Raw genomic sequence first — 56,762 nt, 5'->3', positions numbered from 1 at the left:
GTCGATACGCCGCTGGCGCGGAACGCGGTGCGGTCGATCCGCAGCGTCTGGGTCGCGCGTTCGACGATCAAGCCGATCACGCGATCGCGGTCGAGCTGCCCGACGCGATAGCGAGCCATCACCAGCCGCGTCGAGCGCAGCGCATGCGCGCGCCGTCCGAGCGCCAGCATCGGCACGTCGATCACGGGCACGGGCTGACCGCCGCGCATCAGCAACCCGGCAATCCATTCGGGCGCGCCGGGTACGGCCTTGGTGGTCGCAAGCGGCAGCACCTCGTCGATGTCGGCCGCATCCAGCGCATAGCGCTCGCCGTCGAGCTCGAACATCAGGAACAGCGCGTGCGCGCCGCCGTGCGCCTCGGCGCGCATCACGCGTCGACCTTGAAGCGCGACACGCTGGTGCGCAACTGGTTCGCGACGAGCGTCAGGTCGTCGATCGCCTGCGACGACTGGCGCAGCGATTCGGCCGTCTGCTGCGCGGCTTCCGACAGTTGCGACAGCGCCTGCGTGATCTGCTCGGCACCGTTCGCCTGGGTCTGCATCCCTTCGTTGACCATCTGGAAGCGCGGTGCGAGCGTCTGCACCTCGGCGATGATCTGCGACAGCTGCCCGCCGACCTGCTGCACGTCGAGCATCCCGCGGCGCACTTCCTCCGAGAACTTGTCCATCCCCATCACGCCCGCCGACACGGCCGACTGGATCTCCTTCACCGTCTGCTCGATGTCGTACGTCGCCACCGCCGTCTGGTCGGCGAGGCGGCGGATCTCGGTCGCGACGACCGCGAAGCCGCGGCCGTACTCGCCGGCCTTCTCGGCCTCGATCGCCGCGTTCAGCGACAGCAGGTTGGTCTGGTCGGCCACCTTGGTGATCGTCGCGACGACCTGGTTGATGTTCAGCGCCTTCTCGTTGAGGATCGCGAGCTTCGCGTTCACCGAACCGGCCGCGTCCATCACGCTGCGCATCGTCTCGCCCATCCGCGTGAGGCCGCTCTGGCTCACGCCCGCGAGCGTCGCCGACTGCTCGGCCACGCCGGCCACCTCGTTCATCGTGCGCAGCAGGTCGCGCGACGTCGCGAAGATCTCGCGCGAGGTCGCACCGATCTCGGTCGTCGTCGCCGCGGTTTCGTTCGCGGTCGCCTGCTGCTCGCGCGACGTCGCCGCGATTTCGGCGACCGACGTCGTCACCTGAAGCGACGACTGCTGCGCGCGCGCAACCAGCTCGGTCAGCTCGTCGGCCATCCGGTTGAAGCCCGACTCGAGCGTGCCGAACTCATCGCGGCGGCGCAGGTCGAGGCGGCGCGTCAGGTTGCCGGTACGCATCACGTCGTGCACCTCGACGAGCCGCGCCATCGGCACGGTGACGGAACGGTACAGCCCGTAGCCCAGCCCCAGCGCGGACAGCAGCACGATCGCCAGCGCGGTCGCGAGGACGATCTCGGTGTCCTGCCCGGATTGGCGGATCAATTTCGCGGACTGGTCGGCGAACTTGCGGTTTTCCTGCACCAGGATATTCGCGTTGCGCACGACCTCGGCCCACGCAGGCTGCACCTTCGCATAAGCGGCGACGGCCTCCTCGCGCGACACGCGGCTCTTCTGCACCGCGTCGTTCAGCAGCGGCAGATAGCGGTCGAAGGAGCCGCGAAACGCCGCGAAGCGCTGGCGGTCGTCATCGCGGAACGTCGTGTTCTGGTAATCGACCGACAGCGACTCGACCTCCTTGAGCGTCTCGCCGATCCTCGCGAAATCACGCTGCACGAGTTCGGGATCAGTATCGACGAACGTCGCCTGCTGCAGCATCGCGAACGATTCATTGACCGTCCCGCGCAGCGACGCCGCCAGATACACGCCCGGCAGCGAGTCGCGTTCGATGCTGACGGCCTCGGCGTTGATCGCGCGCAGGCGCTCGTAGGACACGCCGGCCGTCACCAGCATCAGCACGAACAGCACGCCGAAGCTGAACAGGATACGGTTGCCGAGCGTCAGCCGGGCGGCGCCGATCGTCGGGTGCAGGCTTTCATTGGTCGCGCGGGGCGTCACGGTGGCCATGTTCGTTATGGGCTTTCTAGAATCAGCGTTGAAAAAAACCGCGCCCGCCCGCGCGCCGGACGGCGCGCCACGAGCGCATCGGGGTCTGTCGGGCAGCGCGGCACCGGGCCGCGCCGCGAAATCATCGGTCCGCTTGCGCCGGCAGCCGAAGCGCGACCATGAAGCCGCGCACCGTATTGCGCATCAGGATCTGGCCGCGATGCCGCGCGGCCGTCGCGCGGACGAACGCAAGCCCGAGGCCGAAGCCGCTGCGCGCCGCGCCATGCACGGATTCGAGCCGCACGAACGACTCGGTCGCGGCCGTGCGTTGCTCGGGCGCGATGCCGGAGCCGGCGTCCTCGACGCCGATCAGCCACGCACCGTCGTCGTCGCTCAGCGTGCAGTGCACGTCCGTGCCGGCCGGGCCGTACTTCAGCGCGTTGTCGATCAGGTTTGCGACCGCGCGCGTGAGCATCATGCGGTCGCCCATCGTCACGCACTCGGTGTCGGGCACGTGGGCAACGACCCGGCTGCCGAATCCGGCCGCCTTCTCCCACAGCTGGTCGACGGCGTCGAGCACGATCTCGTTCAGACTCAGAACCTCGTGCGCGCGGCGTTCCGACTGCGCGCGGGTCAGGTGGATGAAGCCGTCCGCGAGCGCGAGCGCGCGCCGTGCGTGGCCGGCAATGCGCTCCATGATCGGCGGCATGTCGCCGTGCTCGGTCCGGTAGACCTCGAGCAGCGCGAGGATCGACGTCTGCGGCGAACGCATGTCGTGCGACAGGAAATCCAGCGCTTCGTCGCGCTGGCGCGACATCAGGTACGAATTCGAGTGATAGCGGATGCGCGCGGTCAGCTCCATCGCGTCCGGGAGCTTCACGAGGTAGTCGTTCGCGCCGGCGATGAACGCCTCGCGCTTGACGATCGGCTCCTCCTTCGCCGACAGCACGATGATCGGCACGCGTGCGGTCTCGGTGTTCGCGCGCCACGCGCGAACGAGATCGAGGCCGTCGATTTCCGGCATCACGAGATCCTGCAGGATGACCGTCGGCTTCACGTCGCGCGCGACCGCCATCGCCCGATGTGCGTCGGTGCACACATGCAGGTCGATATCGTGCTCGCTGCGCAGCGCGCGGCGGATCACCTCGCCGACGAACGGCTGATCGTCGACGAGCAGAACCGATAGCCCGGACTCGAGACAATCCAGCGCATTTTCACCGCCGGATTCTTTCATAAATACCGTTTCAAACGCCAAATCTCCAATTGATTCTTTCATAGGAGTTGTTTATCCGACTTGGACGCCATCTTAAATATGGCGGCGAAGAAATCCGCCTATTGCTGCCGATCTGGCCTGTCGGCATTGCCTCGCGGGGATCCGAACGCCGATTTCACCCCGACGACGGTCGCATTACCTCCGCGCGCTTTCTCTCAATAAAGATAACCGGCTGATTCTAAATGAAATTAGAACACAGCATCTATCTCCTTCCGGTTTAGTTTTGCCAAATATGGTGAAAGAGCGGGATTCAGTTTAATCAGATCATTTCCGGACGCGAAAGACGATAACGTTTGCGCAGCCGGCGCCGCGAGGTTTGCATGCGCTGCAAGCCGTCGTATCGAACGTTTTGGGGCCGGATTCCGATGCGATGGAATCGGCAGAGATGGAGGGGGAAAATCGCGCGCCGCGACCGGATCGGCGCGACGCGAAGACTCGCGGCACCGCGCGCCGAACCCGATTTGCGCGGCCGGTTAGCCGCGCGCGTGCTGCGCGGACACTTCCTGCAGGTCGAGATCGCGCTCGAGCATGTGCAGCATCTCGTCGTGAATGCGGCCAGAACGATGCAGGCGCAACAATTCCACACGCCCGGCCTTGATCGCGGCCAGCACGACGTCGTAGTGCGCGATGCGTACCTCCGCCGGATAAGCAGGCTCGTTCTTCGCCCGCTCGGTCAGTTCCGCGCGATACGTGTATTGCTCCAGCAGGCGCGGGTGAATCACCTTGCCGCTCTCGTCGCGCACCAGCGGCTGAATCGCCGCGAGCTGCGCAGCCTCGATATGCGCCCACGCCTGCGGCTCGGTCAGGTGATGCGCGGCGCGCTCTTCGCGCTGAGGCAGGCGCAGCAGCCGGATCAGCGGCCCGATGGTCGTGCCCTGCATGAGCACGGTGACGAGGATCACCGCGAACGACGCGACCAGGATCACGTCGCGGCCCGGCATGGCCTCCGGCAATGACAGCGCGATCGCCAGCGTCACGACCCCACGCATCCCGGCCCAGCTCATGATCGTCGCGGCCTTCCAGTCGGGTGCGACACCACGCCGAATGATCCCGCGCACCGGCATCTTCAGCGCCTCGACCGCATAGATCCACACGAAGCGCGACACGACCACCGCCACCAGCACCGCGAGCACCGGCGGGACCATCGTCGCGAGCACCTGCTCGAAGCCGCCGAGCCGGTGGATCGCACCGCGCAGCGACAACCCGATCAGCACGAACACCAGCGCTTCGAGCAGGAACACGATGACCTGCCAGAACGCGGTGCCGCGCGTGCGCACGGCCGCCGAGAACACCTCGTGCTGATGCCAGCCGACGATCATGCCGGCCGTGACCGTCGCGATCACGCCCGACACCTCGACCATCTCGCCCGCGATGTACGCGATCCAGCCGGCGATCACCGCGACGGTGATCACCAGATAGTCGTCATCGAGCAGCTTCAGGAACCACACGACGAGCTTTCCGACCAGGAAGCCGACCACGACGCCGCCGAGCCCGAGTTCCGCGAAACGCACGACCGCGTGCTCGAGGCTGAACGCACCCGTCAGCGCGGCGGCGACCGCGAAGCGGAACAGCACCAGACCCGCCGCGTCGTTCAACAGGCTTTCCCCTTCGAGCAGCACCATCAGCCGGCGCGGCAGCGCGACGCGTTCGAGCACCGCCTTCGCGGCCACCGCGTCCGGCGGCGACACGATCGCGCCGAGCGCGAAGCACGCGGCCCACGGCAGCGATGGCACGACCCAGTGCACGGCGAAACCGACCGCGAACGTCGTGAACACCACCGCGCCGATCGCGAGCATCAGGATGCCGCCGACGTTGTGCTTGAACTCCTCCCACACCGAGAAATACGCGCCGTCCATCAGCAGCGGCGGCAGGAACACGAGCAGCACGAGCTCCGGATCGAGGTTGATCGGCGGCAGGCCGGGAATGAACGCGATGCCGATGCCGCCGATCAGCAGCGCGGCCGCGGGCGGCAATCGCAACCGCTTGGCGATGCATTCGAGCGCGACGATCGCGAGGAATGACAACAGAACCAGTTTGAATGCCGAGACGGGGGACATGAATCGACCTCGTGAAGAATGAATGCGCACGCCAGCCGATGTCGTACCCCGGTTGGCCAATTCGCGCGATTACATCACGATGCGATGCGTGCAGTCGAGCGCGTTCGGCGAGCACGGCACGCGGTGCCGCCACGATGGCGCACCGCGCGGGCGGCGCCGCGCCCGTCGGTGCGCGCCGAAACGAAAACGGCACGCGGGCCTGCGTGATCGCCTGCCCGCGTGCCGTCATGCCGCATCCCTCCGCGCTAGCGGCGCCTCACGACCATCAGGCGCGGCTCGGTCATGTCCTCGATCGCGTAACGGATCCCTTCCCGGCCGAGCCCCGAATCCTTCACGCCGCCATACGGCATGTTGTCGACGCGGAACGACGGGACGTCGTTGATCACGACGCCGCCCACCTCCAGCTCGTCCCACGCGCGCTGTGCATGCGCGAGCGAATCGGTGAACACGCCGGCCTGCAGCCCGAAGTCGCTGTCGTTGACGCGCGCGAGCGCATCGTCGAAGCGCTCGAACTTCTCGAGGATCGCGACGGGACCAAATGCCTCCTTGCGGTACAGGTCCTGTTCGCGACCGACGTTTTCGAGCAGCGTCGCCTCGAACATCGCGCCGTCGACCTTGCCGCCCGCGACGATCTTCGCGCCCGCCGCGACGGCCGCCTCCATCCAGCCGGACAGCCGGCGCGATTCGGATTCGGAGATCATCGGGCCGACGAACGTCGACGGATCCTTCGGATCGCCCATCTTCAGCGAACGCGTCTTCGCGATCAGCTTGTCGCGCAGCGCGTCGTACAGGTCCGCATGCACGAGGATCCGCTGCACGCCGATACAGCTCTGGCCCGACTGGTAATACGCGCCGAACGCGAGACGCTCGACCACGTAGTCGAGCTGCTCGCGCTGATCCGCGTCGACGATCGCCGCCGCGTTGCCGCCGAGCTCCAGCACGACCTTCTTCTTCCCGGCCTTCTCCTTCAGCGCCCAGCCCACGGCCGGCGAACCCGTGAACGACAGCAGCTTGAAGCGCTCGTCGGTCGTGAACAGGTCCGCGCCGTCGCGATGTGCGGGCAGCACCGAGAATGCCCCCTTCGGCAGGTCGGTTTCGGCGAGCACCTCGCCGATGATCAGCGCGCCGATCGGCGTGCGGCTCGCGGGTTTCAGCACGAACGGACAGCCTGCGGCCAGCGCGGGTGCGACCTTGTGCGCGGCGAGGTTCAGCGGGAAGTTGAACGGCGAGATGAACGAGCACGGGCCGATCGGCACGCGCCGCGTATAGCCGGTGTAGCCTTGCGCGCGTGCCGAAATCTCGAGGTTGATCACCTCGCCGTCGATGCGCACCGACTCCTCGGACGCGACGCGGAACGTATCGATCAGCCGCGTCACCTCGCCCTTCGAATCGTTGATCGGCTTGCCGGCCTCGATGCACAGCGCCTCCGCCAGCTCGTCGAAGCGCTCGCGAAAGCGCGCGACGCAATGGTCGAGCACCGCCTGTCGCTTGTAGGCCGGCAACTCGCGCATCGGCTTCGCGGCGCCGACCGCCGCGCCGATGGCCGCATCGATCGCTTTCGCGTCGGCCAGCGCGACGCGCGTCGCAACCTTGCCGCTGAACTTGTCGGTCACTTCCAGATCGGTGTTCGCGTAGACGGCTTCGTTGGCCAGATAGTACGGATAGGTATCCTTCAGCATGGAACGACTCCTTCCTGTGAACGGGGAATTCAGAGTTGCGCGGACAACCGCTTGATCTCGCGGTTCAGCACGCGCTCGTTGTCCGAATAGTCGATCGGCACGTCGATCACGTGCACGCCAGGCGACGAGAAGCACTCGCGCAGCAGCGGCTCGAGATCGTCGGCCGCTTCGACGCGATGCCCGTGCGCGCCGTAGCTTTGCGCATACGACACGAAATCGGGGTTCTGCAGCGTCATCGCGAAATCGGGGAAGTTCATGTTCTCCTGCTTCCAGCGGATCATCCCGAAGGCATCGTCGCGCAGAATCATCACGACGATGTCGAGCTTCAGCCGCACGGCGGTTTCGAGTTCCTGCGAATTCATCATGAAGCCGCCGTCGCCGCACACGGCGATCACCTTGCGCTGCGGATGCACGATCTTCGTCGCGATCGCCGACGGCAGGCCCGCGCCCATCGACGCGAGCGCGTTGTCGAGCAGCAGCGAGTTCGGCTCGTGCGCACGCCAGTAGCGCGCGAACCAGATCTTGTACATCCCGTTGTCGAGGCAGACGATCCCGTCGGTCGGCAGCGCGTTGTACAGGTCGTTCACGATCCGCACCGGGTACATCGGGAAGCGCGGATCGTGCTGGCCCTTCGCCAGATGCGCGTCGAAATGCTCCTTGATCATCGCGAAGCGGGCGAAATCCCAATGCGGCTGCGGCGCGATCGCCTCCTTCATCTGCCACACCGCGTTCGCGATGTCGCCGACCACCTCGATCTGCGGGAAGTAGACGGGATCGACCTGCGCACCGAGGAAGTTCACGTGGATCACGGTCTTGTCGTCCGTGCGCATGAAGAACGGCGGCTTCTCGATCACGTCGTGGCCGACATTGATGATGCAGTCCGCATGCTCGATCGCGCGGTGCACGAAGTCGCCGTCGGACAGCGTCGCGTTGCCGAGCCACAGCGGATGCGTTTCGTCGATCACGCCCTTGCCCATCTGGGTCGTGAAGAACGGGATGCCCGTCTTGTCGACGAATTCGAGCAGCATCTTGCAGGTCGTCTTGCGATTGCCGCCCGCGCCGATCATCAACAGCGGGTGGCGCGCGGCCTGGATCGCGTCGACCGCGTGCGCGACCGCCTTCTCCTCGGCCACCGGCCGCCGGCTGTAGCTGCGCGGAATCGGCTTGCCGTCGCCCTCCTCGTGCGCGATGTCCTCCGGGAGTTCGAGGTGCGCGGCGCCCGGGCGCTCCTCCTCCGCGCGACGGAACGCCTCGCGCACCGCCGACGGAATGTTGCCGATCGACACGATCTGCCGCGTGAACTTCGTGAGCGGCTGCATCATGCCGACGACGTCGACGATCTGGAAGTGACCCTGCTTGCTGGACTTGATCGGCTTCTGCCCGGTGATCATCAGCATCGGCATGCCGCCGAGCTGCGCATAGGCGGCAGCCGTCACGAAGTTGGTCGCGCCTGGCCCGAGCGTCGCGAGACACACGCCGGTGCGGCCCGTCAGGCGGCCGTAGGTGGCGGCCATGAACCCGGCCGCCTGCTCGTGCCGGGTCAGCACGAGCTTGATCTTCGATCGCCGCAGCGATTCGAGCAGATCGAGGTTTTCCTCGCCGGGGATGCCGAACACGTACTCGACACCTTCGGCTTCCAGCGCCTTCACGAACAGATCCGATGCTTTCATGGGGGACTCTCGGTTGATGCCGCCTGCCCGGCTTACGGGCGCGCGACGTTCAGAACGCGCGCCGGCCTACGGCACGCGGACGCTTTACCTACTGGACACTGACCACGGCACTGCCCGCCGCGCAACGCACGGCGGCGCCTCCCTGTGCAGGAGGACAAACGGATTCGCCCGCGCGCGGCAAGCACGCACGGGCGGCAAGGACGTTTTTGATTGTAGACGGATTCGCGGAATGCCGACTTCGGCCGAATGGCCGGGTCCGGCCGCGCGAGAGGATCGGCCTGACGGTCAATTCGACGTCAAACGGCGCGGGCGGCCGTACCGTATTGCCGGAGGCACCCCGATTTCATTCACCCAACATGTAAACCATGGCTTACATACTGCGATCCATGCCCTGCCGTGCGCCACGTTCAGTATCCGGACAACCGACTGGCCGCGCCCGCATCAATGCAGCCACTGCGCCGCCCAGCGCGGCACCAGCGAGACCAGATACAGCCCGAGCCCGATCAGCCCGCCGACGAGCGTGCCGTTGATGCGGATGTACTGCAGGTCCTTGCCGATGTTCAACTCGATCTGCCGCGACATCTCGCGCGCATCCCAGTTGCGCACCGTATCGCGGATGTGACGCATCAGGAAATCCGCGAAATCCGGCGCCATCTCGTGCACGGCCTTCTCGATGTGCTCGTTCAGCGACGCACGCAGCGCCGGGCTCTGCGCGAGCCGCGCGCCGAGCCAGCCGCCGAGCGTCGCGGCCTGCCGGTGCAGCGTCGAATCGGGCCGCGCGAGATCGGCCTTCAGCCATGCGCGCAACTGGTCCCACAGATCACGCACATAGTCATTGAACGCGTCGCCGTCGCGAATGTAGCGCTTGATCTCGTCACCCTTCGCGATGAACGCAGGGTCATGCTTCAGCCGCTCGGTGAGCCGCACGACCGTGCGGTCGAAGCGCTGCCGCAACTCGTGCTCCGGATCGGCCGCCACGCCCTCGAGCACGCGGCTCACCGCGCTCGCCAGCATGCGTGCGCCGTTCTCGCCGAACCACTGCGTCGGCATGATCTTCTCGACCTTCGGGTATTGCGTCTTCAGCCATTCGACGATGAAGCCCGCGATCACCTCACGGTTCTCCTCCTTGTCGAGCACGTCGACCACCTGCTCGATCGCATCGTCGAGCAACGCCTGGTGGCGGCCGTCCTTCGTCAGCGTGTCGAGGATCGCGCCCAGCGATTGCGACAGGTCGATGCGGTCGATCACCGCGCGGAACGCGTCGTGGACGAACGACTGGATCCGCGCATCGTCGGTCATGTCGAGCGCGAAGCTCATCAGCTTCGTCACGTAGCCGCCGAGCGCGTCGGTGTTCGCGGGCTCGCCGAGCCATGCGCCGAGTCTCCGTGCGGGATCGTGCTGGCGGATCTGCGCGACGAGTGCGTCGGGACCGAGGAATTTCTCGCGCACGAACACCGCGAGGTTGTCGGCGATCTTGTCCTTGTTCTTCGGGATGATTTCGGTGTGGCGCGATACGAACGGAATCGGCACGCGGCGAAACAGCGCGACGACCGCGAACCAGTCGGCGAGCGCGCCAACCATCGCGGCCTCGGCCACCGCCTTGAAACCGTCGACCCACGGGCCGCGCGGCAGCAGGATCGTCGTGACGAATACCGCGACCGCGGCCAGCAGCAGCCATAGCGCGCGGCGCTTGCTGCGTTTCAGTTCGAGGGCTTTGTCTGGCGTCATGGGCGACCGGTGAAACGGCAATGCCGCTAATATGCACCGATCGCCGGCCCGCGACAAACCCGCGCGCGTTGCCCGAGCCGGAAAGGTTGTCCGGAACAGGTTGCGCTCGACGTTTCAGCTACCCCGGCGCGAACACGGCCGCGCTGGCCGCGTTCGCGCACTGCCTCAGAGAAAGGTCTTCAGGTTCACCGCCGGATCGGCGAGCTTCACCGGATCGGGCACGGCGCCTGCCGCGATCAGGCGCCGCGATGCACCGATGTCGCGCCCCAGGTTCGCCGCAGCCACCGCAGCGATCTTCCCGGTGTCGTCCAGCCCGAACACCGTGAACGGCCCGCTCGCGGGATCGCCACGCACGACGATCGTTCGCTCGCCGCCGAACAGCCCGAGCATCTGCAGGTTGCAATCGTACTGATCGGACCACAGCCAGGGCAGCTCGGCATACGTTTCGTCCGCACCCAGCAGGTTCGCGGCCGCGACCGCCGGCTGATTCTCCGCGACCTGCCACGACTCGATCCGCACGTGACGCCCGAGCAGCGGATTGAAGTGCATCGTCACCTCGCCCGCCGCGAAGATCGCGCGATCGGCCGTCCGGCATCCCGCATCGACACGGATACCGTTGTCGACCTCGAGGCCGGCCGCCTGCGCGAGTTCGACGTTGGGCACGACGCCGATGCCGACCACGACGATATCGGCCTGCACGTCGCCGCGATCGGTCTCGACGATCGCGCCGCCGCCCGGTGCGCGGCGAATCGCGCGCGGCAGCGTCGCCATCTGGAAGACCACGCCGCGCGCGTCATGCAGTTGCCGCGCATACGCGCCGACGACTTCCGGCAACGCACGCTGCAGCAAGCGCGCAGCCGGGTCGATCACCGTCACGTCGCAACCGAGCTGGCGTGCCGCGGCCGCCACCTCGAGGCCGATGAAGCCGCCGCCGAGCACCGCCACGCGGCGCCCCGGCGCGAGCTGCGCGCGCAACGCACGCGCGTCGGCAACGGTGCGCACGTAATGCGGGACGATGCCTTCGTCGACCGGCCCGCCGAACGCACGCACGCGCGAACCCGTCGCGAGCACGAGGCGGGCGAACGGCAACGTCGCGCCGTCGTCGAGCCGCACACGCTGCGCGTCGCGCTCGATCGCATCGACGCGCGTGCCGAGCCGCAGCTCGATGCGCTGCGCGTCGTACCATGCCGCATCGCGGATGAACGCGCGCTGCTCGCCGCCGTCGCCCAGCAGCGCGTCCTTCGACAGCGCGGGCCGGTCGTACGGCAGTTCGCGCTCCGCGCCGATCATCACGATGCGTGCGTCGGCGTCGCGCGCGCGCAGCGCCTCGGCGGTGCGCCGCGCCGCATGGCCGGCACCGACGATCACGAACGGGTCAGCCGACATTGACTTCCACCTGACCGTCGACGATCCGGATCGGATAAGTCCGCACCGGCTCGGTGATCGGCGCGCACTTCGGCGCACCCGTGCGAATGTCGATCAGCCCCTGGTGCAGCGGGCATTCGACGCAACCGTCTTCCACATAGCCTTCGGACAGCCGCGCGTGACCATGCGAACAGAGGTCGTGCATCGCGAACAGTTCGTCGCCGATCCGGAACACCGCGATCGGCTTCTGGCCGGCGACGCGCGCCGCCGGTTCGTCTTCGGAGAATTCGTCGAATGCGCCCAGCGGATGCCATTCGGCGAGCGTTGCTTCGGTCATGTCGTTTCCTTGGCTGTCAGATCGGGGTGGCGAGCAGCGTCTGCACGCGCGACGTGTCGTAGATCACGCGCTTGGTCTTGTAGCGCAGCCCGTCGGGCGTGCGCACGACCGTGTCGTAGTACTTGCCGGCCTGGTACACGTTCGATTCGCCGTTGCTGCGCGTCTGCACGACCACGTAGTTGCTCTCCGTGTCGATCTCGCCGTCGCGCTCCGCAACGATCGTGAGCCCCGACGTCATGTGCCGGTACGTGTGCTCTTCAAAGATGTTCGCGTGCCGCAGCGACACCACGCGGTCGCGCAGCATGCGCTGGTTCGTGCAGTGGACGATCCCGACCGGCAGCCCGAGATCCGCGTTCTCCTTCGGCACGATCTCGTACGTGCAGTCCTCGGTGAACATTTCCGGCCAGTGTTCGAGCCGGTCGTTGTCGAGGTGGCCGATGTAGCGGTTCTGGAGCATGTAAATCTCGAACCACGTCTTCATGTCTTCCGTCAGGTTTTCCATCATTGCGCGCTCCCGCTTCGATAGCCCATCAGCTTCTGGTACCCGACCCAGAACTTGCGGATCAGGCTTTCGGTGATCACCGTGTCCTGCTGATCCGGGTTGCCGCGCGACATCTCGATCACCGACGTCGCGTCGGCGTCGCGCACCGTGCCGCGCTGCACGAGCTCGGTCGCTTCCGTGTCTTCCATCGAGATGTAGCCGGCCGGCCCGACCAGGTTCGCCTGCTTGATGCGCAGCGCGCGCAGCTCGGGCGTGTCGTCCGCGTAGCCGAAGAAGTGGAAGATCAGCTCGAAGTTGTCCGGCCCCTTCGGCAGGATCTGGCGCGCGACCAGCGTGTTGTGGATCTGCTGGATCACGAGTTGCGGAAAGATCGGCTGGATATGGTTCGTGCAGTCCTCGTCGTATTCCGACACGAGATCGAGGATCGATTCGTCTTCCAGATGGAAGCCCTCGTCGAACGAGCGGATGTTCTGCTGCTTGTACGCGGCCGACGTGTCGTCGTTCGTCTTCGTCACCGTGATGATGCTGTGCAGCCCGTGGTTCGCATCCGGAATCGAGCGCGCCTTCATCCCGACGCGGAAGATGTTGAAGGTCGTATGGAACAGGTGCAGCATGCTCGCGTGATACGGATCCTTCACGTTCTCCATGTACAGCTTCCAGTTCGACTTCGAATACTGGCGCGTGCAGCCGAGATACTCGATCGGCTTGTGGAAGATCCGGTCGATCCACGGACGCATCTGCTCGCCGAGATAGTCGGGCAGCGGCGCCACTTCATCGCTGAAAGTCGCGAACACGAGCCCGCGATAGCTGTCGACGCGCAGCTTGCGCAGCCCGTGCTGCTTCGGGTCGAAGTCGGCCGGCATCCCGGTCATCCCCTTCTGGCCGCGCCGGAACGGCACGCCGAGCAGGTTGCCCTGGTTGTCGAAGCTCCACTGGTGATAGACGCACGTGTGCGAGCTCGCGTTGCCGCGCGACTTGCGGCACACCTGCGCGCCGCGGTGCGCGCAGCGGTTCACCCATGCGGACAGCGTGCCGTCCTCGGTGCGCGTGACGACGACCGGCGTGTCGCCGACGAACGTGCTCTTGAAGTCGCCGGCGTTCGGGATTTCCGCTTCCAGCGCGACGAAGTTCCATGTCGGCCCGCGGAAGATGCGTTCCTGCTCGCGTTCGTAGACGGCCTGCGAGCTGAACACCTTGTACGGCACGCGCGAGCCGTCGTCGTGCGGAAAGCGCACATCGGACGCGTCGTCGCGCGCGGCGAATACGACGGGCGATTCTGTCTGCTCCATGTCGGACTCCTTCTGGTTCCGTTTCGTTGATTGCATGGAGCCGATTTTTGAAAAGCTAAAATTCGGCGTCTATCCGGAAAGTGCGATTGCGGCGGCGCAATATCCACTTTCGGCGGATTTCTGCGCTAGCATGGCGACACACGCGACCCGAGCGCGATCCCGACCCATTCGTCGGATCGAAGCGCCCGTCGTTCATACCAAGGCTGATGCCCATGTCCCCAACGTCGTTCGAGCCGCTTGCGCTGCGTGCGCACCGGCTGTTCGAATCCCGCGATCTCGACGAGACGCGCGAGCGGATCTCGCGCGTGATGCAGCCGCACGCGCTGCTGCCGAGCGGCCGCGTGCAAGGCGCATCGCATATGGATTTCGTGCGGCTCGGCGGGCTCGGCATCGGCACCATCGCGTTCGGCGACGCGATGCGCGTGCAGGTCGACGCCGTCGACGGTTATTACCTGCTGATGTTCTGCCTGTCCGGGCAGGCGGAAGTCCACGCGATGGGGCGCCGGCTCGGCGTCGACGGGCAGACCGGCGTGCTGTGCGCGCCCGGCGAGCGCTTCGACGCGGTGCTGTCCGCCGATTGCGAGCAGTTCGTGCTGCGCATCGATGCCGCGACCGTCGGTTCGCTGACCGGCGACCCGCGCGCGATGCTCGACCCCGTGCTGCACATCAGCGATGCCGCGCTCACCGCGTGGCGCCAGCAGCTGATGCTCGTCGCCCGCTCGCCGGCGCTGCTCGAACGGGCGAACGCGAACCCGCGCGTCGCGTCGCAGCTCGAGCATCTGCTGATCGATTTGCTGATCGAAGGCCACCCGCCGTCGGTACCGAGCGCGCGCCAGGATCCCGCGCCGGGCTTCGTGCGGCGCGCGCAGGAGTTCGTGAACGCACACTACGCGCAGCCGTTGCAGCTCATCGATATCGTCCAGGCCGCCAACGTACCGGAGCGGACACTGCGTGACGCCTTCCTGCAGTTCCGCGGAATGAGCCCGATGCAATACCTGCGCGCGACGCGACTCAAGCATGCGCGGGAGTTGCTGCGCGGGTCGGTGTCCGAGCGACGGATCGCCGATATCGCGCTCGATTGCGGGTTCACGCACCTCGGGCGATTCGCGATCGCGTACCGGGAGAAGTTCGGGGAGTCGCCCTCGGAGACGCTCGACGGGAAGCGGTAAGTGGTGAGTGGTCGCGGGGACGCTGGCTTGCCGGTTACCGGCCGGCCCGGCTTGCCGGCTCGCTGTCCGCCTGCATCAGCGGCAGATGACATCGCATCGCGACACCCGCTCCGCATTCGCCTTGGCGCGCCGAATTTGACCGTTAGTTGCAGTCAATACGGAAACGACCGTCCCTACGCTGCCGGCGCAATCATCTCCCGCGCGATCGCGCAGAACGCGGTCGTCGCGGCGCTTTCGCCGTGCAGCCGGCGGCTCATGATGATCGGCGACGTCGCCGTGGGTTCCGGCAGCCGCCGGTAGACGACGCCCTTCACGCGCACGCCTTCGACGCTTTCCGGCACCAGCGACACGCCCACCTGCGCGGCGACGAGCCCGAGCGCCGTCTGCAGTTCGCGCACCTCGTGCACGGCCGCCGGCACGAGCGCGCCGTCGCGCAGCGCGGACAACTGCTGGTCCGCGAAGCTCGGCCGCGGCGTGCTCGGATAGACGATCAGCGTCTCGTTCGCGATGTCCGCGAGCGTCAGCGGCCGGCCCGGATCGGCGAGCGGATGCCCGACCGGCAGCGCCGCGATCAGCTTTTCCTCGATCAGCGCCTCGCGCACGAGCTGGTCGTCGTCGAAGCGCAGGCGGCCGAACCCGACGTCGATCCGCCCGCCCTTCAGTGCCCCCAGTTGCTCGAGCGTGAACATTTCGATCAGCGACAGCTCGACGCCCGGGTGCGCCTCGCGAAACGCGCGGATCACGTCCGGCAGCGCGCCGTAGAGCGTCGACGGCACGAAGCCGATCACGATCCGCTCCGACAACTGCGCGAGCCGCCGCGTCAGCGGGCCGAGCTCGTCGGCCTGTTCGACGACGCGCGTCGCCTGCGCATAGAACACGCGGCCCGCGTCGGTCAGCTTCAGCGGCCGCGCGCCGCGCTCGAACAGCGGCAGCCCGACCTCGTCCTCGATCGCCTGGAGCTGGCGGCTCAGCGGCGGCTGCGTCATGTGCAGGCGCTCCGCCGCCCGCGTGATGTTCATTTCCTCCGCGACGGCGATGAAATACCGGAGCTGGCGCAATTCCATTTCATGCCTCAAAGGTATGGAAGTAGTCGGAAAGAGTGTTGGACGCCGCTCGGCGGAAATTCCTACCATGTGCACCAACAGGAGGAATCGCATGATAGCAACTACCGCCACCATCGAACGCGTCGAGACGCTGCTCGTCGACGTGCCGACGATCAGGCCCCACAAGCTGTCGGTCGCCACGATGAATTGCCAGACCCTCGTGCTGGTCCGCGTTCGATGCACGGACGGTATCGAAGGCGTCGGCGAGGCGACCACGATCGGCGGTCTCGCGTATGGCGAGGAAAGCCCCGAGAGCATCAAGGTCAACATCGACACCTACTTCGCGCCGCTGCTGCAGGGCATGGACGCGACGCGCCCGGGCGCCGCGATGGCGCGTGCGCGCAAGCTGTTCCAGGGCAACCGGTTCGCGAAATGCGCGCTCGAGACCGCACTGTTCGACGCGCAGGCGCGTCGCCTCGGCGTGCCGCTGTCCGAGCTGTTCGGCGGCCGCACGACCGATGCGGTCGACGTTGCGTGGACGCTCGCGAGCGGCGACACGCAGCGCGACATCGCGGAAGCCGAGGCGATGCTCGACGCGCGCCGCCATCGCGCGTTCAAGCTGAAGATCGGCTCGAATGCGGTCGACGATGACGTCGCGCACGTGATCGCGATCAAGCGCGCGCTCGGCGAGCGCGGCGACGTCCGCGTCGACGTGAATCAGGCATGGACCGAAACCGACGCGATCCGCGCGGGCGCCCGACTTGCGGAGGCCGGCGTGAGCCTCGTCGAACAACCGATCGCGGCGACCAACCGTGCGGGGCTGAAGCGCCTCACGCAACTCGCGCAGATTCCGATCATGGCCGACGAGGCGCTGCACGGCCCCGTCGATGCATTCGCGCTCGCGCAGGACCGCGCGGCCGACGTGTTCGCGGTGAAGATCGCGCAATCGGGCGGCCTGCTCGGTGCGGCGAGCGTCGCATCGATCGCGTCGGCCGCCGGCATCGACCTGTACGGCGGCACGATGCTCGAAGGCGCGGCCGGCACGATGGCGTCCGCGCAGCTGTTCAGCACGTTCGGCTCGCTGAAATGGGGCACCGAGCTGTTCGGCCCGCTGCTGCTCACCGAGGAAATCCTCGTCGAGCCGCTGCGTTACCAGGATTTCAAGCTGCACCTGCCGGCGACGCCCGGCCTCGGCATCACCTTCGACTGGGCCCGCATCGAACGGATGCGACGCGACGCCCGCTGATCCCGCATGACACGACAACCGAAACCGGAGACACAGATGAACAAGCAAGCCATCGACGCCCTGCTGAAAACCTTCGACGACGCCGCGGAAAAGCCCGGCAACCCGCGCGTGCGCGCGATCGTCAACCGGATCGTGAAGGACATCTGCTACACGATCGAGGACTTCGACGTGCAGCCGAGCGAGTTCTGGACCGCGCTCAACTACCTGAACGAAGCCGGCCGTGAATTCGGGCTGATCGCCGCGGGCCTCGGCCTCGAGCGCTTCCTCGACGTGCGGATGGACGAGGCCGAGGAGAAAGCCGGCTTCCAGGGCGGCACGCCGCGCACGATCGAAGGGCCGCTGTACGTCGCGGGCGCGCCGGAATCGGTCGGCCATGCGCGTCTCGACGACGGCACCGATCCGGGCCAGACGCTGATCATGCGCGGTCAGGTACTCGGTCAGGACGGCGCGCCGATCCCGAATGCGCTCGTCGAAGTGTGGCACGCGAACCATCTGGGCAACTATTCGTACTTCGATCAGTCGCAGCCGGCGTTCAACCTGCGCCGCTCGATCCGAACCGATGCCGAGGGCCGCTACAGCTTCCGCAGCGTGCTGCCGGTCGGCTACAGCGTGCCGCCGGGCAGCAAGACCGAACAGCTGCTCGACCAGCTCGGCCGCCACGGCCATCGTCCGGCGCACATCCACTTCTTCGTTTCCGCGGACGGATATCGTAAGCTGACGACGCAGATCAACATCGAAGGCGACCCGCACATCTGGGACGACTTCGCATTCGCGACCCGCGAAGGGCTGATCCCGAAGGTCAAGCAGGCCGAGGGCGCGCAAGGCAAGCCGTATGGCATCGACGGGCCGTTCGCGCTGATCGACTTCGATTTCTCGCTGCTCAAGGACAAGCAGGACGTGCCGGCGAGCGAAGTCGCGCGGGCACGGGCGCAGGCCTGAGCGGCCGTCCCGTTCGACGAATCGACAACGCAAGGAGCACAGGATGCTGTTTCATGTGGAAATGACCGTCCGTCTGCCGACGGACATGGATCCGGTCAAGGCGGCCACGCTGAAGGCCGAAGAGAAGGCGATGTGCCAGCGGCTCATGAACGAAGGGACCTGGCGGCATCTGTGGCGTATCGCGGGGCAGTATGCGAACGTGAGTATTTTCGATGTGGAAAGCGTGCAGCAGCTGCATGACCTGTTGAGCCAGCTGCCGTTGTTTCCGTATATGGAGATGGAGGTGCGGGCGCTGTGCCGGCATCCTTCTTCGGTGCGGGAGGATGATCGGTAACCAGGCGGTCGAGCACGGACAAAACGGACGGCCTGCGATCGCATTGCGGGCCGCCCGTTTCATTTCGACATCCGCAGCGTCGGATCAGGTTGCCGCGCGGCTACTTCTGCGCCCCCATCTTGTCGGCGACATTGTCGCCATACACCTTCGCGATACGTCGCGCGACGATCGCCTGCAGCAGCGTTTCAGTGAAATCGTCGGTGGTTTTCCAGCCGCTGCCGTCCTTGACGAACGTGAAGTCACCCCTTCACGGATTCGCTGCGCGGCCCGTGCGGGCCTATTGTGCAGACGCGTCGCGTCGATCTCAGGAAACGACTCGATTTGATTGCAGGCGCCGATATGCCCACACCGCACTTCCCGCGACGGCCTCTCAAGCGCAATCAATACGCGTGCGCAAGATGAGCGGCAAATCCCTCTTTGCCCGGCGCGATCTCCGCCTTCAGCGTCAGCGCCGGAATCTCGTAATCGCCCGCATTCTGCCGCCGGAACGGAATCGGCTGCGCGGTCCACAGTTCGTCCAGACGCTTGCCGAGCGCAGCACGCGTTTCGTCGAAGCGCACGTCGTTCATCCGCCCCGTCCGGTAGATCACGAACGGCGGCAGCACGTCGAACCCCGGGTAATACAGGATCCCGTGCTGGATCGGAAACAGCACGTCGTCGATCGGCCCGTTGATGCCGCGTGCGCTGTAGTGCGACTCCCAGCCGCCCGTCGTGACGATCACCATCGCCCGCTTGCCCGCCAGCGAGCCCTCGCCGTAACGGTCGCCCCAATGCTGGTCGGAGTGTTCGCCGACGCCGTACGCAAAACCATACGCATACACGCGCTCGACCCAGCCCTTCATGATCGCCGGCATCGAGAACCACCACAGCGGAAACTGCAGGATCACCGCGTCGGCCCACTTCAGCTTGGCCTGTTCGCGCGCGATGTCGTCGCGCTGCGTGCCCGTTTCGAACGCGCGCTTCGAATCGAGCGCGGGATCGAAGCGCGCGTCGGGCGCACGGTCGGTCACGTCATGCGCATCGAACGCGGCCTTCCAGTTCATCGCGTACAGATCGCTCACCTGCACGGCATGGCCCGCGGCTTGGAGATGCTCGACCGCGAAGTCGCGCAGCGCGCCGTTCAGCGAACGCGGTTCCGGATGGGCATAAACGATCAGCACATTCATGTTCGTCACTCCGTTGATTGAATGACTGCAGGATGCCGTCGCCGACGGTATATTGGAAATGAATTCCCGATATTCCAGGTATAGCCATGAACAATCTCAGACGACTGGATCTGAACCTGCTGGTCACGCTCGACGTGCTGCTCGCCGAGCACAACGTCACGCGGGCGGCCGAGAAACTGAACATGTCGCAGCCGTCGGTCAGCGTGCAGTTGCAGAAACTGCGCGATCTGTTCGGCGATCCACTGCTGCTGCCGGGGCCGCGCGGGATGCGGCCGACCGCGCGCGCGGAAACGCTGCGCGCGCCGCTACGGGATGCACTCGAAGCAGTCGAACGCGCGGTGCTGACGGCCACGCCGTTCGATCCCGCGACCGCGACGAACACGTGGCGCGTGGCCGCGACCGACTATGGCGAATCGACGATCGTCCTGCCCGCGCTGAACACGCTGCGATCGGCCGCCCCCGCGACGCGACTCGCCGTCGTCGAGCTCGTGCCGCCGCGCATCGAGCAGGACGCGGAGCGAAACGGCATCGACCTGGCCTTCCACACGACAGAAGGTTCGCCGGAGGGGATGCGGCGCCTGCCGCTGTTCGTCGAGCGCTACGTGCTCGTCGGCCGCGCCGGTCATCCGAAGCTGAAGCGGCGCCCGACGCTCGCGCAGTTCGGCGCGCTGGAACACGTGATCGTGTCGCCCGACGGGGGCGGCTTCTTCGGCGTGACCGACGAAACGCTCGCGAAGGCGGGTGCCGCACGGCGTGTCGTGCTGTCCGTTCCGCATTTCCTGTTCGTGATGTCGGCCGTCGCCAGCACGGATCTCGTCGCGATGCTGCCCGAGCGGCTGGTGCGCGACGTGCCCGCGCTGCGCGTGGTGGACGCGCCGGTCGAGGTGCCCGGCTACGAAATGTCGATGCTCTGGCACGAGCGCGTGCATCGCGATCCCGCTCATCGGTGGTTGCGGGAGACGATCGCGGCGTCGGTGTAAATCGTTCGCGAAAGCCGCGCGGTGCGCGCGTCGGGCAGCGTCGCCGCCGCGCTCGCCCCCGTGCCGGCAAGCAGACGTGCATTCAGGACTTGAAACCGCCTCGAACACTGTATATATTTACAGTGCTTTTGCACCATTTGACCCGAATTCCGTCACCCATGACGGACGGACTTTTGTGAGGCGACCATGTTCCAGTCATCCGCATTCGATCCCGAGCAACCCGGCTTCAACCCCGCGCACTTCGAGCGTGCCGCGCAGCGGGCAGTCGTCGACCTGCAGCGTGTCGTCGGCGGCCCCGCGCAACGCGCGCTCGGCCTGCGACGCCGCACGCATCCGGCCGCCGTCCGCACAATGAGCTGGCAGGCGCTGCTGAACGTCGAGGAACTCGCGTTCTCGAATACCGGTTTCCTGAGCCGCAACGATCCGACCGTCGTCGATGCGTTCATCCGCCTGCGCGATAGCCGGCTGGTCGCAGCGGATGTCGAGGAGCCGGTCGACTGGCGTCGCGACGACGACGACCTGCCGGCCGTCTACCTGATCGTCAAGGCGATGCTGGAAGCGGAAGAGGAAGAGCGGGCCGAAGCGGCCTGACGTCCGCCGGCCAGTGGCGAATGGTGTTCTGCCAGAATCGCGTCGCCACGTTGCATGGCGACGCGGTGCATCCTTTCCAGGTCGTCCGCATGCCCCGGCACGTCGAATGAATCACCGCGCGGGAAGTCGCGAGGCGTCGCGCAGGCGGGTCATCGCCGCGTGACGCACTCCGCCGCTTCGCAACCCGGAACGGCGCCCGTTACAGCCGCGCCGCGAGCCGCGAGCCCTGATCGATCGCCCGCTTCGCATCGAGCTCGGCGGCCAGTTCCGCACCACCGATCAGATGCACCGAGCGTCCGGCCGCCTGCAACGGCGCGAGCAGCGCGCGCTGCGGTTCCTGCCCCGTGCACAGCACGATCGTGTCGGCTTCGATCAGTTCATGATCGGTGCGCTGCTCGCCGTACGATACGTGCAACCCGCGCGCATCGATCAGTTCGTAGTTCACGCCGCCGATCATCTTCACCTGCTTCATCTTCAGCGTCGCGCGGTGAATCCAGCCGGTCGTCTTGCCGAGCCCCTTGCCGAGCGGCGCGGCCTTGCGCTGCAGCAGCGTCACTTCGCGAGCCGGCGCCGCGACCTGCGCGCGCGTCACGCCGCCGCGCGTCGCGGCCGGATCGGTCACGCCCCACTCCGCTTTCCACTCTTCCAGATCGAGCGTCGGCGACTCGCCGCCTTGCACCAGATATTCGGCGACGTCGAAGCCGATGCCGCCGGCGCCGACCACCGCGACACGCCGGCCGACCGGCTGCCCGCCGGCCAGCACGTCGATGTAGCTGAGCACGTTCGGCCCATCCTGGCCGGGAATCTTCGGGTCGCGCGGCGCCACGCCGGTCGCGAGCACGATCTCGTCGTAGCCGCCGGCGATCAGGTCGCTCGCGTCGACGCGACGATTCAAGTGCAGGTTCACGCCGGTCAGCTCGACCTGACGGCCGAAATAACGCAGCGCTTCGTCGAACTCCTCCTTGCCCGGAATCCGCTTCGCCATGTTGAACTGGCCGCCGATCTCCGGCGCCGCGTCGAACAGATCGACGTGGTGGCCGCGCTGCGCGAGCACGGTCGAGCACGCGAGCCCGGCCGGCCCCGCGCCGACCACCGCGATACGCTTGGGCTGCTGCACGCGCGTATAAACCAGCTCGGTCTCGTGGCATGCGCGCGGGTTCAGCAGGCATGACGCGATCTTGTTCTTGAACGCGTGATCGAGACACGCCTGGTTGCAGCCGATGCAGGTGTTGATCTCATCTGCCCGACCTTGCGCGGCCTTGACGACGAACTCGGCATCCGCGAGCAGCGGGCGCGCCATCGACACCATGTCCGCGCAGCCGTCCGCGAGAATCTGCTCGGCCACCTCGGGCCGGTTGATCCGGTTGGTCGTCACGAGCGGAATGCCGACCTCGCCCTTCATCTTCTTCGTCACCCACGCGAACGCGCCGCGCGGCACGGAGGTCGCGATCGTCGGCACGCGCGCCTCGTGCCAGCCGATCCCGGTATTGATGATGGTCGCGCCCGCGCGCTCGACGGCCTTCGCGAGCTGCACGGTCTCGCTCCAGTCGCTGCCGTCCGGAATCAGGTCGAGCATCGACAGCCGGTAGATCAGGATGAAGTCGCGGCCGACCGCCTCGCGCGTGCGCTCGACGATCTCGATCGGCAGCCGGATCCGGTTCTCGTACGAACCGCCCCACTGGTCGCTGCGCTTGTTCGTATGCATCGAGATGAACTGGTTGATCAGGTAGCCCTCGGAGCCCATGATCTCGACGCCGTCGTAGCCGCCCTCGCGCGCAAGCTGCGCGCAGCGGACGAACGCGCGGATCTGCCGCTCCACGCCGCGCGCGCTGAGTTCGTGCGGCGCGAACGGCGAAATCGGCGACTTGATCTTCGACGGCGCGACCGCGAACGGGTGGTAGCCGTAGCGGCCGGTATGCAGGATCTGCAGCGCGATCTTGCCGTCGTCCGCATGCACGGCATCGGTGATCACGCGATGGCGCCGCGCGCCGGCCGACGTCATCAGCGTGCCGCCGAACGGCTTGGTCCAGCCGGCCACGTTCGGCGCGAAGCCGCCGGTCACGATCAGGCCGACGCCGCCGCGCGCGCGTTCGGCGAAATAGTCGGCGAGCCGCGGCAGCGTCTTGCGGCTGTCCTCGAGGCCCGTGTGCATCGAGCCCATCAGCACCCGATTCTTCAGCGTGGTGAAGCCCAGGTCGAGCGGCGCGAGCAGGTGGGGAAAGGAAGTCGTCATGGTGAGTCTGCCAATAATCGATACGTGCCATCGTAGGCCGCGCGCCGCCTTGAACGTGAGGGGGCAAACAGCCATAATGCTTGTCATTTTCGGCCAAATCGACATGACCTCCCCGTCACGCAAGGACCACCTCGGGCTACGCCGGCCGACGATTCCGGTCGCCTATACGCGCCTGCTGCTGCAGGCGCTCGCCGAGCGCGGCGTCGATCCGGCCGCCGTGCGCGCGGGAACCGGGCTGCGCGACGCCGTGCTGGCCGAACCGGACGCGCGCGTCGCGCCGTCGCAATGGGGCCGGCTCGTGCTCAACGCGATCGAGATCGGCGGCGATCCGGGCATCGGGCTCGCGTTCGGGCTGCTGCTGAAGCCGACCGTGCACGGCTTCCTCGGATATGCGACGCTGACCGCGCGGGACATCCGCGAAGCGCTGGTCGTCACGCAGCGCTACTTCCGGATGCGCAACCGCCAGTATCGGCTGACCTATGCGGAGGACGAACATGGCGCGACGCTCGAACTGCACGGCGTGCAGGCGAGCCCCGTGCTGCAACATCACGTGATGTTCGAGTTCGTGCTGACGGGGCTCGCGCAGAACATCTCGCAGTGGTCCGGGCGCGCATCGCCGCCGATCGCGCTGCGCTTCGCATGGCCGCAGCCCGATTACTTCGCACGCTATCGCGACCAGCTGCCGCCGGTCGAATTCGGCTGTGCGGCGAACGCGCTGTGGATCGCCCGCGACGTACTCGACTGGCCGCTGCCGCTCGCCGACGAAGTCGCGCACCGGCAAGCGCTCGTGCAGGTCGAGCGCGAGTATGCGCAGGTGCGTCAGGAGGAAGGCGATCTCGTCGAGCGCGTGCGCGCGGAACTGGCGCGAACGGCCGGCAACTATTCAAGTCCGGAGGCGCTCGCCGACGCGCTGCTCGTATCGACGCGCACGTTGCGGCGCCGGCTCGAGGAAGCCGGGTCGAGCTACCGGCAACTGCTCGACGAAGCGCGGTTTCGCGACGCGAAGCAGTTGCTGTCCGCGTCGGATCTCGACCTGAAGACGATCGCCGAGCGGCTGCAGTTCACCGATCCGGCGAATTTCACGCGGGCATTCCGGCGCTGGGCCGGGCAGACGCCGAGCGCCTATCGGGAAGCCGCCGCCGCGACCACGCGCGAATGACCGGCGAACGCAGGCGGCACCACGCGCCCGGTCGGGATTTCATCGTTCGGTCGAACGGCAATCGGCCGCTTCGCGCCGAGCACGATCCTGCGTTCGGCGTTCGGCGTTCGGCGTTCGGCGTTCGGCGTTCGGCGTTCGGCGTTCGGCGTTCGGCGTTCGGCGTTCGGCCTAATTGTATGGTCCGAAATCCGGCGGCCCGCACGACCGGGCGGCAAGCGCGAGATGGCCGGCAAGAAATGCGCTGTCGCTCGTGCGGGAAGACACGCCGCACACCCGCTTCCTCCGAGCCGGCGAGCGCGTGACGCGTCAGCTGCCGACGTCGATCCGCGCGCAGCCGTCACCCTGGCCTGCCTCGATCCGCACGTCGCCCGTCGCGGCGACGATCGCGTCGTACACCGCATCGGTCACGCACACCACCGGCACCGCGATCGCATACAGTTCGGCGGCGACGATCGCGCCGATCGAGATGATCAGGTCGCGCTCCTTCAGCACGATCCCGACCGGCCCCGTGCCATTGCGCACCGCTTCCGCGAGCACGCTGCTGCTCGAACTCGATCCCTTCGCGTGCGGCATCACCATGATCCGGCCGGCCAGGCTCGCACCCGCCTGCGGATGCCCGCGATCGACGATCCGCCCCGCGCCCGAGTCGTAGCCGCCCCAGAAGCTGAGCGGCTTGTCGAGCACGATCGTCTTCGCGCATGCGCTGCCCGGCACGAGCGTATCGCCCGTCAGTTTCCGAACCATTGCTTCAGTCATCGAATCGCACCTTTCCTTCGAACGCGGAGCGCACGCACTCGCGCATGCTGCCGTACGCCACCGTGACGCCAATGTTCGCGGGCGCGTACGACGCCCACTTCCCCGAGTTCGTCATCACCAGGCCCGACAGCTGTTTCATCACCGGCGTGATGTACGTGCAGGTGTCGACGACGATCTGGATGCCGCGCGCGTCGAACTTGCCGGCAAGCCCGAGCTCGTCCAGTTCCCACAGGATGAAGCGGCTCGTGTTCACGTAGAAATCGCACTTCGGCTTGCCGTCGAACTGGTCGAGCAGCGCGTCGAGCGTGCGGAATTCTGCCAGCGAGAAGTGCGGCGTGCCGAGCGCGACCGCGACGAGCGCATCGCCGGCCGCACCGTGGTTCAGCGTGCGGCGGATCTCGTCGAGATCGGCCATCGCGACATCGACGGTTCGCTGCGACGCCTGCCCGTGCAGCGCGGCGTCGAGCGTCGGCGCCTCGGGCGTGACGCCCACCGCATGGAACAGCGCGACCGCGCCGCTCGATGCGGCGGCCGCGCCGAGCGCCTTGAGTTCGTCTTCGGTGGTGTCGGCCGGCAGCCCGACGATCGCCGGCACGGTTGCGCCGGCGATCCGGCCGATCAGCAATCCGAGCGCCGCGAAGTAGATGTCGCGCGATGGCCGGTTGCCGAAGTCCGGCGCGTTGAACACGATCCGTGCCGCGCGATTCGATTCGACGTGCAGCCCCGCGTACGGCGCGCGCCCGGTGATCGCGGCGGCCAGATCGAGAAAGTCGCCGTAGCGGCTGGTGCGCGCGCCGAGCACCGAGTTGGCGAACACGATCGCATTGGATTCGGCCCACGCGATCTGCTCGCCCAGGCGCGGACGATTCTTCAGTTGATACGGCGCGCACGTGAAGCTGGACTCGCAGCCGAGCTGGAGATGCGCGTCCATCAGGCGTTGCGCATCGCGCTGGATCGTGCGGTCGCCGTGATACAGCTCGGGATGGATCAGGTCCAGCGACCCGACGTTCAGCGTGGTCGGCACCGCGACCCGCGCGCCTGTGTCGACGAAATATTCGACGAAGTCGAGGCTGGTCTGGCCGTGGTAAAGACAGCCGTCGATATGCGCGGACGTGATGTCGATCAGGTGCGGCGCCGACATGACGTCGGCCGTGCGCGCGACGATCCGCATCGCACGCGCGACGCCGTCGCCGAATGCGCCGCGCAACATCGCATCGTCGCGCTCGCTCAACTGCAGCATGGGGGACTCCTCGTGTCTCGTCCGGTGGATCCGGATCGCTTTTGTCATACTACCGCGCGCGTTGCGCCTATCGCTGCGCCGTCAGGCTGAACAGCTCGTCGCGCAGCGCCTTGGCGCGGCCGCGGCCGAACTGCGTCTCGAACTCGTCCTGCGCGGCCTGCCACGCGACTTTCGCCTGCGCGTAGGTGCGCTCGCCGAGCTTCGTCAGGCTGAGCGCGTGCGCACGCGCGTCATGCTCGGATGCGGCCGCGGCAACGAAGCCGTCGCGCTGCAGCGGCTTCAGCGCGCGCAACAGCGTCGTGCGATCCATCACCAGCGTGTCGGCGAGTTCGCTCATCACCAGGCCGGGCCGGTGCGACAGATTCGCCATGATCGAGAACTGCGCGGGCGTGACACCGACCGGGGCCAGATGTCGCTCGTAAAGTTGCGTGACGAAGCGCGCCGCCTGACGCAGCGCGAGGCAATTGCAGGCCTGGGCGATCTGGATATCGTTCATGATCGGCAATTTATATGTGCATATGCATAAAGTCAATGTACACTCCGCCGTAACATGGCCGGGCCGGCCGCGTGCATCGGGCGCCCCGCCATCGCCTCGAGGAGACGGACATGGACTACATCGACAAGCTGCGGATCTTCCGGTCGGTGGTGGAAATGCGCAGCTTCACGCGCGCCGCCGACATGCACGGCCTCGCGCGGCCGGTCGTGTCGCGGGCGGTCGCGGATCTGGAGGCGCGCTTCGGCAGTCGCCTGCTGCACCGGACCACGCGCCAGGTCTCGCTGACCGAGACCGCCGAGCGCATCTACGAACGCTGCGCGGCCGTGCTCGACGAACTCGATTCGCTGGAAGCGCAGGCGCAGTCGCACACGCGCGAGCCCGAGGGGCTGCTGCGCCTCGTCGCGCACACGACGGCCGCGCTCAACCGGCTCGTGCCGCTGATCGCCGGCTTCAAGGCCGCGCATCCGAAGGTGCGCCTCGACGTCACGCTGACCGAGCGCCCGGTCGACCTCGTCGGCGAAGGCTACGACATAGGCATCGTCGTGCCGTACATGCTGACGAGCGAGACGACCGTCGTGCGGCTGGTCGAACGCATACCCGTCGTGATCGTCGCGACGCCCGCGTATCTGCGCACGCATGCGCGTCCCGAAACGCCGACCGACCTCGCCGGTCATGCGTTCATCCCGATGTCGCCGTCGCTGCGCCGGCCCGCGCTGTCGTTCCGCGTCGACGGTGACACGCTGGTCGTGCCGTTGAGCTTCGACATCTCGTCGAACAGCCCCGTCTTCAACCGCGAAATGGTGATGCATGACTTCGGTATCGGCGTCGTGCCGAGAACGCTCGTCGAAGCAGAGCTCGCGTCGGGCGCGCTCGTGCAGTTGCTCGACGGTGCCGACCTCGTCGACGCGTTCGTCGAAATCAAGCTCGCTTACGCGAACCGCGCGCTGCTGCCGGCGAAGGTCAAGGCATTCATCGACTACACGGCCGCGTACTGCGACCGCCAAGGCGGGATTGTTCCGGCCGCTGCCTGATCCGGCGCAAAAACGCGCCGTTCCATCGTCGATTGGTACAGCCACGGCACCAATCTGATCCCGCACCGCCACTCGCTTCAGGCCGGTCCGCGACCTAACATGTGCACATGCACAAGACCACGCTTACCGATGATGATTGCTTCGCGGTCCGTCAAGCCGCCCGGCGGATCTCGCAGTTCTACGAGCGCTACCTGTCGCGGGCGGGCGTCACGCCGTCGCAGTACAGCATTCTCGCGCTGCTGAGGGAGCGCCCGGGCGTAACGATGGCGATGCTGTCGGCGGTGCTGGTGATCGAGCGCACCGCGCTGTTGCGCGCGCTCAAGCCGCTGGTCGGCGCGGCGCTGGTCACGGGCAGGATCGAGCCGCGTTGCCGCCGCCAGACGTTCGCGCTGACCGCGCAAGGCGAAACGAAGATCGCCGAAGCGCAGGTGCACTGGCTCGCCGCGCAGGAGGCGTTCGAGCAGCGGTTCGGGTCGGCACAGGCCGCCCGCCTCAGAGACGAATTGTTCCGGATCACGCACAACCTCCCGGAACGCTAACCCCCTCCCCGATCGGCGACGCATCGTCGGTCGCTTCAGTAAGTGCATATGCATAGGTGATTCGATGGAAACGACCCAAGCCGCCGCCTCCCGCGAGGCAGCCACAACCGACCGGCCGGCAAGGCAGCAGCGCCGCGTGCCGTGGATGCGCATCGCGGTGGCCGCCGTCGTCGTCGCGGTCGCGGCCGCGACGCTCGACTGGCTGTTCGTGCTGCGCTTCCAGGAAAGCACCGACGATGCGTACGTCGGCGGCGACGTCACCGTGCTCGCGCCGAAGGTAAACGGCTTCGTCGACAGGATTCTCGTGACCGACAACCAGCGCGTGAAGGCCGGCGACGTGCTCGTGCAGCTCGATGCGCGCGACTACGATGCGAAGCTCGCGCAGGCGACTGCCGAAGTCGACAGCGCGCGCGCCGCGGTGGCCGAACTCGAAGCGAAGCAACAACTTCAATACGCGGTGATCGGCCAGCATGCCGCGGACAGGAATGCGTCGTCGGCAGAGCTCACGCGTGCGTCGTCCGACCGTGTGCGCTACCGCGAGCTCGTGAAATCCGATGCGGTGTCGAACCAGATCGTCGAACGCGCGGATGCCGACTATTCGAAGGCGGATGCGGCCGTCGCGCGCAGCGACGCCGCGCTGCTCGCATCGAAGCGGCAGCTGGACGTGCTCGGCGCGCAGCTCACCGATGCGCGGGCCCGCGTGAACACGGCACTCGCTGCGCAACGCGTCGCGGCGCTCAACGTCGAGTACACGACGATCCGCTCGCCCGTCGACGGTTACGTCGGCAACCGCACGGGCCGCGTCGGGATGCTCGCCAACGTCGGCGTGCCGCTGCTGACGGTCGTGCCCGTGTCCGGGCTGTGGATCGACGCGAACTTCAAGGAAGACCAGCTGCGCAAGATGCGCGCCGGCGATCGCGTCGACGTCGCGCTCGACGCGTCGAGCACGCGCCTGCACGGCCGCGTCGACAGCCTGGCGCCCGCGACCGGTGCGACCTTCAGCGTGCTGCCGCCCGAGAACGCGACCGGTAACTTCACGAAGATCGTCCAGCGCGTGCCGGTGCGCGTGCATCTCGATCCGCAGCCGGGCATCGAGCACGTGCTGCGTCCAGGCCTCTCCGCGGTCGTGACCGTGCATACCGACCACGCGAACTGAACGGGAGCCTGCGATGACCACCGCCTTTTCCGGCGACCCCGCGTCGCAACCGACGAAGCAGCGCGTCTTCGCGTTCGCGCTGATGTGCGTCGGCTTCTTCATGGCGACGCTCGACATCCAGATCGTCGCGTCGTCGCTGCGCGACATCGGCGGCGGCCTGTCCGCGAGCCAGGACGAGTTGTCCTGGGTGCAGACGGCCTACCTGATCGCCGAGATCATCGTGATCCCGATGTCGGGCTGGCTGTCGAAGGTGATGTCGACGCGCTGGCTGTTCGTCGCGTCGGCCGTCGGCTTCACGATCACGAGCATGCTGTGCGGGCTCGCGTGGGACATCAACTCGATGATCCTGTTCCGCGGGCTGCAGGGCGCGCTCGGCGCCGCGATGATCCCGACCGTGTTCACGACCGCGTTCGTGCTGTTTCCGGGCAAGCAGCGGCTGATCGCGTCGACGACGATCGGCGCGCTCGCGTCGCTCGCGCCGGCGATCGGGCCGGTGATCGGCGGCTGGATCACCGATCAATGGTCGTGGCACTGGCTGTTCTATCTGAATCTCGTACCGGGCATCGCCGTGGCCGCGCTGGTGCCGCGTTACGTGCACATCGACGAACCCGATCTCAGCCTCATCAAGCGCGGCGACTATCTCGGCATCGCGCTGATGTCGGGCTTCCTCGGCTGCCTCGAATACGTGCTGGAAGAAGGCCCGCGCAAGAACTGGTTCAGCGACGATGCGATCGTCATCTGCGCGTGGATCTCCGGCATCTGCGGCTTCCTGTTCATCGTGCACGCACTGACCGCGGAAGACCCGATCGTCGACCTGCGCGCGCTCGCCGTGCGCAACTTCGGGATCGGAAGCCTGCTGTCGTTCGTGACGGGCATCGGGATCTTCGTCACCGTGTTCCTGACACCGCTGTTTCTCGCGCAAGTGCGCGCGTTCAGCTCGCTGCAGATCGGCATCGCGCTGCTGTCGGTCGGTGCGTTCCAGCTGCTCGCGCTCTGCGCGTATGCATTCGCCGCACGCTACCTCAGCATGCGCGTGCTGCTCGTGTTCGGGCTGATCTGCTTCGGCCTCGGCTGCTACCTGTATACGCCGATCACGCATGACTGGGGCTGGCGGGAGCTGCTGCTGCCGCAGGCGCTGCGCGGCATCGGCCAGCAATTCAGCGTGCCGCCGATCGTCACGATGGCACTGGGCTCGCTGCCGCAGTCGCGGCTGAAGTCGGCGAGCGGCCTGTTCAACCTGATGCGCAACCTCGGCGGTGCGATCGGCATCGCGGTGAGCGCGACGATGCTCAACGACCGGCTCAACTTCCACTACCTGCGCCTGAACGAACACGTGAGCGCGGGCGAGCCGCAGGTCGCGTCGCTGCTCGACCGCCAGGCCGCGTACTGGACCTCGGTGGCCGGCAACACGCTCGATACCGCGCAGGCCGGCCTCGCGAACCTGCATCGCCTGATCTATCGCGAAGCGCTGACGCTCACCTACGCGGATGCGTACTACACGCTGTCGCTGTGCTTCGTGGTCGCGCTGCTTGCCGTCGCGTTTTCCCGTCCCATCACCCTGAACGCGCCGCCGCCGGACGCGCACTGAAGCCAAGGTCGTCATCATGAAAAAGCTACTCGTCGCGCTGGCCGTCAGCGCATTCGCCGCGGGGTGTGCGGTGCAGCCCGCGCAGCACCCGGCGCTGCAGGATTCCGCGCAATCGCTCGCGCCCGCCGCGTGGGACACCGACGTGCCGCGTGCGGACATCGACGCCGCCGCATGGTGGGCGCAGTTCAACGACCCCGAGCTCGACCGGCTGATCGCGACCGTGCTCGACGGCAACCTCGATCTGCAGGCCGCAGCCGAACGCGTGAAGCAAGCGCAGGCGCTGACCGTGCAGAAGCGCGCGGTGCTGCTGCCCGAACTCGACGCGACCGCGCGGGCGGCCGACACGCGCCAGAACACGCCGCCGCCGCTCGGCTACGTGCGGCAGGCCGGCGCGGGACTCGCGCTGAGCTGGTCGCCGGACGTGTTCGGCGGCGAACGGCTCGACCTGCTGGCCGCGCAGGCCGAGCTGGTCGGGCAAAAGCACGCGGAAGACGCGATGCGGCTCGCGCTCGCGGCCGATGCGGCCTCGGCCTATGTCGACCTGCGCTGGGCGCAACAGGAGCTGAAGATCCTCCAGGACAACGCGGCGATCCGCCGGCATGCGCTCGAACTCACGCGCAAGCGGCAGGCGTTCGGGCTGTCGACGGAGCTCGACGTCACGCGCGCGCAGAACCAGCTCGATGCGCTCGAAGCGCGGATTCCGCCGACGCGCGCGCAGATTGCGCATCAGCTCAACCTGATCGCCGTGTATTCGGGCCGCACGCCCGAGTCGAACGACCGGATCATGCTCGCGCAGGCCGGCGCGATTCCGGCGCCGCCTGCCGGGTCGCCCGCCACGCTGCCATCGCAGGCGCTGCTGCGCCGGCCGGACGTGCTCACCGCCTACGCACAGGTCGAGCGGCGCGCGGCGCAGGTCGGTGTCGCGAAGGCCGAGCGGTATCCGAAGTTCTCGCTGAACCTGACGGACGGGATTCTGGCCGCGTCGTATCTCGGGTTGCCGACGCTGACCGATAACCTGTTCAGCGCGGCGTTGAGCGCGACGAGCCCGATCTTCAACGCGGGGCGAATCACCGCCGACATCACGCAAAGCGAAAGCCGAATGCGCGAGTCGGAACTCGGGTTGCGGCAGACGATGCTGCAGGCGCTGCGGGATGTCGAGGATGCGCGTGCGAACCTCGTCAGCAGCGATGAAGCGACGCGGCGCCTCGACAGCGCGCTCTCTGCGTCGGACAAGGCGCTCGGGCTGGCGAACCAGCTCTATAAGGGCGGCGCGACGGATTTTCTGGACGTGCTGTCGGCGCAGGAAGTGTATCTGCGGGATTCGGATGCGCTCAATCAGGTCCGGCGAGAGCATGCGCTGGCGGCGGTCGCGTTGTATCGATCGCTCGGCGGCGGGTGGAGCAGGAACGAGGCGGCGGGTGAACCGCAGGCCGTGGCCGCCGCTGCCACCGCCGCGCAGGATTGACCGCGGCCGCCGTGCGACGCCGGCGCCGTCGTCCGTGCGCGGGAGGCCGGGCGTGCGGCGCGATCAGCCCGCGTCCGGCCACCGGTAACCGATCACCTCGCTCACCGGATACGCAAGTTCGCGCACCTCTTCGAGCTGATTGCCGCCGAACAGGTGGACACGCTCGTCGTCGTGACGTAGATAGAACCCGACGTGCCCCTTCCAGCTCACGGGGTCGTCGCGCGTCAGAATCGCGATGCAACCGTACACCGGGCGCTCCAGCGGCCGCCCCCATTCGAGCCACGAACGCGCGAGCGCCGACCCCGTGCCGCGGATGCCGGCATGCGTCATGCACCAGTTGACGAACGACGAACACCACGAAATCTTGTCGTCGTAGCCGACGAGGTTCGTGTGGTTGTTGTACTCGACGATGCGCGGATTGATGCTGCCGGGCGGGAAGCGGCGAATGCCCAGCTCGGCCAGTGCGACGGCCATCCACGGCGGATGGCCGGCTTGCGGGTTGCCCTCGGGGTTCGATCGGATCACGACGGTCTCGGGTTCGGTTGCCGGAACGGATCGTGAATCTTCGCACGAATGCGTCGGTATGACAGCGCCGGTTCGGGCCGCCTCGGTTGCGAGGTCGGACGGAATGCGTGACTGCCACACGCGTCTTCGACTCCCTTGCGCTACTCCACCGTCACCGATTTCGCCAGGTTCCTCGGCTTGTCGATATCCGCGCCGCGCAGGCAAGCGGCGTGATACGCGAGCAGCTGAAGCGGCACGACGTGCAGGATCGGCGACAGCAGCCCGTAGTAATCCGGCATTCGCAGCACCGACACGCCTTCGCTGTTATCGATCCGCGTATCGGCATCGGCGAATACGTAAAGCTGCCCGCCCCTCGCCCGCACTTCCTGCATGTTCGACTTGAGCTTCTCGAGCAGCGCGTCGTTCGGCGCAATCGTCGCGACCGGCATTGCGTGCGTCACGAGCGCAAGCGGCCCGTGCTTCAGTTCGCCGGCCGGATACGCTTCCGCGTGAATGTACGAAATCTCCTTCAGCTTCAGCGCTCCTTCGAGCGCGATCGGGTAATGCAGCCCGCGCCCGAGGAACAGCGCGTTCTCGTGCCGCGAGAACTCCGCGGCCCAGCGCTCGATCTGCTGTTCGAGCGCGAGCACATCCTCGAGCGCGCTCGGCAGCCGTCGCAACTGCGTCGTATAACGTGCGAGTTGCGCATCGTCGACGTAGCCGCGCAGCCGACCGAGCGTCACCGCGAGTATGAACAGCGCGACGAGCTGCGTCGTGAACGCCTTGGTCGACGCGACGCCGATTTCCGGGCCCGCGCGCGTGAGGAACCGCAGGCCGGTCTGACGCATCATCGCGCTGGTCGGCACGTTGCAGATCGCCAGCGTATCGATGTGGCCGAGCGCCTGTGCAAACTTGAGCGCGGCGAGCGTGTCGGCAGTCTCGCCGGATTGCGACACGCTGACCACCAGCGTATTCGGCAGCGCGAGCGCGTCGCTGTAACGGTATTCGCTCGCGATCTCGACCTGCGCGGGCAGGCGCGCGATCGTCTCGAGCCAGCGGCGCGCGGTCAGGCCGGAATAGTGACTCGTGCCGCACGCGAGAATCAGCACGTTGTCGATCTGTTCGAACGCGCGCGCGGCATCCGGGCCGAATATCGCCGGATCGAACAGCCCCGCATCGGGAATCGTCGCGGCCACGGCCTGAGGTTGCTCGAAAATCTCCTTCTGCATGAAATGCCGGTACGGCCCGAGCTCGACCGCGGCCTGCGCCGACGAGACGGTCTGGATCGGGCGATCGACCGGCGTGCCGCCGCGTTCGAGAATTCGCACACCGCCCGGCGTCAGTTCGACGATGTCGCCTTCCTCGAGAAAGATGAAGCGATCGGTGATGCCGGCGAGCGCGAGCGCGTCGGACGCGAGAAAGCATTCGTCATCCTTCAGGCCGACGACGAGCGGCGATCCCACCCGCGCGCCGATCAGCCGCTCCGGCTCATGCTTGCTGAACACCGCGATCGCGTAGGCGCCGTGCAGCTGCGACGTCGCATCGCGCACGGCGGCGAGCAGATCGCCGCGGTACTTGCTGTGGATCAGATGGGCGACGACCTCCGTATCGGTCTGGCCATCGAACTGATAGTTCTCGTCAGACAGTTGCCTGCGCAACGTTTCATGATTCTCGATGATGCCGTTGTGCACGAGCGCGATTTCGTCGCGCGAGAAGATCGGATGCGCATTGCAGGTCGCGGGCGCGCCATGCGTCGCCCACCGGGTGTGCGCGATGCCGGTGCTGCCGGACAGCCCGGCACTGCGCACGTGTGCGTCGAGATCGGCGACGCGCGACACGCTGCGCTCTCGGCGCGCCTGCCCGTCGACGACAGTCGCCACGCCGCATGAATCGTAGCCGCGATATTCGAGGCGGCGCAAACCTTCAATCAGAATCGGAACGATGTTCCGTTGCGCGACCGCGCCGACGATGCCACACATGACACGTCTCCTTCCCTGTTTCCGTTCATCGACCGTGCGCCGTCGTGTCAGCGCGATCCGGTCACCGTTACCTCCGCCGTCGTGAACCCGCATTTGGCGGGTGCGAGCGGATCGGTCATCCGGCTTTCGAATGCCAGGTACAGCGCCTCCTCCAGTACGTTCCAGTGCGCGCCATGACGGTACGGGCCCGAGCGCGCATACCAGCAGGCGACGGTGCTCCAGTCGTTCATCTTGTAGGCGACCAGCGCGATCAGCCCCCACGGAAAATCGGAGCCGGCGAGTTGCATCCAGGTCTTGCCGTACTTCTGCATCCACTGCGCATAGATCGTCTCGTTCGACTGGTCAGGCACCTGGATGCCGGACAGGATCGGAAAGATCTGCGCGACTTTCGCCGGATAGAAGCTCGTGTCGCTGATCTTCTGCGTGCTCGCGCGAAAGCCGGATTGCGTGCCGCGCCAGAACACCTTGACGATCGCGGACGACAGCCGGTCGGCACGCTGGCTCCACGGCCCCGCATGCACGTAATCGGCGCGGCGCACGTAATACGCGGCGAGTGCCTGGAACGCACTGTGCACCTCGACGTTATCCATCAGCAGCGCGACATGCAGCGACGACGAAATCTGATAGACGCCGCTCGCCTTGTCGAGCAGCGTGTCCAGGTGCGCGCCCGCGCGGTTCAGGCTGAGTTCCCAGGCCGCCGGCATCCCGTCGGGCGGCGCAAAGCGCGCGAGCAGCTCGATCCAGGTCGCCATCATCGCGTCGTCCGCGTCGGCTTCCGCGCACGGGCTGGTCAGTCCGCTCTTCACGCAGAAGCGGTCGAATCCCCCGTCCAGACGCTGGCGTGGCAACACCCATGCGATCCATGCGAGTGCCGCCTGGCGGGCATCCATGCGGGTGTCGGCGGCGGCAAGCAGCGCCTTCGCCGCGAAATATGGATCGATGCCGGCGCCGTTCAGGCGCACTGTGATCGCACCGTCCGGGCGTTGATACAGCCCGTTCAGCTGAAGTTCGGCGGCGCCGACGTGCAGCACGGAGCAGCACGCGGCGACGCAACAGGCAACGCGCCACGCATGGCACTGCCTGACGAAGGCCGCCACGCACGCGCGTGCGGCCGGGAAAAGCGCGGGCCGGTTCATGATGGGGGGGGCTCCTGCGCGGTAGTCCTGCGCAATTCGCCGGGCGCGGCGTTGGCCGCGTCGCGCGCCGGCGAGTGTATCGACGTTGCGGCTCAGTGCACCTTGGCGCTGGTGAACTTGAGGCTGGTGCCGCTATTCGCGGTTACGAGCCAGTACGTCGAGTCGGTGATATTCACGCTGCCGCTACCTTGCGTGATGATCGGCAACGCATACGCAGCCTTCGGCAGCAGCCACGTCATGTTCGTCAGGCTCGTCGGGTGGCTGGCCGAGAATGCCCAGCCGCTGCCCGTGTCGGTGGCCGACCACGTGACGTTCAGGCGCGCCCGGTCGAAGATCGTGATGTCGCTCATCGTGTACCACCGGAACTGCCCCGCGAACTTCAGCGTATTGGCTTGCGTGAAGATCGCGGACAACGTCGACGTATAAGACGACGCGCCGATCGGGTGCGCGTAAATCATCCGGCTGGTATGGTTTGCGGCGACGAAATTCAGCAGGCTCGCGTACCAGTTGTTCACGTCGGATGTCGGCACCCCGTATTGCTGGAATTCTTCAAAGGTCGCGTACTTGCCGAAAGGCGACACCGGATAAGCCCACAGTCCGGGATTCAGTAGCGCACCATTTCTATATGCGCGGGTCGGCGCCGAGCCGGTGTGACCGGTGAAGTAATATCCGTTGAAACCGTTGCTTTCCAGCCAGTTTACGGACCAGGTGGGCGTATTGCCTTCAGGCGCCGCATACTCCACGTCCGGCACGCCGGTCGCGGCCTGGACCGCCTGATGGTTCATCACCAGATACTGCTGGAACGTGCTCTGGTTCGTTTCGCTGGCATACGCCCCCCAGTAGTCGTGAATCCATCCGCCTTGGCTGCCGACGCGATGTCCCTTGTTCACCAGATACTTGAGGAGATTCTGTGCCGTCGGGTTGTTGGCGAGGTTGATGCCATTGCCGTCGCCGAACGTTGCCTCGTCGGGCCCCGCCGTCACCGAAAATGTAAACGGACCGTTGTTCCATACGCCGAGACTCTTCAGGTAAAGCGCCGGTTGGATCTGGTCCTCAGCGCAGAAGTGCCAGTCGAACACGATCCCTCCCACCGCCTTCGGCAGCGGCGATAGCGACGGCAGGTTCAGCATCTGCGTGCCGAAATAATGCAGGTAACCGTGGATCAGCATCCCGTCGGTCTGGCCGTCGAGGTAGGCGAGCGGCAGGTTGACGAACAGCACGCCGCCGTTGCCGTACGGGTTGTAGCCGGACACCAGCCCGAAGTTCGGCGACGTCAGGATCGTCGTGCCCGAATACGTGCCCTGCGTCACGAAGCTCGGATAGGTCAGAAAGCCGTACACGTAGCCGGAGATGCCTTCGAGCGTGTCGGTGGTGGCCAGCGTGGACGCAAGCGCGGTCGACGTCGTGCCGGTCGAGGTGCTCAGCAGCGAACCGGCGCTATACGTGGTGGTCTTCTTCAGCTTGCCGGTCACGGTGCCGGTCAGCTTCGGCAGCGTCTGGGTCAGCAGGCCGCTGCCGGTGGGCGACGTGGTGTACTGGAACCATGCCTGGTGGTTGTAATTGGCGAGGCCGCCCGGGTTCGACGGGCTGGCGGGCAGGAACAGCGCGTTGGTGCCCGACGTCGACGCAGACGTCTTCGACGAGCCGGAGCTGCTCGTCGATGCGAACGACGTCGTGGGGCTGGCGGCCGTGGTCGCCGAAGTCGTCGTCGTCCATGCCATCGACTTGCCGGGGGGCACCTGCAGCGTGCGCAGCCAGCTGCTCATGCCGGTCACGTTGCCGAGGCCGATCATGTTGCCGCCGTATTGGTCATACAACACGTAGTCGACGCCGACCATGTTGCTGAAACGAGACTTCGGGCTCACGTAGAATCCGGCCGAATTCAGTACGCCGAAATCGTAGACGAGCATCACCTTGCCGCCGTTCAGCGCGTAGTTCTGGATCGCCGTCACGAGCGTGTCGTCGGCCGTCGTATGAACCTGGTCCGGCAGGATCAGGCCGGGATACTGCGACAGCGACGACCCGGCGGCCATGAACTGGCTGTCGGTCATCACCGTGATCTGCAACCCTTCCTCCTGCGCGGTATCGAGCCATGCGGACACGCGAGGATCAGGCAGCGTCAGCGTGTCGGGCACCAACAGGAGAAGCTGGTTGGTGGCCGCCCGAACGCCGCCCGGACTGAATGCGAACGCCAGCGCGAACAGCGCGAATAGTATCCGCAAGAACTTGCCTGACTTTGCCAACATGGTGTGCTCCTCGCTCAAGGAATGGGTGGCGCCACAGCAGCGAAGCGCGTGCCGCCAGCTCGGCCCACCTTGCCCGGTAGATGTGTGCGGCTGCCCAGTTCGTCGAACATCGAGAGACGTCGGCCGTCGGCGGCCGGGCCGTCTTCTCCGTTGGAAAGGAATCGATGCGACGCAGGAAGAGAAGCGAACAACGTGCCATTGGCTCCGGAAGCCCTGTCGTGCTCGCTCCGTGCGTCGCGTGCCGTGCGGTGCGGCAAAAAACGCGGCCGATTCGTTTCATCACTGATACGGCGGCGTTTTCACGCGCCATCAGCGCGAATCGTCGGACGGATTCGTCAGCGAGCCGGGCCAGCTCGCGCAGTAGGTGTAGAGCGTGACGAGCAGGCCGATCAGCAGCGGGCCGCCGAGGACGAAATAGCAGAACGGCAGGAACAGCAACGAGCCATGGTGGATGACGACCGCGTGCAGCAGCATCACGAACGGCAGCGCAAACACGAAGTAGCCGACCACGAGAAGCGATGCGGCGATCTTCTGCAGCAGCGTGAAATCGAGCGGATAGTACAGCGCCGCCATCACCAGCGGAATCAGCGTGATCGCCGCGCCGTGCAGCACGAACATGTCACGCAGATGCAGCATCGGCACATACGGGAACGCGTCCGGTGCGAACCAGAAATACGCGCAGATCAGCAGCTGCGTGAAGCTCGCGATACGTAACAGATATGCAACGGGCAACCAGTTCGCACGCCGGAAGAACGACGCGCCGAAGCCGATCGCGCATAGCACGGCGGTCACGGCAAGCTGCGTGCCGCTCGGCATTCGCGCGGCGAGATCGATCGACAGCAGCAGTACGCGCGGCGCATCGGGCGGGTAGCCGATCACGATCACGTGCAATGCCGGATCGATCTCGTGCGCCCCCCACGTCATGACCGCGCGCCAGTAGCGCCACGCGAGCGGCAGACCGAGCCACAGCAACGCATAGAGCGTCGGGGTCAGCAGCACGATCGACATCAGCCAGCGCTGCGGATGCGGGTGGATCCGCAGCGAACGGTCGACGGAAGGACGGACGGGATGCGTCTGCATGGCGTCCGCTCCTGCTACCAGCGATAGAACACGCTCAGCTCGCCGCCGATCCGTGAATAGTAGGGGTTATGGTAGTAGTCGAACTCGACTTGCGTACCCCACTTGCGCGTGAACCAGTAGCGCCATTTCGCGCTCACTTCATGACTGCGGAAATCGGCGATCTGCGAACCGGATCCGGTGACCTGGTACGCCTCGCGGCCGAACCCGCCACGCAGCACGATCACGCTCTTGCCGACCTCGCCGTAGGTGACCGCGCCGTAGTATTGCGGCGCCTTCACCGACCCCGGCGAATCGACCGTGTAGTTCGTACCCGCCTCGAAGATCCACTTCGGCAGCGCATACCAGATCAGGCCCGCGTGATACAGCTGATCCCTGTGGCCGCTGCGGTTCCATGCATAGCCCGCGCCCAGCGACACGATCAGCGACCGGTTGGACAGCAGCTTGCGGTTGATCGAGAGGTCGACGCGCGCGCTCGGCAGGATCGTCCCGGACGTGGTGCCGGAAAAACCGATGCCGCCGAACCAGTCCGGTCCCAGGTCCTGCACATACGTCAATGCGCCCAGCTGCGTGCTCTCGCCGAAGCGATGCAGCTGCGCCAGCTCGCCGAGTATCGTGCGACCGCCGTCCTGATAGACGCCGCGCACGTGCACGCCGTACCAGTCGCCATACCCGTGCGTCAGGTGTGCGCTGGACACGCCGAGCGACATCTCGGCATGCCGTTCGCTCGGCGCCTGCACGTGCGCGATCACGGCGTCTGGCAACGGCGGCCGGTTCGTATCGTCAGGCGAGAATTCCGCGAGCGACGTACCGTCCGGCAGGCCATCGGCGGACACGCGCACGAACGCGGGCGTGTCGAGCATGCGCGGCACGATGACGGGCACGGCGGCATCGGGCGACTGCGCGGGTGCCGGCGCGCCGGCATCATCCGGCTGCGCCGCGAGCACCGGCAGCGGGCCGACGGCAACGCCGCACAGCACCGCCAGTGCGGCGACCGGTGCGCGCGAGCGGCGACGGCGGGATCGATCGGACATGGAGGTGCTCCTTAACGGGATGCATGGAACCAGCCGCTGCGGCATGCGACGAGGTCGCCGTGCACGCATGCATGGCCGACGACCGAGACGTCGCGCGCACAGGCGCTGACAGGATGACCGGTGACGCCGATGCGCGCGCCGGTCAGACGCAGCAGCCCACCAGCCGACACGACGCCGTCGATGCAGCTGCCGCTGGCGAGCAGCACGTCGTCCCGCGCGAACACCGAGCCGTGCAGGAATGCATGGCGCTCGAGCTCGACGCGATGCGCCTTGACGCTGCCGCGCAGCACGCAGCCGTCACCGAGAACCAGCGTGCCGTCCACGACGAGGTTGCCCTGCACGACCGTATGTGCGGGCAGACGCACGTCGCAGGAGAGCAGGTAGCGGCCGTGCACGTAGCGATGCGGCAGCCTGGAAAAGTGGCGCGTCAGCGAGACCGCACGGCGCGGCGCGACGGCCGTATCGTCGGCCGGTAGCACCGGCACCTTGCCGAAGACGATCGGCTCGCCGTACAGGCACGCGAAGCCGCCGGCACCATGCAGGTATACCGTTCCGCCCACCACGACGCCGCGCAGCACCGCGCTATCGACGTCGATATGCGGCGCGTGTGCGAGCATGCCGATCGTCGCGCCGGCATGAACGTCGATGCGCTGCTCGGCGAACGCATACGTGGCCCGCGCGCCGCGGTCGAGCGTGATCGCGCGATCGGCGTACAGCACGTCCTCGCAATGCTCGTCGTGCACGACGCGGATCTCGTCGTCATGCCGGACCAGGAGCCCGAGCGCGTGCCACGGCGCCGTCACGGACGAATCGGCCGGCCGCGCACCGCCCACGTGCACGCGCAGCGCATCGCGCCAGCGCGCGGCGAGCAGCGCCTGATCGACGAACGGCCCGTCGCCGATCGGCAGTGCCGCCACGTCGCTGCGCCGGATCAGCTCGTGCAGCAGCGGCAGGAACGGCAGGCTCAGCACGCCTGCCACCGGCACCATCACATTGAAGGTCGTCATCGTTCACCGCCCCGGTTTCAATTGCCGGCGAAAACGCTCGGTCTTGTCCCATTTCAGTTCGCGCCGCAACGCGGCATCGAGCACGAGCCCCCATAGCGCGGAGACCACGGCCGCGATCGTCACGCAAAAACCGACCACGTTGACCGGCACGAGCCGCAGGCGCGTCGCGCGACCGTCGAGCCGCGCGGCGACGACGATCTCGAAGAACACGCCGAAGTTGCCGAAGGTGCTGAACGCGAACAGCGCGAACAACGACACGAGCAAGCCGAGCGCGGTCGAGTTGACGCCATTGAGCAGATAAAGCGTGATCGCGGTGCCCCACGCGATCGCGAGCAGCGCGGGCATCAGGAACACGCCGAGCAGCAGCGCGCCGTCCAGCCGGCAGCGTCGCGAGATCAGCGGATTGCGCAACACCGGACCGAAATAGCGCAGCAGCGTCTGGTTGTGCCCCTTCGCCCAGCGCGTCAGTTGCCGCGCGCGCACTGCCCAGCGCTCGGGCACTTCCTCATAGCATTCGGCGTGATTCAGGTAGACCGTGCGCCAGTCGCTCAGCAGCAGGCGATAGGTCATGTCGGTATCCTCGGCGAGCATGTCGTCGCACCATCCGCCGACCGCATCGAGCGCACCCTTGCGGATGCCGCCGACCGTGCCGCCGTACTGCGGCACCAGGTTCAGGTTGTTGCGCGCCTGCTGGTTGACCTGATAGCCGCCCGCGCGCTCGAGATCGAGCAGCCGCGCGAGCAGGTTGCTGTCGGCGTTCTGCGGCACGACGCGGCCCATTACCGCGCCGACTTCCGGATCGAAGAACGGCGCGACGAGTTCCTTCAACAACCCGGGGCGCGGCAGGTAATCGGCATCGAACACCACCATGATGTCGCCGCGGATGAAGCGCAGCGCGTCCTTCAGCGCGGCCGCCTTGCCCGGCTTGCCGCTCTCGCGGTGAAACGGCTTGATGAGCTCGGGCGCCAGCGCTTGCACCTCGTCGATCAGCGCGCGCGTGTTGTCGGTCGAGCGGTCGTTGACCGGAATGATCGTCAGCCGGTCGTGCGGATAGGTCGTCGCGAGCAGCGCCATCAGGCAATCGACGACGACGGCTTCTTCGTTGTGCGCGGCGACGAACACCGTGAGCCGCGGCCATTCGCCATGGGTCACCGCCTGATAAGGTGCGTGCTGCGGCTTGAACAGACGGTCGAGACTGAACACGTAATGCCGCGCCGCGTAGACGCAAGTCAGAAGCGTGAACAGCCACAGGTAGGCGACACCGGGGATCAATAGCCAGTCGGGATCGAACGTGACCGGCTCGGTATGGGCTGGCGCCGGTTCGAGCAACGCGTCCGCGTCGGTCGACGCGCGCACCGCGAACGGCGCGGCACCGACATAGGCGGTGCTGCGCTCTGCCGCGCCTGCGGCTGGCATGCCGATGCGCACCGCGTCGACGAACGGCCGCGATGCGGTGTCGTGCACGACCTGCGAGCAGGCCAGCACGATCAGCAGCAGGATGCCTTCGACGCAGAGCGACACCGTCCGACGGTTCTTCATGTCCTGGCCCCCGTGCCGGCGACGGCGGCAGCCGAGCGCTTGCGCCCGGGCCGTGAATCGCGCGGATGTCAATGGGAAGTGGCCGCACGTTCGTCGTGCAAGCGCGGGCGTCTTCCGCGCCGGACGAAAGTGTCGTGCCGCTTTCCGGATTCGTTGCTTTGGCGTCCCTGTCCGTCTGCTGTCGTTGGAACACGTCGGAACGCACCTGTCCGCCCAGAACAAGCAAGCGGCGAGCCATCGTCCGCCGGGCCCCGTGCGGCAAGGACCGACGATCAGGCAGCGGGCGCGGCCGGGGCGGCGGTCGAGTGTTTTTGATTCACCGGCGAATCAGCTTTTGGCACGGCATGTGCGGTCGGCATCGCGATCCGTTCGCGTTGCGCGGCGAATTGTCTGTTCATCGCACGTGCGTCGCCTCGAGCGATGCCGCTTCGCGACGCGGTCAGTCGCGAAGCGCCGGCGCACGGACCCCGGCCGGGAAACGTGCGCACTACCACCGGCGCGCGCGCCGGAAGGCCGTCGTGCGGGCACGCCAGCCGCATTCCGGCCGCGCGTTACAGATACGCAACATTTCGCACCTGTCGACTCGGGCAGCGCGAGCGATGCGGCGCGACGGGCAAATCATTTGTCCATGACCCGATCCGGATGATCCGCGTCGCGCCTTTCATTGCCCAGACAAAATTCGCATATCGAATCGATTCAATGCGCTTCGAAAGACGGGTACCGTTCGAGCGGCAGTCGACGCTCGAGCCACGCCGCCATTCTTCGAATGACGCGACCGGACCGCTCGCGCGCACGGTCGACCGTTTATCTGCACCGTGGCCGTCCACCGATGTGACCTTCGTAGCAGTTGTGAAACGTTCCGTAGCGAACCGCGCGTGCCGCGCGAATTGGAACCGGACGCAGGGGCCGCTGGTTTGAATATTGCTGTATGGAAAGCGGGATCACCTTACCGGCGCGTCGGCGCGCGGCAACGCGAATCGTGTGACGGAAGGACGTGGCGATCGACACAGTGAGGAACGCTCATGACGTGATTGACGAGGTGCAAGGGTGCCTCCGTAGTCCGACGATTGCGTGGCGGAGACCGCGCGGACAAGAACGGTGCGCTCGCCCCGCCACATCGCTGAATGTCGCGCGGCCGATGCCGGCCGGCGTGGCCGCACGCGGGGACGGGATGGGTCGCCTGCAACCAAGCTTGGCGCCAGATGCCGGGGCTTCCAGCGCGAAGATGCTCAACGAGGAAAACGATGAAGAAGATCTTGCTTGTATTCGGGACCCGGCCGGAAGCCATCAAGATGGCGCCGCTCGTCCGCGCGCTGAAGTCGCGCAAGGATGTCGACGCCCGTGTGTGCGTTACCGCCCAGCATCGGGAAATGCTGGATCAGGTCCTCACCTTGTTCGACATCAAGCCAGACTACGATCTCAACCTGATGCGCCAGAGCCAGACGCTGACCGACGTCACGACCGGCATTCTTCAGGCGATCGGGATCGTCTTCGACGACTTTCGCCCCGACGTCGTCCTGGTGCACGGCGACACGACGACGACGCTGGCCGTCAGTCTCGCGGCGTTCTACCGCTATCTGCCGGTCGGACACGTCGAAGCGGGACTGCGCAGCGGCGACATCTGGTCGCCGTGGCCGGAGGAATTGAATCGCCGCGTAACCGATGCGGTGTCGTCATGGCATTTCGCGCCGACCGGTCAGGCACGCGACAACCTGTTCAGCGAAGGCGTGCCGGTCGGCGCGGTCGTGATGACGGGCAACACCGTGATCGATGCGCTGCACGACGTCAAACGCATGCTCGACCACGATTCCGTGCTCAATGACAAGGTCGCCGCGCACTTTCCTTTTCTCGATCCGTCCCGCCGCGTCGTGCTGATCACCGGCCATCGCCGCGAGAGCTTCGGCGAGCCGTTCCGGCATTTCTGCGAGGCACTCTGCACGCTCGCGAACCGCTATCGCGATGCGCAGTTCGTCTATCCGCTGCACCTGAATCCGCACGTGCGCGAGCCGGCGCGTGCGCTGCTCGGCAGCGTGCCGAATATTTACCTGATCGAGCCGCAGGAATACCTTTCGTTCGTATTCCTGATGTCTCGCTCGTACTTCATCATCACCGATTCAGGCGGCATCCAGGAGGAAGGGCCTGCGCTCGGCAAGCCAGTGCTCGTCACGCGCGAGACGACCGAGCGGCCCGAAGCGATCCAGGCCGGTACCGCGCGGCTCGTCGGCACGGACCAGGACCGAATCGTCTGGGAGGCGTCGCGGCTGTTCGACAGCGAAAGCGCGTACGAGGAAATGGCGCGCGCGAGCAATCCGTATGGCGACGGCCATGCGAGCGAGCGGATCGTTCACGCGCTGATGCATTCGCCGGGCGCGACTGCGAAGGCGACGAGCTTTTCGCTGGGGGCCGCCGAGATGCCGTTCAACGCGCTCACGCTGGGGTTGCAGGCGTTGCGGTCGCCTTGAATCCGGTCATCGGACGATATGCCGACGGGCGACGACGCGCGCTGTCGCCGTCCGTCGTTGGTCGGATACGCCGTCCCTCGCCGTCGAATCGCGCCGTGCGCGCGCCGACCGCTGCCGTCCGCTACCGGACCACGGCATCGGCCATCGATTGCGCCAGTGCGACGAGCCGCGGGTAGATCCGCTGTGACACCACCTGCCTCGCGAAACACGCCTGCCGCGCGTCGTCGGGCACGCGCCCCACGCTGCACGCCACGATCGGGCGCAGCGTCACGCTCTTCCACTGGATATAAACCCGTTCGCCCTGCCGGACCGACACGGCCAGCGTGTTCGGCCCGTCCGGCACGCCGTCCTGGCTTTCACCCAGCAGCCATGCCTTCACCACGCCGTCGGCCGGCTGCCGCTTGACGGGCAACTCGGCGAAGCGAAACGCAGCGGCGTCGTCGCTGAATACGTCCGTGTAAAGCGTTTCATTGTCGAGAATCGCGGCCACGTCGTCCGTCGGCTTGATGCCCGCATCCGCCGTGCTCGCCCACGCCTTCAGCAGCGGAACCGTCGTCACGACGAGATTCGTCTTGCCGTCGGCCGACTTGAAGGCCAGCCCGTCCGGCCCCGGCGGCACCCCGTCGACGGGGCCGACGCTCTGCACCGTGCCCGCCGCCTTCGCGGCAAACCCTTTCGCCCGCACCGTGCCGATGAGCCGGGCGAGCCGTGCATTCACGTCGGCCGTGTACTGTCGGTCGACACTCGGCCGATCTTCCGTTCGCGCCGCCGCCACGGCCGCCGCGGCGTTCTTCCGATAAGCAAGATACGAATCCGCCGGTGATGCGATCACCTTCGCCCCGACTGCGGCGAGCACCGCCGCGACCACCACCGCCCCTACCCCGACCTTCAGTCTTGAAATGCGCTTCATTTTTATGACGTACCGAATCCCGCGCCGACAGCGAAAACGTCTGCCGTGATCCCGCGGCCGACGTCCCTGAGAAGCGCACCATTCTAACGTCGTGCGCGCTTCATTCATCAACCTTGAATGCCGATACCAGCCGCGTCAGTTCCGCCGCCTGCTGCTTCAGGCTTTCCGCTGCCGCCGCGCTTTCCTCCACCAGCGCCGCATTCTGCTGCGTCATCTGATCGAGCGACTGCACCGCGTCGCCGATCTGGTCGATGCCGGCGCTCTGTTCAAGGCTCGCCTCGGCGATCTCGCTCATCATCGCGCTGACGCCCTGCACCTGCGATACGACGTCGCTCATCACCTTCCCGGCCTCGCTGACGAGCCGCGACCCGGCGTTCACCGTCCCCGCGCTGTGCTCGATCAGCGCCTTGATCTCCTTCGCCGCCTGCGCGCTGCGCTGCGCGAGGTTGCGCACTTCCGACGCAACGACCGCGAACCCGCGTCCCTGCTCGCCGGCGCGTGCGGCCTCGACCGCCGCATTCAGCGCGAGGATGTTGGTCTGAAACGAGATGCTGTCGATCATCACGATGATCTCGGAGATCCGCTGCGACGCATCGCTGATCTGCTCCATCGTCGTCACGACTTCACCCACGACGTGCCCGCCGCGCGTCGCCGTATCGGATGCACCGGTGATCAGCTTCGCGGCCGTCGTCGCGGTTTCGGTGTTGTTGCGCACGACCGCCGTGATTTCCTCCATCGACGAAGCCGTCCGCTCGAGGTTGCTCGACTGCCCTTCGGTCCGCTCGCTGAGGTCCGCATTGCCCGACGCGATCTGCGCGGATCCGGTCGCGATCGACGCGGACGCAGCGCGAATGCGGTGGACGAGCGTCGACAACGACGACACGAAGCGGTTGAACGCGTCCGACAGCTGGCCGATCTCGTCCTCGCTCTCGACCGTCATCCGGCGCGTCAGGTCGCCCTGGCCGCTCGCGATCTCCGACAGCAGCGTCGCCGCGCGGCGGATCGGCGCGGCGATCGCGCGTCCGACCAGCCAGATCACGACCAGCGCGACAGCGAGGCCCGCGACCGCGGCGACCAGCGCCGCGCTGCGAATCGCACGCGTCACCGGGCCGAGCAGTTCGGCCTGCGGCACTTCGACGACCACATACGCATTCAGCTCCGGAATGAACGACGTCGCGATGAAGCGCGCACCGCCGTCGCCGTCGTAGCTCAGGTACGCATACGGCTTGCCGGCCAGCAGCGTCGACGACGCATCACCGGGCAGCCCCGGTTCGTCCTTCAGGAAGTGCTTGCCGTCGATCAGCGACGTATCGCGATGCATCATGATCGCGCCGTCGGGCCGCACGAGGAACGCGAACCCGGTATCGCCGATCCGGTACGCGGCGATCCCCTTCGCGAGCGCATCGACGGACAGGCTCATGCCGGTCGCGCCGACCGGCGTGCCGTCGAGTTCCACGCGGCTGTTGATGAACATCATGTAGCCGCCGGCCGTGACCTCGCGATCCATGTTCACTTCGTAGGTCTTGCCCGACGCGAGGAAGGTCGCGAGCCACCGATCGTTGTCGGTGACCTTCCGCTGCAGGCCGGCCTCGTTGTAGTAGTTGCCGCTCTTCATCGACACCCACTGCACGGACGCCGCCTTCTGCTCGTCCTTCACGTTCCTCGCCAGCTCGGTCCAGCTGCGCGTGCCGGCGTCGGGCTCGCCGTCGGCTTCCCATTGCAGCAGGAACGCATCGCGCGCGAGGACGCGCGACGCGGCGATCGGCCCGGCCATCTGCCGCTGCACGTCGGCGCGGATGCCGCTCACGGCCGTCGGCAGCTCTTCGCGGACGACGCGATCGCGCACGGCGTTGCCGATCAGGCGGACACTCAACCCGCTCGAGATCGCGACGAACACGAGCAGGCAGCTCGTCATGCTGAGAACCAGCTTGTTCTGAATGGACAGCGTGCGCCAGAAATGCATGGGGAACCCTCGATAACCGCTCGGTCTGAGCCAGCTTGGGTTATCGGCAGGCGCGCGCGGAATCGCATCGCCGGGTTCACATGTTCGTCATGCGGGATCCGATATGTCGTTGACGGATAACCGTCGCGCGCCTGTCGAGGCTCGCACGCTCAATACGCGACGAAGATCGTCACGCGCCGGTTGCGCGCCCGCGCGGCCGCATCGTCGCCCGCGACGAGCGGCTGCGTATCGGCCCGCCCGATCGCAGCGAGCCGGTGAGGTGCGACGCCGCGATCGGCCAGATAGCGCACCACGCTGCCCGCCCGCGCGGACGACAGCTCCCAGTTCGACTCGTATTTCGCGTTCGCGATCGGCACGCTGTCGGTGTGCCCTTCGACGAGAATGTCGCCGGTCGCATGCTCGCTCAGCGCCTGCGCGATCTGGCTCAGCACCGGCGTCGCATCGGACAGCAAACGCGCATCGCCGACGTTGAACAGGACCTTCGCGTCGATGCCGATCTCGATGCCGTGCGGCGCGCGCACAAGCGAGATGCGCCCGTTCGACTTCAGCGCGTCGAGCGATGCCAGCCATGCGGGGGCACGCTCGGGCATCGCTGCGCCCGGCGCGCTCGCGGTCCCGTTGTCGCGCCGCGCGAGCGTCTGATAGCGCGCGTCGAGCGCGTTGTATTTCGCGAGCTGCAACACGTACAGCGCGAGAAACAGAACCATCAGCGTCGTGATGAGATCCGCGTAGGAAATCAGCCAGCGTCCGGACTGCGTGCCGTCGGCTTCGTCGTCGCGATCGGCGGCGGCCGAGCCCGCCCGCGCGCCGTCAGTTCGAGCGGTCATGTCGAAGCTCCCGGTGCGTCATGCGAGAGATTCAGCCGCGCGGCCGCGCACGTCGCCGGTCAGCCGCGTCTCGATCGTATGCGGCGATTCCTTGCGCGAGATCGCGAGCAGCCCGTCGAGATAGAGCTTGCGGAAACGCAATTCGCTGTCGATCTGCGCGCGCAGCTTGCCGTAGAGCGGCAGAAACACGAGGTTCGCAAACGCGAGACCGTAGAGCGTCGCGATGAACGCGACCGCGATGCCCGGCCCGAGCTGCGCCGGTTCGAGAATGTGGCTCGTCACCTGGACCAGCCCGAGCACCGAGCCGAGAATGCCGAATGTCGGCGCATAGCCGCCGGCCTGCTGCCACACGCGCGCGGCCGCGAGCCGGCTGCGCTCGTATGCGTCGAGCTCGCGGTGCAGCGCGTCCTCGAGCACGGCGGTCGACACGCCGTTCGCGAGCAGTTCGAGCCCGCGCCGCGCGAACGGATGGATGCCGCTCACGTCCATCGATTCGAAGGCGAGCAACCCGTCGAGCTTCGCGCGATCGCCCCACTCCAGCAGGTCGGTCAGGTGCTTGCGGTCGACCTCCTGCGCACGCACGAACGCGAGTCGCAACTGTTTCACCGCATCGAAGAACCGCGCCCACGTGTTCTGGATCATCACCGCGCCGAGCGTACCGCCGAGCACGATCACGAGCGCCTCGAACTGGAACAGTGTCGAAAAATGCCCGCCTTCCAGTGCGAAACCGAATACGATGGCCGCGCCGCCGAGCAGCACGCCGGCCAGGGTCAACAAGTCCATAGGTGTCTCCGTCGGGTCGCGCGTCACGCGTCGGATGAAGCCAGCGGCACCGGTGCCGCACCTGCCGCCGGCGCCTTGGCCGCGCGCACGGCATCGAGCACGCGCCGTTCGATCTCCTCGATCTCGATCGGGTCGAGCTTCAGCTCACGGCGCATCACCCACGACACCTCGTTGCGCCGCGCTTCCGTCATCACGGAGAACAACTTGTCGGCCACCGCGCGATCGTCGAGGCTCGCGATCAGCTTTGCGAGATCGTAGGTATCGAATGCGCTGATCACGTCGAACAGCGTTCGCTGATCGACCCACACGATATCCTCGAGCGCACGCACGTCGCCGCCGGCGCGCGGGCTGCGCCGCGAGAAATACGCAACGCCTTTCTGCTCGACGTAACCGAGCACTTTCGACTTGCGGAACGCGAACACCTCGTCGGCGATCTCGCCGTGCGACAGTTTGTTGAGCAGCAACTTCCGGTCGACGCCGATCAGCGCCTCGAGATCGGCCAGTTCGATCAGTTCAAGCTCGCTGTTGATCGACAGGTCGAGATCGTGATCGGCGACCTGCTGCGCGCGATCGACCACGCGCGCGGCATCGAACGTGACGACCTGGCGCGCATCCGATGACGCCGAGTAATCGACCGCGCCGCCGGCATGGTCGGCCTGCGCGGCTTCGATCGTGACGAGATTGAGCTTCTCCATGCGGCGCAGCATCGCAAGCACGTGCGGGCGCGAATGGCCGGCGATCGCGCGACAGCGGCGAATCACGTCCGCGAGCGGCACCGATGCCTCGGCCGCTTGCGCCTGCATCGGCCGCCGCGACCACGCGTCGTCCGATCCGCGCGTGTCGGCACCCGCCATCAGCGACAGCACATGCGCATACGACAGCACGCCCGGCATGAAGTCCGCGTGCGTATAGGTCGCGAGCTGGTCGTCCTTGCGCTTCACGCGCCGGATCATCGTGCGCACGACATGACGGAGCAGCGCGGACACGTGCTCGATTTCCTCGTCGAGCAGCGCGGCCGGCACGACCGTGAGCTGACAGAACGACAGCGCCTTCGCCGTATGCGCGCGCGGCTCGGATGAGAGCAGCGCGGATTCGCCGAAGAACTCGCCGCGCCCGAGCGTCGCGACGACGACACGCTTGTCTTCGCAGCGCGTCGACAACTCGACCTTGCCGTCGGCGATCAGAAAGATGACGGGCTCGCCGGCGAAGCCCTCCGAGTAGATGATCTCGCCGGGCGCGGCCGTACGCGTCCAAGATTGCTGACGATTCAAGTTGGTTCCCCTGCTGCGCTGGTTGTTGCGGACTGCGCGTCGCATGTCACATGCATGCGATCGACAGTCGTCCCCGTGCCCGCTTAACGTCATCCGGACCGGCATCCTTTAGGGAATTCGTGCTCGTTTCCAGCGAAAATCAACGTGAAACGTTTGCGAGCTGCACGGCCGCAGCGGTGATTCGTTTCGATGGACGTGCCTGCGTCCGATTCAGGGCACGAAGGTGCGTCGCGCGTCAGAACTCCATGTCCAGTTCGTCGATGTCTTCCTGCTCTGCTTTTGCGGCATCGATCCACTCCGCGACGAACGGATGCGCGAGGATGCGCATGCAGTATTCGGCGATATCGGGTTCGAGTTTCACGTCGTAGGTCAGGAATCGCGTGACGACCGGCGCGTACATTGCATCGGCGACACCGATCCGCTCGCCGAACAGCCAGGGGCCGCCGTATGCGGCCAGACAATCGCGCCAGATCGTCACGATGCGTTCGATGTCGTGCTGCGCACGCGACCAGATCCGGAAACCGGGAAAATGCGCGCGCAGGTTCATCGGCAGCGCGGAGCGCAGCGCGCTGAAACCGGAATGCATCTCGCCGCAGATCGACCGGCAATGCGCGCGCGCATGCCGGTCGTCGGGCAACAGTTGCGCCTGCGGCCGGATCTCGTTCAGATATTCGGCGATCGCAAGCGTGTCCCACACCCTGCTGCCGTCGTGCGTCAGGCACGGCACGAGGATCGACGGCGACAGCAGCAGCAGTTCCGCGCGCGATGCCGCGTCGATCGGCGCGCTGACGGTCTCGAACGCGAGCCCGCTCAACCTTGCGAGCAGCCAGCCGCGCATCGACCACGACGAGTAGTTGCGGCTGCTGATGGTCAACGTCGTCTGTCCGGTAGCTTCCATGTCGCTCTCCTGCTGATTGCCGTTCGTGCCCCTGCACCGAAAGCGCGCCGCGTCACGCGAACCGCACCACGCCAGTGCGGCGCGTTCGCCGAACTGGCGCGCCGCCGCACGGTGTGGCGGCACGGCCGTTACCCCGAACCGCTGCGGTTGCGCGTGGCGTTCGGTCGTCCGGCTGCACGGAGCCACATGGGTCGCCGTGTGAGTCGCCGTGTTCGCGAACCGCGTGCAACGCGCGTGCCAGCCGCATGCTGGCATACGGCTTGCCTCGCTCCATGCAACGTGACGCAACGAGCGACGACCATGAACCTGCTTGCCTATCCGTTCTACCAATGGTCTGCCGAATGCCTGCGTCCGGCGCGCGCATGGGCGGCCGCCACACGCGCGACGATGTCGATGTGGCCGCCCGCCACGTCGACGCCGACGGGCCGCATGGTCGACGCGCTGTGCGAACTGCTCGAATGCTGCGCGTTCTCGCACCGGCGCCCGCCGTTCGGCATCGCGTCGGTGGTCGTCGACGGCGAATCGGTGCCGATCGTCGAGGAAGCCGCGGCGGCCACGCCGTTCGGCACGCTGCTGCATTTCCGCAAGGCGCGGCCGGTTGCGCGCCAGCCGCGCGTGCTGATCGTCGCGCCGATGTCCGGGCATTTCGCGACGCTGCTGCGCGGCACCGTCGACACGATGCTGGCCGATCACGACGTGTACATCACCGACTGGCACAACCCGCGAGACATCCCGCTTTCGGCCGGGCGTTTCGGCTTCGACGAATACGTCGGGCACGTGATCGATTTCATTCACCAGATTGGCCCGGACGCGCACGTGCTCGCGATCTGCCAGCCGACCGTCGCCGCGCTGTCGGCAGTCGCGCTGATGGCCGCCGGCGGCGATCCGACCCAACCCGCGAGCCTGACGCTGATGGCGGGGCCGATCGACTGCCGCGTGAATCCGACGAAAGTCAATGCGCTCGCCACGAGCCGGCCGATCGAATGGTTCGCGCGCAACCTGATCAGTGTCGTGCCGCCGGGCTTCGTCGGCGCGCAGCGTTGCGTGTATCCGGGCTTCGTGCAGGTCGGCGCGTTCATGTCGATGAATCCCGATCGCCATGCCGCTTCGTTTGCCGACCTCTACTACGAGCGTGCGAAAGGCGACTTGGCGAAAGCCGACACGCTGCGCCACTTCTATGACGAATACTTCGCGACGGCCGATCTCACCGCGGAGTTCTATCTGGAAACGGTCGAGAAAGTATTCCAGCAATACGCGCTCGCGCGCGGCGAGCTGATGGTCGGCGACCGGCTGGTGGAACCGGCGGCGATCCACCGCACCGCGCTGCTGACGATCGAGGGCGAGAAGGACGACATCTGCGCCGTGGGCCAGACAGTGGCCGCGCAGGAGCTGTGTTCGGGATTGCCGCCTTACCTGAAAACGCACCACGTGCAGACGGGCGTGGGTCACTATGGCGTGTTCAACGGCAGCCGTTGGGAAACGCAGATCTATCCGATCGTACGTGCGACGATCCATGACAACGAACCGTACGATCGCAGCGCCGATACGGACGGCGGAGCGAGCGGCGCGCACTACGTGACGCTGCGGTCATTGCTCGACGCGCGCGCGGCCGATCACGATGCGGCGGCGACCGCGACGCAATCCGATCGCGTGCACTGAACGCGCGCGGTACGGCAGCGATGTACGCAGCACATCGGCGCTGCAAATGAATCGCCCCGCACGGATGGCGGGGCGCGATGTCGGTCAGTGCGCGAGCGGCAAGGCTCGCGCACGCCGTCGATATTACGAACAGGCCTTGCCGTGCGATGCGTGGTAACCCTTCGCCTTCGCATCGGCTTCCGACATGTAGCTGCCGTGCTTCGTCTTGCCGTAGTACTTGTCGGTCGAGCAGTGGTAGACCTTCGTGCTGTCGTTGGCCCACACCTTGCCCGCGCCGCCGCCGGGCGCCGCTGCCGCGGTCGTCGCGGGCGCGCTCTTCGCCGGTGCCGCGCCCGATGCGGCGGAAGCGGAAGCCGCGGTCGCGGGGGCTGCGGCCGGTGCGCTGGCCGCGGCTGCCGACGATGCGCCGTACCACGTCTTCACGCCCTTGTGACCGGCGCATGCGCCCTTCTTCGACGCGCCCGAGTAGAACGAACCGTCCTTGCACAGCCCGGTCGTGCCGGCCGGCGCGCTGGCCGGAACCTGTGCGAACGCACCGATCGACATGCCCATGCCCGCGACGAGCGCGGCGATCAACATCGTCTTTTTCATAGTCCTCTCCTGATTTGCCTGAATGGGAAAAACGTCCCGACGCGATGCGGGGAATACCGCGCCACGGGTCAACGGACCCAGCGGCACACGCGGTGATGGTGGTGATCGAAATGGCACACGCGGTGCGAATGGGCTTCGGCCAGCGCCGGCACGAGCGCGGCGCAGGCGACGGCCGTTACGGTCAGGATCTTCGCGATGCGGGTCATGACATTCTCCTGGGTAAGCCAGCCGGCGCTCCGGCTGTTATCCCCTTAACGCCGGCCGACGATGCGCCGTGCACCGCACCCGTGTCGAATTGACCATCTTTGACAGCGTGTAACGAAACGTCACGCGTGACTGACAAACAACCGTCAGTTCTTTCCATTTCATTACATGGCGAATGCTTTGGATATCGAATGACCGAAGCAGGACGACGTGTCCGGACAAGATCAATAAAAAAACCGCCCGAAGGCGGTCTTTCACAGGCACGTGGATGCCTCGCGTGCGAAACAACGGAGGCTACGCGCCCGCGTCGCCCCACGGCGTCGGCGCAGGCACTTCGCATGGCCCGTCGACGTCGATCGACTTGAAATCGGCCGGCCCGACGATCTCCAGATACTCCATGTCGGGCGAATAGTCGAACAGGTAATGCACGATTCCCGGTGCCTGGTGCACGCAGTCGCCGGCGTTCACCAGCGTCTCGCGGTCGCCGTACATGAAGCGCGCCCAGCCCTTCAGCATGATCACGATGTGGAACTCGGCCTCGTGACGGTGCCAGCCGGTGCCCGCCGCCGGTGCATGATTCGCCCTGACGAGTTGCGCGACGACCTTGCCGTTCGTCGCGGCCGCGATGCCAAGATCGCGATACAGGAAGAAGTCGCGCAGGCCTTCGCCTTGATACGCGGTGTCCTGCGGCCTCACGTGGGAAAACGCGGTAGGGGTCGGCGTGCTCATCGCGGTGCTCCTCGATCGAAAGAGTCATCCGGGACAAGCATTTAGCGTTCCAGGCCGCAGCAGCGCCCGCTTACTTGAGCCGCCCCGACAGGAACTGCCCGAGCCGCTCGCTCTTCGGATTGACGAGAATCTCCCGCGGATCGCCCTCTTCCTCGATCTTCCCCTGGTGCAGGAAGATCACGTGGTTCGACACGTTGCGCGCGAAGCCCATCTCGTGCGTAACGACGACCATCGTGCGGCCCTCCTCGGCCAGCTTCTGCATCACCTTCAGCACTTCGCCGACGAGTTCCGGGTCGAGCGCCGACGTGGGTTCGTCGAACAGCATCACCTCCGGTTCCATCGCGAGCGCACGCGCGATCGCGACACGCTGCTGCTGTCCGCCCGACAGGTGCGACGGATACATGCCTTCGACGCGCGGCGCGAGGCCGACCTTCTCCAGATACTTGCGCGCCCGCGCGACGGCCTCTTCCTTGCCGATCCCGAGCACGGCCATCGGCGCCTCGATCACGTTCTCGAGCACCGTCATGTGCGCCCACAGGTTGAAGTGCTGGAACACCATCGACAGCTTCGTGCGCATGCGCTGCAGCTGCTTCTGGTCGACCACGCGCAGCGAGCCGTTGCGGTCGCGCGTGGTCTCGATCGGCTCGCTGCCGATCGTGATCTGCCCCGAGCACGGCTGCTCGAGGAAGTTGATGCAGCGCAGGAACGTGCTCTTGCCGGAGCCGCTCGAGCCGATGATGCTGATCACGTCGCCGGCCTTCGCCTTCATCGACACGCCCTTCAACACCTCGTTGTCGCCGAATTTCTTGTGCAGGTTGTCAACGGTGAGCTTGTACATGCTTGGTCCTTCCTTGCGAATCTTGCGAATGCGTTAATGGCCGCGCGGCGA

General features: G+C 66.6%; 52 protein-coding genes (2 of these 52 running past the window's edge). 16 read left to right on the top strand and 36 right to left on the bottom strand.

Annotated features, from left to right (window positions below; all coding sequences use genetic code 11):
* The 11 genes from BTE28158_RS06825 to andAc form a co-directional block, all read right to left on the bottom strand.
* Positions 1-368 carry the 5' portion of a chemotaxis protein CheW gene (locus tag BTE28158_RS06825; protein ID WP_239007130.1) on the bottom strand. 142 nt of this gene lie to the left of the window's left edge, so 368 of the gene's 510 nt are visible here — the first part of the coding sequence; the start codon lies at positions 366-368; the stop codon falls past the left edge of the window.
* Positions 368-2,044, bottom strand: a complete 1,677-nt coding sequence (locus BTE28158_RS06820) for a methyl-accepting chemotaxis protein (protein ID WP_151048363.1) — start codon at positions 2,042-2,044, stop codon at positions 368-370. Before BTE28158_RS06820 ends, BTE28158_RS06825 begins: the two co-directional genes overlap by 1 nt.
* A 121-nt stretch (positions 2,045-2,165) precedes the next feature.
* Entirely contained in the window at positions 2,166-3,299 is a 1,134-nt protein-coding gene (locus tag BTE28158_RS06815) for a hybrid sensor histidine kinase/response regulator (protein WP_059601589.1), read from the bottom strand.
* 470 nt (positions 3,300-3,769) lie between these two features.
* Positions 3,770-5,353: a Na+/H+ antiporter gene (locus BTE28158_RS06810; RefSeq protein ID WP_059601587.1), complete on the bottom strand. Its 1,584-nt coding sequence runs from the start codon at positions 5,351-5,353 to the stop codon at positions 3,770-3,772.
* Positions 5,354-5,598: 245 nt separating this feature from the next.
* Positions 5,599-7,032, bottom strand: a complete 1,434-nt coding sequence (locus BTE28158_RS06805; protein WP_151048361.1) for an aldehyde dehydrogenase family protein — start codon at positions 7,030-7,032, stop codon at positions 5,599-5,601.
* A gap of 29 nt (positions 7,033-7,061) precedes the next feature.
* Positions 7,062-8,702: an acetolactate synthase large subunit gene (locus BTE28158_RS06800; RefSeq protein ID WP_059601583.1), complete on the bottom strand. Its 1,641-nt coding sequence runs from the start codon at positions 8,700-8,702 to the stop codon at positions 7,062-7,064.
* A 441-nt stretch (positions 8,703-9,143) separates the two neighbouring features.
* Entirely contained in the window at positions 9,144-10,430 is a 1,287-nt protein-coding gene (locus tag BTE28158_RS06795; RefSeq protein WP_151048360.1) for a DUF445 domain-containing protein, read from the bottom strand.
* A 165-nt stretch (positions 10,431-10,595) separates the two neighbouring features.
* Entirely contained in the window at positions 10,596-11,816 is a 1,221-nt protein-coding gene (gene andAa, locus BTE28158_RS06790) for an anthranilate 1,2-dioxygenase system ferredoxin--NAD(+) reductase (RefSeq protein ID WP_151048359.1), read from the bottom strand.
* A complete protein-coding gene (gene andAb, locus BTE28158_RS06785; protein ID WP_039344765.1) occupies positions 11,806-12,132 on the bottom strand; it encodes an anthranilate 1,2-dioxygenase ferredoxin subunit AndAb in 327 nt (108 codons plus the stop codon). The genes andAa and andAb overlap by 11 nt, the downstream gene beginning before the upstream one ends.
* A 16-nt stretch (positions 12,133-12,148) precedes the next feature.
* A complete protein-coding gene (andAd, locus tag BTE28158_RS06780) occupies positions 12,149-12,637 on the bottom strand; it encodes an anthranilate 1,2-dioxygenase small subunit AndAd (protein ID WP_059601577.1) in 489 nt (162 codons plus the stop codon).
* Entirely contained in the window at positions 12,634-13,923 is a 1,290-nt protein-coding gene (andAc, locus tag BTE28158_RS06775; protein WP_151048358.1) for an anthranilate 1,2-dioxygenase large subunit AndAc, read from the bottom strand. Before andAc ends, andAd begins: the two co-directional genes overlap by 4 nt.
* A 212-nt stretch (positions 13,924-14,135) precedes the next feature.
* On the opposite strand from andAc, the gene andR reads away from it, so the two are divergent.
* The gene (andR, locus tag BTE28158_RS06770) at positions 14,136-15,092 is read left to right on the top strand and encodes an anthranilate 1,2-dioxygenase regulatory protein AndR (protein ID WP_151048357.1); all 957 of its coding nucleotides are present in this window, start codon (positions 14,136-14,138) and stop codon (positions 15,090-15,092) included.
* Between the two features lie 173 nt (positions 15,093-15,265).
* On the opposite strand, the gene BTE28158_RS06765 is transcribed toward andR, so the two are convergent.
* Positions 15,266-16,156: a LysR family transcriptional regulator gene (locus BTE28158_RS06765; RefSeq protein ID WP_059601570.1), complete on the bottom strand. Its 891-nt coding sequence runs from the start codon at positions 16,154-16,156 to the stop codon at positions 15,266-15,268.
* 91 nt (positions 16,157-16,247) lie between these two features.
* Between BTE28158_RS06765 and BTE28158_RS06760 the strand changes: the two genes are divergently transcribed.
* Genes BTE28158_RS06760 through BTE28158_RS06745 form a run of 4 tightly spaced genes read left to right on the top strand, consistent with a single transcriptional unit; the run spans position 16,248 to position 18,979 of the window.
* Entirely contained in the window at positions 16,248-17,381 is a 1,134-nt protein-coding gene (locus BTE28158_RS06760) for a muconate/chloromuconate family cycloisomerase (protein WP_059601568.1), read from the top strand.
* A 36-nt stretch (positions 17,382-17,417) separates the two neighbouring features.
* A complete protein-coding gene (gene catA / locus BTE28158_RS06755) occupies positions 17,418-18,320 on the top strand; it encodes a catechol 1,2-dioxygenase (RefSeq protein ID WP_124621045.1) in 903 nt (300 codons plus the stop codon).
* A gap of 43 nt (positions 18,321-18,363) precedes the next feature.
* Complete coding sequence (catC, locus tag BTE28158_RS06750) at positions 18,364-18,654, top strand: muconolactone Delta-isomerase (RefSeq protein WP_011355923.1); 291 nt, start codon at positions 18,364-18,366, stop codon at positions 18,652-18,654.
* Entirely contained in the window at positions 18,644-18,979 is a 336-nt protein-coding gene (locus BTE28158_RS06745; protein ID WP_124901344.1) for a hypothetical protein, read from the top strand. The genes catC and BTE28158_RS06745 overlap by 11 nt, the downstream gene beginning before the upstream one ends.
* A 55-nt stretch (positions 18,980-19,034) precedes the next feature.
* On the opposite strand, the gene BTE28158_RS06740 is transcribed toward BTE28158_RS06745, so the two are convergent.
* Complete coding sequence (locus BTE28158_RS06740) at positions 19,035-19,820, bottom strand: NAD(P)H-dependent oxidoreductase (RefSeq protein ID WP_151048356.1); 786 nt, start codon at positions 19,818-19,820, stop codon at positions 19,035-19,037.
* Positions 19,821-19,906: 86 nt separating this feature from the next.
* Between BTE28158_RS06740 and BTE28158_RS06735 the strand changes: the two genes are divergently transcribed.
* Positions 19,907-20,800, top strand: a complete 894-nt coding sequence (locus BTE28158_RS06735; RefSeq protein WP_151048355.1) for a LysR family transcriptional regulator — start codon at positions 19,907-19,909, stop codon at positions 20,798-20,800.
* A 186-nt stretch (positions 20,801-20,986) separates the two neighbouring features.
* A complete protein-coding gene (locus BTE28158_RS06730) occupies positions 20,987-21,391 on the top strand; it encodes a DUF2471 family protein (protein ID WP_059601528.1) in 405 nt (134 codons plus the stop codon).
* Positions 21,392-21,590: 199 nt separating this feature from the next.
* Here the strand turns inward: BTE28158_RS06730 and BTE28158_RS06725 are convergent, their stop codons facing one another.
* The gene (locus BTE28158_RS06725; protein ID WP_151048354.1) at positions 21,591-23,624 is read right to left on the bottom strand and encodes an NADPH-dependent 2,4-dienoyl-CoA reductase; all 2,034 of its coding nucleotides are present in this window, start codon (positions 23,622-23,624) and stop codon (positions 21,591-21,593) included.
* A gap of 76 nt (positions 23,625-23,700) precedes the next feature.
* Between BTE28158_RS06725 and BTE28158_RS06720 the strand changes: the two genes are divergently transcribed.
* Positions 23,701-24,783 carry an AraC family transcriptional regulator gene (locus tag BTE28158_RS06720; RefSeq protein WP_151048353.1) on the top strand — a complete coding sequence of 361 codons (1,083 nt, stop codon included), beginning with the start codon at positions 23,701-23,703 and terminating at the stop codon, positions 24,781-24,783.
* Positions 24,784-25,089: 306 nt separating this feature from the next.
* On the opposite strand, the gene BTE28158_RS06715 is transcribed toward BTE28158_RS06720, so the two are convergent.
* From BTE28158_RS06715 to BTE28158_RS06705, 3 genes are all read right to left on the bottom strand, one after another.
* Positions 25,090-25,539, bottom strand: coding sequence for an aconitase X swivel domain-containing protein (locus BTE28158_RS06715; RefSeq protein ID WP_151048352.1), 450 nt, complete (start codon positions 25,537-25,539; stop codon positions 25,090-25,092).
* Positions 25,532-26,779, bottom strand: a complete 1,248-nt coding sequence (locus tag BTE28158_RS06710) for an aconitase X (RefSeq protein WP_124621034.1) — start codon at positions 26,777-26,779, stop codon at positions 25,532-25,534. The genes BTE28158_RS06715 and BTE28158_RS06710 overlap by 8 nt, the downstream gene beginning before the upstream one ends.
* Positions 26,780-26,846: 67 nt before the next feature.
* Positions 26,847-27,275 carry a MarR family winged helix-turn-helix transcriptional regulator gene (locus tag BTE28158_RS06705; RefSeq protein WP_059601516.1) on the bottom strand — a complete coding sequence of 143 codons (429 nt, stop codon included), beginning with the start codon at positions 27,273-27,275 and terminating at the stop codon, positions 26,847-26,849.
* Positions 27,276-27,385: 110 nt separating this feature from the next.
* Here BTE28158_RS06705 and BTE28158_RS06700 point away from each other — a divergent pair, with 110 nt between their 5' ends.
* The 5 genes from BTE28158_RS06700 to BTE28158_RS06680 all read left to right on the top strand — a co-directional run bounded on the left by BTE28158_RS06700 (position 27,386) and on the right by BTE28158_RS06680 (position 33,054).
* A complete protein-coding gene (locus tag BTE28158_RS06700) occupies positions 27,386-28,306 on the top strand; it encodes a LysR family transcriptional regulator (protein ID WP_059601513.1) in 921 nt (306 codons plus the stop codon).
* 107 nt (positions 28,307-28,413) lie between these two features.
* Positions 28,414-28,845, top strand: a complete 432-nt coding sequence (locus tag BTE28158_RS06695; protein WP_059601511.1) for a MarR family winged helix-turn-helix transcriptional regulator — start codon at positions 28,414-28,416, stop codon at positions 28,843-28,845.
* Between the two features lie 64 nt (positions 28,846-28,909).
* Positions 28,910-30,001 carry an HlyD family secretion protein gene (locus BTE28158_RS06690; RefSeq protein ID WP_151048351.1) on the top strand — a complete coding sequence of 364 codons (1,092 nt, stop codon included), beginning with the start codon at positions 28,910-28,912 and terminating at the stop codon, positions 29,999-30,001.
* 13 nt (positions 30,002-30,014) lie between these two features.
* Positions 30,015-31,589, top strand: coding sequence for a DHA2 family efflux MFS transporter permease subunit (locus BTE28158_RS06685; RefSeq protein ID WP_151048350.1), 1,575 nt, complete (start codon positions 30,015-30,017; stop codon positions 31,587-31,589).
* A 16-nt stretch (positions 31,590-31,605) separates the two neighbouring features.
* On the top strand, positions 31,606-33,054 hold the full coding sequence (locus BTE28158_RS06680) for an efflux transporter outer membrane subunit (protein WP_151048349.1): 1,449 nt from the start codon (positions 31,606-31,608) through the stop codon (positions 33,052-33,054).
* A 63-nt stretch (positions 33,055-33,117) separates the two neighbouring features.
* Here BTE28158_RS06680 and BTE28158_RS06675 read toward each other — a convergent pair whose 3' ends face one another.
* From BTE28158_RS06675 to BTE28158_RS06640, 8 genes are all read right to left on the bottom strand, one after another.
* Entirely contained in the window at positions 33,118-33,528 is a 411-nt protein-coding gene (locus BTE28158_RS06675) for a TIGR02594 family protein (protein WP_059532397.1), read from the bottom strand.
* A gap of 191 nt (positions 33,529-33,719) precedes the next feature.
* Positions 33,720-35,537: a glutamine--fructose-6-phosphate transaminase (isomerizing) gene (gene glmS / locus BTE28158_RS06670; protein ID WP_151048348.1), complete on the bottom strand. Its 1,818-nt coding sequence runs from the start codon at positions 35,535-35,537 to the stop codon at positions 33,720-33,722.
* Positions 35,538-35,584: 47 nt separating this feature from the next.
* Complete coding sequence (locus BTE28158_RS06665; protein WP_151048347.1) at positions 35,585-36,673, bottom strand: hypothetical protein; 1,089 nt, start codon at positions 36,671-36,673, stop codon at positions 35,585-35,587.
* Positions 36,674-36,765: 92 nt separating this feature from the next.
* Positions 36,766-38,919 (bottom strand): polysaccharide deacetylase family protein, encoded by a 2,154-nt coding sequence (locus tag BTE28158_RS06660; RefSeq protein WP_151048346.1) that lies wholly within the window; start codon positions 38,917-38,919, stop codon positions 36,766-36,768.
* 309 nt (positions 38,920-39,228) lie between these two features.
* Complete coding sequence (locus tag BTE28158_RS06655) at positions 39,229-39,999, bottom strand: hypothetical protein (RefSeq protein WP_151048345.1); 771 nt, start codon at positions 39,997-39,999, stop codon at positions 39,229-39,231.
* Positions 40,000-40,013: 14 nt separating this feature from the next.
* The gene (locus BTE28158_RS06650) at positions 40,014-41,030 is read right to left on the bottom strand and encodes a YaiO family outer membrane beta-barrel protein (protein ID WP_124621008.1); all 1,017 of its coding nucleotides are present in this window, start codon (positions 41,028-41,030) and stop codon (positions 40,014-40,016) included.
* Positions 41,031-41,041: 11 nt separating this feature from the next.
* Complete coding sequence (locus BTE28158_RS06645; RefSeq protein ID WP_151048344.1) at positions 41,042-42,037, bottom strand: bactofilin family protein; 996 nt, start codon at positions 42,035-42,037, stop codon at positions 41,042-41,044.
* Positions 42,038-42,040: 3 nt separating this feature from the next.
* Positions 42,041-43,576, bottom strand: coding sequence for a glycosyltransferase family 2 protein (locus tag BTE28158_RS06640; RefSeq protein ID WP_151048343.1), 1,536 nt, complete (start codon positions 43,574-43,576; stop codon positions 42,041-42,043).
* Positions 43,577-44,056: 480 nt separating this feature from the next.
* Between BTE28158_RS06640 and BTE28158_RS06635 the strand changes: the two genes are divergently transcribed.
* Positions 44,057-44,494 carry a hypothetical protein gene (locus BTE28158_RS06635; RefSeq protein ID WP_151048342.1) on the top strand — a complete coding sequence of 146 codons (438 nt, stop codon included), beginning with the start codon at positions 44,057-44,059 and terminating at the stop codon, positions 44,492-44,494.
* 326 nt (positions 44,495-44,820) lie between these two features.
* The gene (gene wecB, locus BTE28158_RS06630; RefSeq protein WP_151048341.1) at positions 44,821-46,038 is read left to right on the top strand and encodes a non-hydrolyzing UDP-N-acetylglucosamine 2-epimerase; all 1,218 of its coding nucleotides are present in this window, start codon (positions 44,821-44,823) and stop codon (positions 46,036-46,038) included.
* Between the two features lie 121 nt (positions 46,039-46,159).
* Here the strand turns inward: wecB and BTE28158_RS06625 are convergent, their stop codons facing one another.
* The 6 genes from BTE28158_RS06625 to BTE28158_RS06600 form a co-directional block, all read right to left on the bottom strand.
* Positions 46,160-47,056, bottom strand: coding sequence for a hypothetical protein (locus BTE28158_RS06625; RefSeq protein WP_239007128.1), 897 nt, complete (start codon positions 47,054-47,056; stop codon positions 46,160-46,162).
* A complete protein-coding gene (locus BTE28158_RS06620) occupies positions 47,049-48,911 on the bottom strand; it encodes a methyl-accepting chemotaxis protein (RefSeq protein ID WP_151048340.1) in 1,863 nt (620 codons plus the stop codon). Before BTE28158_RS06620 ends, BTE28158_RS06625 begins: the two co-directional genes overlap by 8 nt.
* Positions 48,912-49,060: 149 nt before the next feature.
* Positions 49,061-49,738 carry an OmpA/MotB family protein gene (locus tag BTE28158_RS06615; RefSeq protein WP_151048339.1) on the bottom strand — a complete coding sequence of 226 codons (678 nt, stop codon included), beginning with the start codon at positions 49,736-49,738 and terminating at the stop codon, positions 49,061-49,063.
* 18 nt (positions 49,739-49,756) lie between these two features.
* Positions 49,757-50,521, bottom strand: coding sequence for a flagellar motor protein (locus BTE28158_RS06610; RefSeq protein WP_059531800.1), 765 nt, complete (start codon positions 50,519-50,521; stop codon positions 49,757-49,759).
* Positions 50,522-50,544: 23 nt separating this feature from the next.
* Positions 50,545-51,792 (bottom strand): Crp/Fnr family transcriptional regulator, encoded by a 1,248-nt coding sequence (locus BTE28158_RS06605; RefSeq protein WP_151048338.1) that lies wholly within the window; start codon positions 51,790-51,792, stop codon positions 50,545-50,547.
* 235 nt (positions 51,793-52,027) lie between these two features.
* Positions 52,028-52,690: a glutathione S-transferase family protein gene (locus tag BTE28158_RS06600; RefSeq protein WP_124901368.1), complete on the bottom strand. Its 663-nt coding sequence runs from the start codon at positions 52,688-52,690 to the stop codon at positions 52,028-52,030.
* A gap of 300 nt (positions 52,691-52,990) precedes the next feature.
* Between BTE28158_RS06600 and BTE28158_RS06595 the strand changes: the two genes are divergently transcribed.
* Complete coding sequence (locus BTE28158_RS06595) at positions 52,991-54,349, top strand: polyhydroxyalkanoate depolymerase (RefSeq protein WP_059601456.1); 1,359 nt, start codon at positions 52,991-52,993, stop codon at positions 54,347-54,349.
* Positions 54,350-54,472: 123 nt separating this feature from the next.
* Here the strand turns inward: BTE28158_RS06595 and BTE28158_RS06590 are convergent, their stop codons facing one another.
* The 5 genes from BTE28158_RS06590 to BTE28158_RS06570 form a co-directional block, all read right to left on the bottom strand.
* A complete protein-coding gene (locus tag BTE28158_RS06590) occupies positions 54,473-54,940 on the bottom strand; it encodes a DUF3761 domain-containing protein (protein WP_059503738.1) in 468 nt (155 codons plus the stop codon).
* 68 nt (positions 54,941-55,008) lie between these two features.
* A complete protein-coding gene (locus BTE28158_RS06585; protein WP_167359252.1) occupies positions 55,009-55,146 on the bottom strand; it encodes an HHHH-motif protein in 138 nt (45 codons plus the stop codon).
* Between the two features lie 292 nt (positions 55,147-55,438).
* On the bottom strand, positions 55,439-55,873 hold the full coding sequence (locus tag BTE28158_RS06580; RefSeq protein ID WP_059601454.1) for a cupin domain-containing protein: 435 nt from the start codon (positions 55,871-55,873) through the stop codon (positions 55,439-55,441).
* A gap of 70 nt (positions 55,874-55,943) precedes the next feature.
* Complete coding sequence (locus tag BTE28158_RS06575; RefSeq protein ID WP_151051647.1) at positions 55,944-56,711, bottom strand: ABC transporter ATP-binding protein; 768 nt, start codon at positions 56,709-56,711, stop codon at positions 55,944-55,946.
* Positions 56,712-56,744: 33 nt separating this feature from the next.
* Positions 56,745-56,762 carry the 3' portion of an ABC transporter permease gene (locus BTE28158_RS06570; RefSeq protein ID WP_059601450.1) on the bottom strand. The gene runs 696 nt beyond the window's last position, so 18 of the gene's 714 nt are visible here — the last part of the coding sequence; its start codon lies off the right edge, out of view; its stop codon occupies positions 56,745-56,747.

Origin of the sequence: Burkholderia diffusa (genome assembly GCF_902499115.1) — a bacterium.
In the GTDB taxonomy this organism is placed as follows: Bacteria; Pseudomonadota; Gammaproteobacteria; order Burkholderiales; family Burkholderiaceae; genus Burkholderia; species Burkholderia diffusa.
The sequence above is the reverse complement of the archived record's forward strand: the minus strand, read 5'-3'. Positions and strand labels throughout refer to the sequence as shown.

Coding starts and splice junctions, on each gene's coding strand:
- BTE28158_RS06820 (WP_151048363.1), bottom strand. CDS start 2,044: ATGGCCACCGTGACGCCCCGCGCGACCAATGAAAGCCTGCACCCGACG.
- BTE28158_RS06815 (WP_059601589.1), bottom strand. CDS start 3,299: ATGAAAGAATCAATTGGAGATTTGGCGTTTGAAACGGTATTTATGAAA.
- BTE28158_RS06810 (WP_059601587.1), bottom strand. CDS start 5,353: ATGTCCCCCGTCTCGGCATTCAAACTGGTTCTGTTGTCATTCCTCGCG.
- BTE28158_RS06805 (WP_151048361.1), bottom strand. CDS start 7,032: ATGCTGAAGGATACCTATCCGTACTATCTGGCCAACGAAGCCGTCTAC.
- BTE28158_RS06800 (WP_059601583.1), bottom strand. CDS start 8,702: ATGAAAGCATCGGATCTGTTCGTGAAGGCGCTGGAAGCCGAAGGTGTC.
- BTE28158_RS06795 (WP_151048360.1), bottom strand. CDS start 10,430: ATGACGCCAGACAAAGCCCTCGAACTGAAACGCAGCAAGCGCCGCGCG.
- andAa (WP_151048359.1), bottom strand. CDS start 11,816: ATGTCGGCTGACCCGTTCGTGATCGTCGGTGCCGGCCATGCGGCGCGG.
- andAb (WP_039344765.1), bottom strand. CDS start 12,132: ATGACCGAAGCAACGCTCGCCGAATGGCATCCGCTGGGCGCATTCGAC.
- andAd (WP_059601577.1), bottom strand. CDS start 12,637: ATGATGGAAAACCTGACGGAAGACATGAAGACGTGGTTCGAGATTTAC.
- andAc (WP_151048358.1), bottom strand. CDS start 13,923: ATGGAGCAGACAGAATCGCCCGTCGTATTCGCCGCGCGCGACGACGCG.
- andR (WP_151048357.1), top strand. CDS start 14,136: ATGTCCCCAACGTCGTTCGAGCCGCTTGCGCTGCGTGCGCACCGGCTG.
- BTE28158_RS06765 (WP_059601570.1), bottom strand. CDS start 16,156: ATGGAATTGCGCCAGCTCCGGTATTTCATCGCCGTCGCGGAGGAAATG.
- BTE28158_RS06760 (WP_059601568.1), top strand. CDS start 16,248: ATGATAGCAACTACCGCCACCATCGAACGCGTCGAGACGCTGCTCGTC.
- catA (WP_124621045.1), top strand. CDS start 17,418: ATGAACAAGCAAGCCATCGACGCCCTGCTGAAAACCTTCGACGACGCC.
- catC (WP_011355923.1), top strand. CDS start 18,364: ATGCTGTTTCATGTGGAAATGACCGTCCGTCTGCCGACGGACATGGAT.
- BTE28158_RS06745 (WP_124901344.1), top strand. CDS start 18,644: ATGATCGGTAACCAGGCGGTCGAGCACGGACAAAACGGACGGCCTGCG.
- BTE28158_RS06740 (WP_151048356.1), bottom strand. CDS start 19,820: ATGAATGTGCTGATCGTTTATGCCCATCCGGAACCGCGTTCGCTGAAC.
- BTE28158_RS06735 (WP_151048355.1), top strand. CDS start 19,907: ATGAACAATCTCAGACGACTGGATCTGAACCTGCTGGTCACGCTCGAC.
- BTE28158_RS06730 (WP_059601528.1), top strand. CDS start 20,987: ATGTTCCAGTCATCCGCATTCGATCCCGAGCAACCCGGCTTCAACCCC.
- BTE28158_RS06725 (WP_151048354.1), bottom strand. CDS start 23,624: ATGACGACTTCCTTTCCCCACCTGCTCGCGCCGCTCGACCTGGGCTTC.
- BTE28158_RS06720 (WP_151048353.1), top strand. CDS start 23,701: ATGCTTGTCATTTTCGGCCAAATCGACATGACCTCCCCGTCACGCAAG.
- BTE28158_RS06715 (WP_151048352.1), bottom strand. CDS start 25,539: ATGACTGAAGCAATGGTTCGGAAACTGACGGGCGATACGCTCGTGCCG.
- BTE28158_RS06710 (WP_124621034.1), bottom strand. CDS start 26,779: ATGCTGCAGTTGAGCGAGCGCGACGATGCGATGTTGCGCGGCGCATTC.
- BTE28158_RS06705 (WP_059601516.1), bottom strand. CDS start 27,275: ATGAACGATATCCAGATCGCCCAGGCCTGCAATTGCCTCGCGCTGCGT.
- BTE28158_RS06700 (WP_059601513.1), top strand. CDS start 27,386: ATGGACTACATCGACAAGCTGCGGATCTTCCGGTCGGTGGTGGAAATG.
- BTE28158_RS06695 (WP_059601511.1), top strand. CDS start 28,414: ATGCACAAGACCACGCTTACCGATGATGATTGCTTCGCGGTCCGTCAA.
- BTE28158_RS06690 (WP_151048351.1), top strand. CDS start 28,910: ATGGAAACGACCCAAGCCGCCGCCTCCCGCGAGGCAGCCACAACCGAC.
- BTE28158_RS06685 (WP_151048350.1), top strand. CDS start 30,015: ATGACCACCGCCTTTTCCGGCGACCCCGCGTCGCAACCGACGAAGCAG.
- BTE28158_RS06680 (WP_151048349.1), top strand. CDS start 31,606: ATGAAAAAGCTACTCGTCGCGCTGGCCGTCAGCGCATTCGCCGCGGGG.
- BTE28158_RS06675 (WP_059532397.1), bottom strand. CDS start 33,528: ATGGCCGTCGCACTGGCCGAGCTGGGCATTCGCCGCTTCCCGCCCGGC.
- glmS (WP_151048348.1), bottom strand. CDS start 35,537: ATGTGTGGCATCGTCGGCGCGGTCGCGCAACGGAACATCGTTCCGATT.
- BTE28158_RS06665 (WP_151048347.1), bottom strand. CDS start 36,673: ATGAACCGGCCCGCGCTTTTCCCGGCCGCACGCGCGTGCGTGGCGGCC.
- BTE28158_RS06660 (WP_151048346.1), bottom strand. CDS start 38,919: ATGTTGGCAAAGTCAGGCAAGTTCTTGCGGATACTATTCGCGCTGTTC.
- BTE28158_RS06655 (WP_151048345.1), bottom strand. CDS start 39,999: ATGCAGACGCATCCCGTCCGTCCTTCCGTCGACCGTTCGCTGCGGATC.
- BTE28158_RS06650 (WP_124621008.1), bottom strand. CDS start 41,030: ATGTCCGATCGATCCCGCCGTCGCCGCTCGCGCGCACCGGTCGCCGCA.
- BTE28158_RS06645 (WP_151048344.1), bottom strand. CDS start 42,037: ATGACGACCTTCAATGTGATGGTGCCGGTGGCAGGCGTGCTGAGCCTG.
- BTE28158_RS06640 (WP_151048343.1), bottom strand. CDS start 43,576: ATGAAGAACCGTCGGACGGTGTCGCTCTGCGTCGAAGGCATCCTGCTG.
- wecB (WP_151048341.1), top strand. CDS start 44,821: ATGAAGAAGATCTTGCTTGTATTCGGGACCCGGCCGGAAGCCATCAAG.
- BTE28158_RS06625 (WP_239007128.1), bottom strand. CDS start 47,056: ATGAATGAAGCGCGCACGACGTTAGAATGGTGCGCTTCTCAGGGACGT.
- BTE28158_RS06620 (WP_151048340.1), bottom strand. CDS start 48,911: ATGCATTTCTGGCGCACGCTGTCCATTCAGAACAAGCTGGTTCTCAGC.
- BTE28158_RS06615 (WP_151048339.1), bottom strand. CDS start 49,738: ATGACCGCTCGAACTGACGGCGCGCGGGCGGGCTCGGCCGCCGCCGAT.
- BTE28158_RS06610 (WP_059531800.1), bottom strand. CDS start 50,521: ATGGACTTGTTGACCCTGGCCGGCGTGCTGCTCGGCGGCGCGGCCATC.
- BTE28158_RS06600 (WP_124901368.1), bottom strand. CDS start 52,690: ATGGAAGCTACCGGACAGACGACGTTGACCATCAGCAGCCGCAACTAC.
- BTE28158_RS06595 (WP_059601456.1), top strand. CDS start 52,991: ATGAACCTGCTTGCCTATCCGTTCTACCAATGGTCTGCCGAATGCCTG.
- BTE28158_RS06590 (WP_059503738.1), bottom strand. CDS start 54,940: ATGAAAAAGACGATGTTGATCGCCGCGCTCGTCGCGGGCATGGGCATG.
- BTE28158_RS06585 (WP_167359252.1), bottom strand. CDS start 55,146: ATGACCCGCATCGCGAAGATCCTGACCGTAACGGCCGTCGCCTGCGCC.
- BTE28158_RS06580 (WP_059601454.1), bottom strand. CDS start 55,873: ATGAGCACGCCGACCCCTACCGCGTTTTCCCACGTGAGGCCGCAGGAC.
- BTE28158_RS06575 (WP_151051647.1), bottom strand. CDS start 56,711: ATGTACAAGCTCACCGTTGACAACCTGCACAAGAAATTCGGCGACAAC.